Origin of the sequence: Bradyrhizobium sp. 155, from assembly GCF_023101105.1 — a bacterium.
Taxonomy (GTDB): Bacteria; Pseudomonadota; Alphaproteobacteria; order Rhizobiales; family Xanthobacteraceae; genus Bradyrhizobium; species Bradyrhizobium canariense_D.
Map to the genome: position 1 here is coordinate 673,578 of NZ_CP064704.1, position 57,671 is coordinate 731,248.

Genomic DNA, 57,671 nt, shown 5'->3' on the forward strand with positions numbered 1-57,671 from the left:
GCGAAGCGGCTGCGGCTCGTCATCCTCGATGCCTGCCGCGACAATCCATTTGCAGAGCGGATGACACGCAGTGTCGCCACGCGTTCGATGGGCCGCGGCCTCGCCAAGATCGAGCCCGCCACGGCGGATACGCTGATTGCGTTCGCCGCCAAGGCCGGCGCGGTCGCCGGCGACGGCGACGGTGCGCACAGCCCGTTTGCGACCGCGCTCCTCAATCATTTGGCGACACCGGGCCTCGACCTTCGCCTGACGCTTGGCCGGGTTCGCGACGAGGTGCTCAAGAGCACGGGGCGGCGGCAGGAGCCCTTCGTCTACGGATCGCTCGGCGGCGACACCGTGGCGCTGGTGCCGCTGATTGCCCCAAAGGTCGATCCGGACGCGGAGTCCCAGCGAGACTACGAATTTGCGGCGCAGATCGGCACAAGGGAGGCGTGGACCTCGTTTCTCGGCGTTCACGGTAGCGGCCCCTACGCTGTGTCTGCTCATGCGGCCCTCGACAAGCTGGATGCGGCGGAGAAGGCCCGTGAAAAGGCAGACCTGCTGAGGCGGCAAGCCGAACAGCAAGCCAGGCAGAAGAACGAGGATGTCAAGAAGCAGATCGAGGAGCAGGCTGCGCGCCAGGCCGAGCAGGCGAAGCTCCAGGTCTCAGAACAGGCCCGGCGCGATCTGGAGAAGGAGCGCCAACGCATCGCCGAGCAGGCCAAGCGCGAGCTCGACGATGCCCGGCGGCAGGTTGCGGAGGCGCGCCGGCAGGCGGAGGATGCGGCCCTTCAGGTCGAGCAGGCAAAGAAGCAGGCCGCGCTGGACGCGCAGCAGCAGATCGAGGCCGCAAGGCGCGAACAGGAACAGCGCGAGCGGGAGCGACAGGCCACACTCGCCGCGCTAACTCCGCCGGCTGCGCCTGCCCCTGCGTCGGTTGTCGTGCCGGCAATGGATCCGGCGGATATTGCACGCCTGCTCCAGGCCCATCTGAAGCGCGTCGGCTGCGATCCCGGGACCACCGACGGTGCCTGGACGGCGCCGTCGCAAAAGGCGCTCGACAATTTCAACCGAAACGCCGGCACCAGATTCGACGTCAAAGTTGCCAGCCTCGATGCGCTCGATGCGGTGCGCGGCCGGCCCGATCGTGTCTGTCCGCTGGTGTGCGCCAAGGGACAAAAGGCAGAAGGCGATCGTTGCGTCCAGATCGTCTGCGACGGCAATGACGTGCTGGATGCCCAGAGCACGTGCCGCCGGCGTCCCGATCCGCCGCCGCAGAAGCCAAAGGCGGTATCGCGCCAGGAGCCGAGCCCGCGCGGTCGCGCACGTCCGTCCGGCGGAGCCGATTCATGCGGAGGCAGCTGTGAGGGTGATTGAGACCGGTGCCGAGAGCACGGTGCTTCGGCAGCTCACAGGCTGGGAACGACGTTGACCTTGACTTTCAGATTCAGGAACGTGCGCTTGCCGGCGCCGTCCTCGAAGTAGAGTCTGCTCTCGAAATGGTCGCTGCCGGTAAAGCCGGAATTCGGCCGGTACACAGCCTTCGTCGAGTTGACCAGGCTGTAAGATCCGTTCGCCGGAGAGACGACGACGTCCTGGCCCACGAACGGACCCAGGGATTGGAAATTGAACCCGCAACCGCGGTCTTGCGCGACCCGCATCGGGATGACGACATTACAACCCTGGCAGATGTTGAAATGCGGGCGACGGCAAGCTGCGTTGGCATTCAAGCCGTGGGCGTTTCCGTAGCTCTTGTAGCCCGGGCGCATCTTGTCGGCGCTCGCAGTGCCGGAAAGAAGCAACGAGGCGCTGGTTACAATCGACAATACAACTGTCATGAAAGGACGGATCATTCTGAAAACCCCTTGGCGGCCAACGAAGCAAAAGCGATTTATGCCGACATAGAAGCTCAAGCGCCCCGGGGAGGCAAGTATCTGCGGAAGGTTGCTGGACAGCTTCCCAATGCCATGCCCCTTCCACTATCATTTCGAACAGGGAGTCGCCCGGCAGGACACTGCGCGGCGGCAACCGTCTCGCCTGACGGCCGGGCCTGATGTGTGATCGATGGCACAGACCCGAGGGCGGACCGCTATCGAAATAGTACTCATATCGATTGCAGCCACATTGCTGACGCGTGGAGCGAAGCCTGCATCATGATCCGATTGAGCCCTTCAGTCCCGATGTTGCGTTCAAGCCGGTTGGTCTGCCGGCTTGCGCTGTCGATGTTGTGGATGCTGGCAGCGGCGACGACCGCGCAGGCCGACAAGCGAGTGGCGCTGGTCCTTGGTGTGTCCAACTACCAGAGCGTCGCGCGGCTGGCCAATCCCGACAACGACGCCGCCGCCATCAGCGACGTGTTCAAGCGGATGGGGTTCGATATCGTGGAGCTTCGCCGCGATCTCGGCGTCATCGAGATGCGGCGGGCGGTGCGCGATTTTGCTGCGGTTGCCGCGGATTCCGACATGGCCGTGGTCTATTACGCCGGTCACGGCATCGAGGTGAACGGCGCGAACTTCCTGATTCCGGCAGATGCCAGGCTGCAGAGCGATTTCGACGTCGAGGACGAGGCGGTCCCGCTGGACCGGATTCTCCAGGCGATAAATCCGGCGAAGCGGCTGCGGCTCGTCATCCTCGATGCCTGCCGCGACAATCCGTTTGCAGAGCGGATGACACGCAGTGTCGCCACGCGTTCGATGGGCCGCGGCCTCGCCAAGATCGAGCCCGCCACGGCGGATACGCTGATTGCGTTCGCCGCCAAGGCCGGCGCGGTCGCCGGCGACGGCGACGGTGCGCACAGCCCGTTTGCGACCGCGCTCCTCAATCATTTGGCGACACCGGGCCTCGACCTTCGCCTGACGCTTGGCCGGGTTCGCGACGAGGTGCTCAAGAGCACGGGGCGGCGGCAGGAGCCCTTCGTCTACGGATCGCTCGGCGGCGACACCGTGGCGCTGGTGCCGCCGGTTGCACCGCCGATCGATCCGAACGCGGGAGCCCGGCGGGATTATGAGCTTGCGGCGCAGGCCGGCACCAAGCAGGCCTGGCTTTCCTTTCTCGCCGTTCATGCCACCGGCATCTATGCCAACTTTGCGCATGCGGCGCTCGACAAGCTCGAGGCCGCAGAAAAAATCAGCGAAAACGCCGATGCCGTACAGCGGCAGGCCGAGCAGCAGGTCCGGCAGAAGAGCGACGATTTCAGGAAACAGATCGAGGAGCAGGCGGCGCGTGAGACGGAACGGGCCACGCAGCAGATCTCCGAGCAGGCCCGGCGCGATCTGGAGAAGGAGCGCCAACGCATCGCCGAGCAGGCCAAGCGCGAGCTCGACGATGCCCGGCGGCAGGTTGCGGAGGCGCGCCGGCAGGCGGAGGACGCGGCCCTTCAGGTCGAGCAGGCGATGAAGCAGGCCGCGCTGGAGGCGCAGCAACAGATCGAGGCGGCGAAGCGCGAGGCAGACCGGCGCGAGAAGGAGCGCCAGGCTACGCTTGCCGCTCTGACCCCGCCCGCCGCGCCCGCTGCTGCTCTCGCCGTGGCGCCGACTAGCGTGCCAGCGATGGATCCTGCGGACATCGCCCGCTTGCTCCAGGCGCACCTGAAGCGTGTCGGTTGCGATCCCGGTGCGGCCGATGGCGCCTGGACTGCACCGTCGCAAAAGGCGCTCGACAGCTTCAACAGATATGCCGGTACGAAATTCGACGTGAAGGTCGCAAGCCTCGACGCGCTCGATGCGGTGCGCGCCCGGCCCGATCGCATCTGCCCGCTGGTTTGTGCGAGGGGGCAAAAGGCGGTTGGCGACCGCTGCGTCCAGATCGTCTGTGACAACAAATTCGTGCTGGACGCCCAGGGCGTGTGCCAGCGGCGTCCCGATCCGTCGCCCCAGAAACCAAAGGCGGTGTCCCGCCACGAACCGAGCCCGCGCGCGCCGTCTGCTCCGGCCAGCAGCGAGGGCGGCAAATGTCATACCTATGGCGGAAAACAGTACTGCCAGTGATGCGGCGTTGCTCGCCCTGGGTTGACGGGGTGGCGAGATCCTCGCGTCCGTCCAGGATGGCCCCTCTACGAAGCCTCTGCCCGCGGCGGCGGATATCGCCGGGCCAGCGCCGACAACGGCAAGTGTCGCTCGCCCTCAGGTAGCTCGAGATAGGCGAGCACGAGCGGCCGTTTCCAGTCACCGACGCCGAAATCCATCGCCATCCATTTCTGCGGTTCGGGGCCCTCAAGACCGCGCACCCAGACGAAATAGCGGGGGAGATCGTCGGCTTCCGTTTCCGTCACGCGTCTCCTGGCCATCAAAGCTGCTCGCTGTATCGTTACGTGTTGCCACACGATATGGGGACTGGCCTGGCAAAGTCGAACCGTCGAGGGAGGGGATGCCGGGAAGCACGCGGCCCTCTCCTGGCGAAGTGTCCGAAGGATGCGAGCCGTACATCCGCGAGGGAGCTCCGATTTGATCTTTCGATACTGTCCTTCTAGCCTCACGGTGACGTCTCCCGCGCACGGGTGGTGCGAACGCAAGGGCTTGTTCAGTGAGGATTCTGATTGTCGAGGACGATGCCGCCATGGCGCGCGGCCTTGCCGAGCGGCTCAAGCTGTCCGGGTTCGCCGTCGATATCGAGTCTGACGGGGCTTCGGCGGCGCAGACCGCCTTGCTGGAACCCTACAGCCTCATCATTCTGGACATCAACTTGCCGAACGTGTCGGGTTTCGGCGTCCTGCACAAGATACGGCAAGCCGGGTCGACCGTTCCGGTCATGATTCTGACTGCCCGTTACGCGACCGGCGATAAGGTCAGCGGGCTCGATCTCGGCGCCGACGATTATCTCTCCAAGCCATTTGATATCGCCGAATTTGATGCCCGCGTTCGCGCGCTCGTGAGAAGGGGACAGGGGCTTCCAAATCCAACCTTGATCTGTGGCCCGCTCGCGTTCGACCGCGCCGCGGGCACGATTACACTGAGCGGCCGGCCGCTTGAATTGCGACGGCGCGAGTTTGCCGTGCTGGAAGTGCTGATGACCCGCGCCGGCAAAGTCGTCTCCAAGGAGCGCCTGATCGCGGAGGTATTTGGCTTCGACGAGGCGGTAGCGCCGAACGCGGCGGAACTCTATGTTGGTCGCGTTCGCCAGAAACTCGGTCCTGACGGGCCGCGGATCCGAACCGTCCGCGGGCTAGGCTATCTGCTGGAGGTACAGTGATCGCCACCTGGCGGCCGTCGTTGAGGCGAACGCTCCTCACCAATCTGGTGGCGCCCGCCATTGTATTGGCGATGGTGCTTGGAATCGGCGGTATGTTGCTGATCCAGCGCGTTGTGCAGACAGTTCATGACCGGTTGCTCGATGGGTCGGTTCTCGCCATCGCCGAACGCGTCGGCGTGGAAGATGGCGAACTGACGGTCGACTTGCCGCAGGTTGCGCTCGGCATGCTGGAAAGCCAGTCGCACGACAGCATCTATTACAGCGTGACTTACCTCGGCGAATTGATCACCGGTTACAAGGATCTTCCACTATCCGGCTTCGATCGATTGAAGGCTGGCGAAACCGGCCATCGCGATGGCGCGTATCGCGGCAAAACGGTTCGTATCGGCGCGCAGGCGCGGCAGGTCTACGGCAGGCCGGAGCTGGTCCTCGTCGCAGTGGCCGAAACGGTGCAGGCGCGCCGCGTCGTCGAACGTGAAATGCTGATCGGACTGGCGATGCTCGAGGCCGGGTTGATTAGCCTCATCGCTTGCCTCGGCTGGTACGCCGTCGATCGAGGCCTGAGGCCGCTTGGCGAACTCAAGCAAGAAATCGACGCGCGCGGTATTCAGGGCGGTCCAAATCTCAGTCCGCTCGACCTTTCCCGGGTGCCGCAGGAAGCTTTAGCACCGGCGCTCGCGGTAAATTCCCTGCTACAGCGGCTGGATCTGGCCATCGGACTGGTGCGCCGATTCACAGCCGATGCCTCGCATCAGATGCGAACCCCATTGGCGATACTGCGGACGCATCTCGATCTGGTGCGACGCCTGGGGTCGGAAACGCCGGCGGGCCAATCTGCCCTCGACGAGGTCGATAACGCCATCAACCGCCTTGAACGGCTGCTCGGGCAGCTCGTGACACTGGCACGGGCCGACGAGCAGAACATTGCGCAACCGGCCGCGGAGAACGTTGACCTGAATGAGGTCGCCTTCAATGTCCTGTCGGAGCGTGCCCCACAGGCTTTCGCGAACGACATCGACGTCCAGTTCGATCGATCCGACTGTCCCGCGGTCATCGCCGGCAATACGGTCCTGATTGGCGAATTGCTGGCAAACCTGATCGACAATGCGATCCGCTACAACCGCCCCGGGGGGATGGTCCTGGTTCGCGCGGTTGTTGACGCCACGACCGCGCGAATTGAAGTCGAGGATACCGGTCCGGGAATTCCGGAGGCCCATCGGGCCCGCGTTTTCGAGCGTTTTTATCGGATTCCGATGGCGAACGGCCCTGCAGGCAGTGGTCTTGGACTAGCCATCGTGAAAGCCTTGTCGGACCGTCTCGGGGCCCAAATCGTGCTTGCACCTGGCCCGGAAGGCCGGGGTCTGCGGGTTTCCGTGAGCTTTCCTCTTGCCAAGCGTGATGGTGAAAGCTCAAGTTGAGGCCGGATTGTGCGCTGCCGTACGAATGGCTGCGGTCCTGAACAAACTGAAGTCCGCAAAGCGGCTCATGGACGAGGAAACGTCACGATGGCGGCTGCCAAAGCCTTGGCCTTGTGCGTTGGGATCTTGCTGACGTGGCCTGCCATGTCGGAGCAGGCGCAGCTCGGCCCTCTCAAAGGGCAAGCATCCGCTATCGCCGGAGCTCGAGAGCAGCTCAACATCGTATCGACGACCCAGGACGCGGACGTCGCCGACTTGCTTGCCGATTTCCGGGCAAGTCATCCGGACATCGAGATCGTCCATACAAAGATCAACTCGAACGATATCTACAATCAAGTCGTGGATCCCTCGACCTCCAGCGCAGCACCCGGAGACATTGTCTGGAGCTCCGCGATGGATCTGCAGATCAAGCTCGTCAATGACGGCTATGCTCAACCCTATGTCTCGAAGGAAATTGCGCATATCCCGGATTGGGCCATCTGGAAAGACGAAGCCTATGCCATCACGGCGGAGCCGATTGTCATTGTTTATAACAAGAACCTCGTTGCGGAGTCCGATGTACCCCGAACCCGCACTGACCTGAAGAGCCTTCTAAGCCGAAAGCCTGACATCTATCGAGGTAAGATCGCAACCTATGACCCGGAGCAGAGCGGGACCGGTTTCCTGTTCATCACGCGCGATGCCGGAATCACCAGGACAACGTGGGATTTGGTCCGTGCGTTTGGCAGCGCCGGTATCAAGCTCTATTCGACCACCGGAACGGTGCTTGATCGGATTTCATCCGGCGAACATCTGCTCGCCTACAATATGATAGGGTCTTACGCGATCGAACGGGCCAAGGAAGATGCCTCTATCGGAATCGTGTTTCCTGCCGACTACATCACCTTGATGTCGCGAATAGCCTTTATACCCGTCACCGCGCCCCACCCGGAATCCGCGAAATTGTTTCTTGATTACCTGCTTTCAGAACGCGGCCAGAAATTTCTCCTGGCCCGGTCAGTCGGTCCTGTGCGCCTCGGTCTCGGCGCGGAAGGCGTGATACCTGCGGATCGCAGCGGCGCAGTCAAGCCGATCCATATTGGTGCAGAATTGCTCACCTATCTCGATCAATCGAAACGAGCGAGCTTCCTCAAAGAGTGGCGCCGCGCGTTGCAGGATCGATAGAAATCCAGGGATCTGGATTTCAGACGGAATAACATCCGAGAGAAGCCCCCCATATCTGCCGGCTCATCAAGCGCGTCGTCTTCAAACCGATTTTCTTGCGGAGTGCGGCAGCGACAGGTTGGTGACAGGCAGCTGATATACGATGAGGCAGCAATCGTAGCTTGAACGATCGCTCCTCGCGTATCGGTCAATCCGGCCGCGATCAAGTTTGCAACACCTGCAAGACGGGTGAACAAGACAAAAAAACATAAACGATAAAAGGGAGGACGGCATGACGGTTACCACCGGACAGTCGAAGCTTGGCATGGTGCTCCGCGTCACCAGTGGCAACTTTCTTGAGATGTTCGACTTCTTTCTGTCGGGCGTCTACGCGTCGTACATCGCCAAGGCATTCTTCCCACTCGAAAATGAATACGCGTCACTGCTGCTGACCTTCGTTGCGTTTGGCGCAGGCTTTCTGATGCGCCCGCTCGGCGCCATCATCCTCGGCGCCTACGTGGATCGGATCGGCCGGCGCCAAGGCCTGATCGTTACACTGTCGATCATGGCTGCCGGCACGGTGCTCATCGCGTTCGTGCCAAGTTACGCAACCATTGGCATATTGGCCCCGATCCTCGTCTTGATCGGACGCCTGCTGCAAGGCTTCTCGGCTGGCGTCGAGCTTGGTGGGGTTTCCGTCTATCTCTCGGAAATGGCCACACCGGGAAAGAAGGGTTTTTACGCCAGCTGGCAATCGGCAAGTCAACAGGTCGCGATCATCGTCTCGGCCTCGCTGGGTTTCGCTCTCAATGCATGGCTTGCACCGGCGCAGCTTGACGATTGGGGCTGGCGTATTCCGTTCTTCATCGGCTGCCTGATCGTTCCTTTCGTATTCTTCATTCGACGCTCGCTGCAGGAAACCGATGAATTCCTGGCGCGGAAGCATCATCCGACACCCCGCGAGATCTATCGCTCCATCCTCGCAAACTGGAGCATTGTGCTTGCCGGGATGATGATGGTGATCATGACCACGGTGTCGTTCTACCTCATTACCGTCTACACGCCGACATTCGGCAAATCGGTCCTCAAGCTGACCGCGGCCGATGGCCTGATCGTGACGATTTGCGTGGGAATATCGAACTTCATCTGGCTTCCCATCATGGGCTCGTTGTCCGATCGGATTGGTCGTCGGCCGATCCTCATCGCCTTTTCGACTTTGGCATTTCTGACTGCATATCCCGCGCTTTCCTGGTTGGCCGCAGGCCCGACGTTCCCGAAGATGCTGACGGTCCTACTTTGGTTGTCTTTCATCTACGCCAGCTACAACGGCGCGATGATCGTCGCATTGACCGAAGTCATGCCGGTGGGTGTGCGAACGTCGGGATTCTCCCTCGCATATAGTCTGGCAACGACGTTCGGCGGGTTTACGGCAGCGATCTGCACCTGGCTGATCGCTGCCACTGGTGACAATGCGTCGCCGGGATATTGGATGAGCGCGGCAGCGCTCTGTGGTCTGGCCGGGACGTACCTCGTTTACAGGCCGCAACAACGACGCGCGCTATCCGGCGCCAATTCGGTCGAGACGGTGATAGGGACGTGACCACCAAAGTGCTCGATGACGTCGACCGTCATCGAGCAAGCACAGTCCTCGAATAATTGCATCGAAGGAAATTGCCGATGAGCGTGACGATCGTCGTGCGCAGGCGAGTTGCGCTAAGCTTGCTGATTGTCTTGGCGGCCGCGGCTGGAATCGCCAAGGCGTCCGAAGTCAGGGTCATGATCTCGGGAGGCTTGGCGACGCCTTATAAGGAGCTCGTACCGCAATTTGAACGCGCGACGGGAAATACGGTCGTCACGGCCTATGGCCCCTCGATGGGAACGACGGAGAACGCCATCCCCGTGCGACTGGCACGCGGCGAGGCGGCGGACGTGCTCATCATGGTCGGCGACGCGCTTGGCGAGATGATCGAGCAGGGCAGGGCGGTCAGAACCAGCCGCGTCGACCTGGTACGCTCGCCGATCGGGATCGCGGTACGCGCCGGAACGCCAAAGCCTGATATCGGTACTCCTGACGCATTGAAGCAGGCACTGTTGAACGCGAAGTCAGTTGCATACTCCGACAGCGCCAGCGGCGTCTATGTGGGCACCGAGCTGTTCAAGCGTCTCGGGATCGCCGCCGAGATGAAGGACAAGGCCAAAATGATTCCGGCGGAGCCGGTCGCGAGTGTTGTTGCACGCGGTGACGCCGAACTCGGCTTTCAACAGATCAGTGAACTTCTGCCGATCGCTGGAGCCGACCTTGTCGGGCCGCTCCCGCCAGACGTCCAGAAAATCACGATCTTTTCTGCAGGCATAACCTCCGGTGCCAGTCAGCCGGAAGCCGGACGGGCTCTGATTGCCTTCCTCGCTTCCGCTGCTGCTGCTCCGGCCCTGAAAAAAGCGGGTCTCGATCCCTTTGCAGCATCGGAGAAATAGACCGCTTCAGATCTGCGCGAGGCGGACGATTCCAGCGAAGGGGGACTTGATAATGAAGCAGTATCTCAACAGCTTCGGCGCACGCCAGACACTTGTCGTCGGTGCAAAGAGCTACGCCTACTATTCGCTTGCCGCAGCGGAAAAGAATGGCCTTCCCAGCATCTCCAGAAGCTCGCGATCGAGATCCGCGAGTCCGATGGTGCGAATAAGGCCATCATACCCTTGACCTGCCGCATCGATACGCTCGACGAGCTCGAATATTTCCGCAACGGCGGAATTTTTCAATACGTCCTGCGCCAACTCGCTGCCTGACCGTCAACCCGAAACGAGGACGCCATGCCAACGAATTCCGCGCCGCTACCGAGGATCGAAGCGGAAACCATGCGCCGCATTACATGGCGCCTGCTTCCGTTTTTCATGGTGTGCTATTTCATTTCATACGTTGACCGCGTCAATGCCGGGTTTGCGGCCCTGCAAATGAACAAGGATCTGGGCCTGACGCAGGCTGCCTTCGGGGCGGGCGGGGCGCTGTTCTATATCGCCTACATTCTTTTCGAGGTCCCCAGTAATCTGGCGATGCAGAAAGTTGGCGCGCGGATCTGGATCGCGCGCATTATGATCACATGGGGGATAGTCGGTATTCTCTCCGCTTTTGCGGTAGGGCCGATTACTTTTTATCTGAGCCGCTTCTTGTTGGGTGCAGCGGAGGCCGGGTTCTTTCCTGGTGTGATCCTGTATCTGACCTTCTGGTTTCCGGCGGCCTATCGCGCACGGATCGTTGCGGTTTTCATGGTGGCGATACCGCTATCGAGCTTTTTGGGATCGCCAATATCCGGCGCTTTGCTGGCGATGGATGGCGTGCTCGGCCTTCGTGGTTGGCAATGGCTTTTCATCGTTGAAGCCATTCCGGCCGTCCTGCTCGGCCTGGTCTCGTTCTTCGGGCTTCCGAACAAACCCGCTGATGCAAAATGGCTCGAGCCGGAGGCGCGCAATTGGCTCGACGCGCGCCTGCAGTCGGAACGATCGATGGCGAAGCAGGTCGGCCACATGTCGCTGTGGCAAATTCTGACCAACAAATATGTGCTCATCCTCGGTTTGATCTATGCGGGAAGCTCGGCCACGAGCAACGCGTTGTCGCTGTGGCAGCCTCAGATCGTGAAATCGTTCGGGATGTCCAACATGGAGACCGGCTTCCTGAATGCCATCCCATTTGGCATCGCCTCCGTTGCGATGATCTTTTGGGGAAGATATTCGGACAGGTCGAACGCCCATGCCCAAAACACCGCAATACCACTTGCGTTATGCGCAACGGCGCTGCTTGCGACCATGCTCACGAGCTCATTACCCGTGACGCTTGCTATTCTGAGCGTGGTCTTGATCGGTAATTATTCGATCAAGGGACCATTCTGGGCCCTGGCGACTGGGACACTCTCTCCGGCAACTGCTGCGGCCGGAATTGCCGGCATCAATACCCTGTCGCACATCGGCACTTCTGGCGCGGTGTGGCTGCTCGGCGTCATTAAGGAGGCGACGGGTAGCTTCCCCATGGCCTTGATACCGCTGGCTTTGCTTCAAATCGCCGGGATCATCGCGGTGCTTTGGATCAGCAAGCAGGAAACGCTACCCGCCACCTCCGCCGCAAGCCCCGTACATTGAGTGCAAGGCAGCATGTCTGACATTCACAAAACCCCGCGGCTCTCATCTTCGAGGACATAGTAATGCCTGCTCAATCCAAAACGAAGCGGCCCGCTACGCTCATTCCAGGCGATGGTATCGGCCCCGAGATCGTGAAATCGGCCGTCGACATTCTCGAAGCGCTCGGCTCTCCATTCGAATGGGACATCCAGCAGGGTGGCCTGGCCGCGATCGAGGAAAGCCGTGATCCGCTGCCGCAGGCGACGCTGGACAGCATCCGACGTACGCGGCTCGCCCTGAAGGGCCCGCTAACGACGCCGGTGGGGGGAGGATTCCGCTCGATCAATGTTCGTCTGCGCGAAGAATTCGGCCTTTACGCCAATTTGCGGCCGGTTCGAAGCATGGTTCCCGGAGGACGATTCGACGAAATCGATATCGTGCTGGTGCGCGAGAACCTCGGCGGGCTCTATGTCGCTTTCGAACACTATATTCCAATTGGGGAAGATCCGCACGCGGTCGCCATTTCGACCGGGGTCAATACGCGTGAAGGATCGCGCAAGATCATCGAATTCGCATTCGACTACGCGCTCAAGAACGGTCGCAAGAAGGTGACCGTCGTGCACAAGGCCAACGTGCTGAAGGCGCTGACCGGCATCTTTCTCGAGGTCGGTCACGAGGTTGCAAAGAAGTACGAGGGCAGGGTCAAGATGGACGATCGCATCGTCGATGCCACGGCGATGCAGCTCGTCATGAATCCCTGGCAGTTCGACGTCATCGTCACTACCAATTTGTTCGGTGACATCCTGTCGGATCAGCTCGCCGGTCTGGTCGGCGGCCTCGGCATGGCGCCCGGCGCCAACATCGGTCCGGATGCGGCGATCTTCGAGGCCGTGCACGGCTCGGCACCGGATATTGCCGGCAAGGGAATCGCCAATCCGCTCGCTTTATTGCTGGCGGTCGGGCTGATGCTGGAGCACATTGATCAGCCTGATCTCGCAAACCGTCTTAGAACGGCAATTGATCAGGTCTTGCGCGAGGACGGCGTTCGCACGCCCGATCTGGGCGGCAAAGCGTCCACTGGCGACTTCACTCAAAGCATCATCCGTCGATTGGGAGGGTAAGCAAATGACCGCTGTTGCTGCATCGCACCCGGCAATCCCCGCTGACAGCACGGCGCAAAAGCTGTCGCGTATCAAGGCGATTGTGGCTGCGTCGTCCGGAAATCTGGTCGAGTGGTACGACTTCTATGCTTACGCATTTACCTCGATCTATTTCGCGGCGGCGTTCTTCCCGTCTGGCGACCAGACCAGCCAGTTGCTGGCGACGGCCGGCATTTTCGCCGTAGGGTTCTTCATGCGGCCGCTCGGTGGCTGGCTGTTCGGCTGGATCGCCGATGCGCATGGCCGCAAGAATTCGATGGTGCTGTCGGTGCTGCTGATGTGCGCGGGATCGCTGATGATCGGAATGCTCCCCACGTACCAAACAATCGGCGCCGCGGCGCCGGCGCTCCTACTGTTTGCGCGCATGGCACAAGGCCTGTCGGTCGGCGGGGAATATGGAACGGCGGCAACTTATATGAGCGAGATTGCCGGCAAGGGCAACCGCGGGTTCTATTCGTCATTCCAGTATGTCACGCTCATCGGCGGGCAACTTCTCGCACTCCTCGTTGTCGTGGTTCTGCAGCAAACCTTGTCGCTCGACGAGCTGAAGGAATGGGGATGGCGGGTGCCTTTCCTGTTCGGCGCCGTCGCGGCCGTTGTGGCGTTGTATCTCCGCCGCTCGTTGCAGGAGACGGCCTCGGCGGAGACCATGCACCGCAAGGAGGCAGGTTCTCTCTCCGGCCTCTGGCATCATAAGCGCGCGCTGCTGATCGTTCTCGCATTCACGATCGGCGGATCGCTATTTTTCTATACGTTTACGACCTACATGCAGAAATTCCTGGTCAACAGCGTGAAGCTGGATGCCAAGACGGTCAGCTCGATCATGACCGCTGCCCTGATCGCCTTCATGCTGCTGCAACCGGTGTTCGGGGCGCTATCGGACAGGATCGGCCGGCGCAACAACATGATCCTGTTCAGCGCATGCGCTACCCTCGCTGCGGTGCCGCTATTGATGGCATTGTCCAGCACCACCAACGTCTACGCCGTTTTTGGCCTGATCATGATCGGTCTTGTGATTGCGTGCTTCTATACCTCGATCAGTGGCGTCGTGAAGGCCGAACTGTTTCCGCCCGAGGTGCGCGCCCTAGGCGTCGGACTTCCCTACGCGATTGCCAATGCGATGTTCGGCGGAACGGCGGAATATGTTGCATTGTCGCTGAAATCGTCCGGATACGAAACCCTGTTCTTCTGGTACGTCGCGGCGATGGCGCTGGTCGCCCTGGTCGCGTCGCTCTGGATGCCGGATACGCGGACGCGAGGCTATCTCGACGGCGATGGCCGGATCTGAACTGAAACACGACGGCCCCGTCATGCCTGCGACGGCGTCCGGAGAGCATTGAATTCGAATGGGAGAGACGCGCTGATGGCCAAGGGATCAGATTTGTTGGTTGCCGCACTCGAGAACGAGGGCGTCGACCGAATTTTCGGCGTTCCCGGCGAGGAGAACCTCGATGTCGTGGAAAGCTTGCGCAACTCGTCGATCAAGCTGATCCTGACACGCCACGAGCAGGGCGCGGCCTTCATGGCCGCGACTTATGGACGGCTGACCGGCAAGCCCGGCGTGTGCATCACCACGCTTGGCCCTGGCGCATTGAACCTGACGACTGGCGCCGCCTACGCGCTGCTCGGCGCCATGCCCATGATCATGCTCACGGGCCAGAAGGGCATCATGAGCAGCCGACAGGCCAAATTCCAGATCGTCGATGTGGTTAGCGCTTTCAAACCGTTGACCAAGCTGTCGCTCCAGATCGTCAGCACAAGCGGCATTCCGACAATCGTTCGCGATGCCTTCCGGATCGCCATGGAAGAGCGTCCGGGTCCGGTTCTTCTGGAACTGCCCGAGGACATCGCGGGCGAGGAATCCGAAGACGTCGCGATGGTGGCGCCGCATCCGATCGAGATCCCGGTCGCCCATCGTGCCTCGCTGGATCGCGCTGCCGACATGATCCTCAAGGCCAAGCGGCCCTTGATCATGCTCGGCGCCGCCGCGTCCCGGCCGCGCAGCACGGCCGGCATCGGCGGCTTCGTCCGCCGCACGAAAATTCCGTTCTTCACCACACAAATGGGCAAGGGAACGGTACCCGGCGGCAGCAACCTCTACATGGGGACGGCTGCACTCAGCGAGCGCGATTACGTTCATGAAGCGGTCGACCGAGCCGATCTGATTATTGCCATAGGTCACGACACCATCGAAAAGCCGCCCTTCATCATGGGCCCCAAAGGTCCTCAAGTCATCCACGTCAGCTACACGCCGGCCAACGTGGAGCGGGTCTACTTTCCGCAGTGCGAAGTGGTCGGCGATGTTGGACCGAGCCTGGAGTTGCTGGCCGATCGTCTCGAGGGGCGGCTGCATCATGCCGGCGCGCTGTTAAGCCTTCGCGAAAGTATCCTGGCCCGGATCGGCGATCGCGCGACCGAGGACCGTTGGCCCCCGACGCCGCAACGCATCGTGCACGATGTGCGAAAGGTCATCCCTGAAGACGGCGTCGTCGCGCTGGATAACGGGATGTACAAGATCTGGTTCGCCCGCAACTACCGCACCTATGTGGCGAACACGCTGCTGCTGGACAATGCCCTCGCGACAATGGGCGCCGGGCTGCCATCCGCCATGATGGCGGCGATGCTGCATCCGGAACGCCGCGTGCTCGCGGTCTGCGGCGACGGCGGCTTCATGATGAATTCGCAGGAGATGGAAACCGCGGTTCGCCTTAAATTGAATCTCGTCGTGCTGATCCTGGAAGATTCGGCCTATGGCATGATCCGCTGGAAACAGGCGGTCGATAGTTTCCCGGACTTTGGCCTCACGTTCGGGAATCCGGATTTCGTCAAATACGCCGAGAGCTACGGCGCGAAAGGCTCGCGGGTCGAAAGCACGGATTCGTTGATTCCGACGCTCGAAAACGCTTTCAAAGGTGGCGGTGTGCACCTCGTCGTCGTGCCGATCGACTACAGCGAAAATACCCGCGTGCTCGTGGATGAACTTCGCGAGAAGCTGAAGCAGGTTATTGAGCCGACCGTGTGAGCCGTCGGCGAGGGCCGATTGATGAGCTGAGCTGAAATTGGCGTGGTCGCAAGCGCCGGCAATGGAGAGTGCAATGAGTGAGCAGATCAACGAGCAGGCTGAGAAGATGCGGGAAATGGCGCAGACCACGCTGGACAAGGCGAAAGAGGCTGTGTCGAAATACATAACCGAATCCCAGAAGTTGAGAGAGAAGGCCGATTCCAGCGTTCGCTCAACCTATTCGGCGGCGAAGGAGATGAACGAAAGAGCCGTCGCGTTCGCCGAGGAAAATGTGGCTTCGGGCTTCGAGCTTGCGCAACGGCTGTTGCATGCCAAGGACCCGCAGGAAATGGGTGCAGTTTATCAGAGCCATCTCAAGGAGCAGATGGAAAAAATGAACGCGCAGTTTCGCGAGCTTGCAAGTGCAATGAACCAGCCGTCGACTGTTGACCTGAATAAGTAGCGCCGGTCGCCTCAGAGCGAAATCAAATCGCTGATCACAGGATGTTGCCTGCACGCGTTCCGAGCGCGGACGATGCATCATCCGATCAAGACAATCGCATCGCAGTGCGTCGGGGAGGCTCCAAGGTGGGCACGGAAAAGTCAGATACGCTGATCCATGACGTGCCGGCCGGCTGGGCACGGCGGGCTCATGCTGACGCTGCGAAATACAGCAGCATGTATGCTTCGTCGGTGTCGACGCCGGATGCTTTCTGGGCGGAGCATGGCAAGCGGATCGACTGGATCAAGCCGTTCACGAAGGTGAAGAATACCTCCTTTGCGCCCGGCAAGGTCTCGATCAAGTGGTTCGAGGACGGCACCACGAATGTGGCGATGAACTGCATCGACCGGCATCTTGCCCGGCGTGCCGGTCAGGTCGCGATCATCTGGGAGGGCGACGATCCCGCCGAATCCAGGCACATCACCTACGCGGAGTTGCACGATCAGGTCTGTCGTTTCGCGAATGTCCTGAAAAGTCACGGTGTGAAGAAAGGCGACACCGTCACGATCTACCTGCCCATGATTCCGGAAGCCGCCTATGCCATGCTCGCCTGCGCGCGAATCGGGGCGGTCCATTCCATCGTGTTCGGCGGGTTCTCGCCGGATGCCCTGGCCGGACGTATCGAGGGCTGCCAGTCCAAAGTCCTGGTCACCGCCGATGAGGGGCTGCGCGGCGGGCGCAAGGTACCGCTGAAGGTCAATGCCGACGATGCGCTGAAGAAGGTGGCCGGCATCGTGAAGACGATGATCGTGGTCAAGCGCACCGGCGGTGGCATCGACTGGGTCGACGGCCGCGACGTCTGGTACGCGGACGAGGTGGCAAAGGCCTCGGCCGACTGCGCGCCGGTCGAAATGAACGCGGAGGATCCGCTATTCCTTCTTTACACGTCGGGTTCAACCGGTGCTCCAAAGGGCGTCGTTCACAGCACGGGTGGCTATCTCGTTTTTGCGTCGATGACGCACCAGTATGTGTTCGACTATCACGACGGCGACATCTACTGGTGCACCGCCGATGTCGGCTGGGTCACCGGCCACAGCTACATCGTCTATGGGCCGCTGGCCAACGGCGCGACCACGCTGATGTTCGAGGGGATCCCGAACTATCCCTCAACATCGCGCTTTTGGCAGGTCGTCGACAAACACAAGGTCAACATCTTCTACACCGCGCCGACCGCGATCCGTTCGTTGATGGGTGCGGGGGAAGAGCCGGTCAAACAGACCAGCCGTGCGTCGCTGCGCTTGCTCGGCTCGGTGGGCGAGCCGATCAATCCGGAAGCGTGGGATTGGTATCACCGCGTGGTCGGCGATGGACGTTGTCCGATCGTCGATACCTGGTGGCAGACCGAGACAGGCGGCATCTTGATCTCGCCGCTTCCCGGCGCGACGGCTTTGAAGCCCGGTTCGGCAACCCTGCCGTTTTTCGGAGTGATGCCGGAAGTGGTGGACGCAAGTGGTGCCGTGCTGACCGGCGCATGCGAAGGCAATCTCGTCATTGCCGATTCCTGGCCAGGCCAGATGCGCACGGTCTACGGCGACCACGAGCGCTTCATGCAGACCTACTTCGCGACCTATCCGGGCAAGTATTTCACCGGCGATGGCTGCCGGCGCGACGCCGACGGCTACTACTGGATCACCGGCCGCGTCGACGACGTCATCAACGTATCCGGTCATCGCATGGGGACAGCCGAAGTCGAAAGCGCGCTCGTCGCACATCAGAAGGTTTCCGAAGCCGCTGTTGTCGGTTTTCCGCACGACATCAAGGGGCAGGGCATCTACGCCTACGTCACCTTGATGTCGGATGCGGAGCCCTCCGGAGAGTTGCGCAAGGAACTAGTGGCCTGGGTCCGCAAGGAGATCGGACCGATCGCCGCACCCGATGTCATTCAGTTTGCGCCGGGCCTGCCCAAGACCCGCTCTGGAAAGATCATGCGTCGTATTCTGCGCAAAATCGCCGAGGACGAAGTCGGCGCGCTCGGGGACACCTCAACCCTGGCGGATCCGGCGGTGGTCGATGATCTCATCAAAAACCGCCATAGCCAAAAGGCGGCGCGGAAATGAATATCGACGCGATTTCGATCGGCGACAATCCCCCGGAGGACGTCAATGTCATCATCGAGGTTCCGATCGGCGGTGAACCGATCAAATACGAAATGAACAAGGCGGCGGGCGCGCTGTTCGTCGACCGCTTCCTGTATACGCCGATGCGCTATCCCGGAAATTACGGCTTCGTTCCGCACACGCTTTCGGACGATGGGGATCCGATCGACGTGCTCGTGGCCAATTCGCGGCCGATCGCTCCTGGCGCCATAATCAATGTGCGGCCGATCGGCGTGCTCAAGATGGATGACGAGGGCGGCGGCGACGAGAAGATCATCGCCGTGCCGATGCCGAAACTGACGATGCGCTACGCACACGTCAACGGGATCGCCGACATGCCGCAGATCGCGATCGAGCAGATCCAGCACTTCTTTGAACACTACAAGGATCTGGAGCCGGGGAAGTGGGTGAAGGTGATCGGATGGGGCGACAGTGCCGAAGCGCGCCGGCTGATCGTCGAGGCCATCGCGCGGGCAAAGAGCTGAAACCGAGATATGGGCAATGATATGAGACTGGTTCTGTTGGGGCCGCCAGGCGCAGGTAAGGGCACGCAGGCGACGAGGATCGTCACTCGATTTGCGATCCCGCAATTGTCGACCGGCGACATGCTGCGCCAGGCGGTTGCGGAAGGCACGGCTGCGGGATTGCGCGTCAAGCACATCATGGATCGGGGTGAACTTGTGCCCGACGACGTCGTGGTATCGGTGATCGCTAATCGTATCGACCATTCCGATGCGGTAAGCGGCTTTATCCTTGACGGCTTCCCGCGCACGGTCGCGCAGGCCGAAGCGCTCGATCAGGAACTCGCCACCCGGGGCATCAAGCTCGATGCGGTGCTTGAGCTCGAGGTCGACGAAGATGCGCTGCTCGACCGCATCAAAGGGCGCGCCGACGATGCGGCAAGCCGAGGCGAGCCGGTGCGCCGCGACGATAATCCCGAGGTCTTCAAGACCCGGCTCGGCGTTTATCGCGAGCAAACCGCGCCGGTCACGGAATACTACCGGTCGCAGGGACTGCTCAACGTCGTCGACGGTTTGCAGCCGATTGACGCCGTGACCGAACAGCTCGCCGCGGCGCTTGCGGCAGTAACGTCCGATCAGATCAGGAGTGATGTCAGATGAAAGCGTTTACCTTCCAGGCACCCCCCAACATCCTGTTCGAGGCAGGCGCATCGAAAAAGCTGGCGGAGTTGGTCGCTGGATACGGGGCAAAACGTGTTCTGCTGGTCACGGATAAGGGCGTACGCAATGCAGGCCTGACCAGAAACGCCGAGGCTGGCCTGGTTGCCGGCGGCTGCGAACTGACGATATTCGAAGATGTGGAGGCGGATCCGCCGTCGCATATCATCGAGCGGGCGGTCGCACTGTGTCGTGACAAGGACATCGAGCTGGTTGCCTCAATCGGCGGCGGCAGCGCGCTCGATACCGCGAAGTTGGTGGCCTATCTGGCCAAAACGCCTGATCGCCTCGAAGATATCTACGGCGTCGGCCTTGCCAAGGGCGAACGCCTTCCGCTGCTGCTGGTGCCGACAACGGCCGGAACGGGCTCGGAGGTGACCCCGATTGCGATCGTCACCACGCCGACGACCGAGAAAAAGGGCGTCGTTGCGCCCCGCCTGCTCCCGGACTGGGCGATCCTCGATCCGGAGCTGACGCTCGGCCTGCCGCCGCATGTCACCGCGGCGACCGGCATCGACGCCATGGTCCATGCGATCGAAGCCTATACCAGCAAGCACCGGAAGAATCCGATGTCGGACCAGTTGGCACGGCAGGCTCTCGCCCTGCTGTCGGCGAATGTCCGGACGGTCTGTGCGGACGGATCTAATCTCGAAGCGCGGTCGCAAATGCTGCTGGGTTCGATGCTGGCCGGCATGGCGTTCGCCAATTCCCCGGTCGCCGCCGTGCACGCGCTGGCCTATCCGATCGGCGCGCTGTTCCACGTGCCGCATGGCCTGTCGAATGCCTTGGTGCTGACCCAGGTGCTGCGGTTCAATTTGCCGGAGGCGGAAGGCCTCTACGCCGAACTGGCGCCGATCGTCGATCCCAAATCGGAAGGAATGAGCGTCAGCCAGCGGGCACGGCTGTTCGTCGATGCGATCGCGGCGATCTGCCGGGATTGCAACGTGCCGGCCTCGCTGGCCGATGTCGGCATTGCGAGGGGCGACCTGAAGAAGCTCGCCGAGGATGCGATGAAGCAGACGCGGCTTCTCGTGAACAATCCGCGGGAATTGAGCTTCGACGATGCGCTGGCGATCTACACCGAGGCGTTCGGCAACCGCGCGGCGGCCTGAGCGGCACAAAGAGTGAGCAGCATGAGCGAGAACGACAAATCGGCTTCCGCTGATTCCGATCCCGGCCTCGAATGGGCGAAGCTGTGGCAGACGATGGCCGAATCCTCGAACCGCATGGTCGAGGCGTGGTCGGGGTCGATGGCACCGTTCATGCTGGCGCGTCTGTCGGAAAAGCCGGGTGGTTTTGGCGACGGCAACGAACTGTCGGCAGCGATCGAGCGGATGGCGCAGGGGCCGCGGCTGGCCGACGTCTGGGACATCGACCGGAAAATGGCGTTGGCCTTTGGGGCCTGGATCGAGATGCGCCAGCGGCTTGCGAGCTACAATGCGGTTGCTGCCGCTCCATGGCCTGAAGCGTCGAAGCGGTTTTACGAGACGATGTCCGCCACCGGTAGCGATGGCTCCCCGCATCCGGAGTGGCGCGAGGCGTTCGCCAAATGGAGCGAAATCTCCAACGAGGAACTGATCCGGAATCAGCGCACCGACGGCTTCTTGCAAGCTCAGAAGGAACTGCTGCAGGCGGGATTGAAGTTACGGAGCCGGCAGGATGATGTCGCTGAGGCCGCGTCAGCCATGTTGGGGCTGCCGACCCGCAAGGATTTCGACGACGTGACGCAGCAATTGACCGAACTCCGCCGAGAAGTCCGTACGCTCGCCCGCCAGATCCGCGACCAGAAGAGCGAAGCCGCACGATGAGCGATCAGGAGAACCAAACCTCGCGCTTCGCCCGGGACATGGCGGCCAACGCCGAGAAGATGTTCAAGGCGACACAGTTGATCGCCAATACGCGGGATGAAGACGTCGCCATCGGCACGACACCGAAGCATCTCATGATGCGCCGCGACAAGGTCGAGCTGTTCCATTATGAGCCGATGGCGGAAGCGACGGCGAAGACGCCCGTCCTTTTGGCCTACGGCCTGATCGGGCGGTATACCATGGCTGATTTACAGCCTGACCGCTCGCTGGTGCGCAGCCTTCTCTCAAAAGGGCTCGATCTCTGGCTGATCGACTGGGGCCAGCCGGGCCGAACCGAGCGATGGCTGAAAATTGATGATTACGTCGATGACTACATCGATGCCGCAGTCGACCGCATCGCGCAGGAAACCGGCCATGACAAGATCACGCTGCTCGGCATCTGCGAAGGCGGCGTCTTTACGACGTGCTACACCGCTCTGCATCCGGAAAAGGTCAAAAATCTCGTCATCACCATTACCCCAATCGACTTCCATGCCGATGTCAAGGACAAGGCCGCGCACCACGGCTTCCTCAACCTTTGGACCCGCAGCCTCGATCCTGATGACATCGACAAGCTGGTCGATACTTACGGCGTGCTGCCGGGCGAGTTCATGAGCTCGGTGTTCTCGATGATGACGCCGATGCGCTCACTGACGAAATACAATGTCGATCTCATCGACGTCGTCGATGACGAGGCCAAGTTCATGAATTTCCTCCGCATGGAAAAGTGGCTCGCGGACCGTCCGCATCATCCTGGCGGAGCGGCGAAGCAGTGGCTGAAGGATCTCTACCAGGAGAACCGCCTGGTCGATGGCAGCTTTGAACTGTCCGGCCGTCGGGTCGATCTGAAGTCTATCACGGCTCCCGTGCTGAATGTTTTTGCGTTGGATGACCATATCATTCCGCCGGACTGCTCGCGCGCGCTCGGAGCGAAGATAGGCAGCACGGATTACACCGAAATTCCGCTGCCCGGCGGCCATGTCGGCCTGTTCGTCTCCAGCAAATCGCAGGGCAAGCTGAGCCAGAGCATTGCCGACTGGCTGGTCGCCCGCGACGCCAATCCCGGAAGTGAAGCCTGATGCGCAACAAGATCGTCGACGCCGCCGAGGCGGTTGCCATCATCCGTTCCGGTGACACCGTCGCCTCGTCCGGCTTCGTCGGCGTGGGAACGCCCGATGAAATCATCAAGGCGCTGGAGCGGCGTTTCGTGCAGACCGGAGAGCCGCGGGACCTTTCGCTGGTGTTCGCGGCGGCGCCGGGAGACGGCGCCGATCGCGGCCTCAACCGCCTGGCGCATCCCGGCCTGATCAAACGCCTGGTCGGCGGACATTTCGGCCTGGTTCCGAAGCTCGCCCGGATGGCGGTCGACAATCACGTCGAGGCCTATAACTTGCCGCTCGGATGCGTATCGCATCTGTTTCGTGAAATTGCGGGGCGCAAGGCCGGGCTTCTCTCCAAGGTCGGGCTCGGCACCTTCGTCGATCCGGCCAATGGTGGCGGAAAGCTGAATGCGCGCACCACCGAAGAGCTGGTGCGGATGATCGAAATCGACGGCGAACAATGGCTGTTCTACAAGGCATTTCCCATCAACGTTGCGATCATCAGAGGTACCACCGCCGACCACAACGGCAACATCTCGATGGAAAAAGAGGCGTTGACCCTCGACAATCTGGCGCTGGCAACGGCCGCCAAGAACTGCAAGGGATTCGTCATCGCGCAGGTGGAGCGCATCGCCGCCTCCGGCTCGCTCAATCCGCGTCACGTCAAAATTCCGAGCGTCTTGATCGACTGCGTCGTCGTTGCGCAGCCCGAAAACCATGTCCAGACCTATGCCACGGGTTACAACGGAGCATTTTCGGGCGAATTGCGCGCGCCGGCCGATCGCAATGTTCCGATGGCGCTGGATAACCGCAAGATCATTGCGCGCCGCTGCGCCCTGGAATTGCCGATGGGCGGCGTGGTCAATCTCGGCATCGGCATGCCGGAGGGAGTCGCCTCGGTTGCCGCCGAAGAAAAGCTGTTCGACTTTGTGACGCTGACTGCCGAGCCCGGCATCATCGGCGGTATTCCGCAAGGCGGTCTCGATTTCGGTGCTTCGATCAATGCAGAATCGATCATCGACCAGAACCAGATGTTCGATTTCTACGACGGCGGCGGGCTCGATCTGGCCTGTCTCGGCATGGCTCAGGTCAATGGCCGCGGCGACGTCAACGTCAGCCTGTTCAATGGCCGTCTGGCCGGCGCCGGCGGCTTCATCAACATATCCCAGAATGCGCGCCGGCTGATCTTCGCAGGCACCTTCACCACCGGTGGGCTCAAGACGTCGGTCGTGGATGGTCAGCTCAAGATCCTCAGCGAAGGCAAGTCCTCGAAATTCATCGACAAGGTGGATCAGATCACGTTTTCGGGCCAGCTTGCCGCAACCAACAGGCAGCCCGTTCTCTATGTGACGGAGCGATGCGTGTTCCGCCTCACTCCCGAGGGTCTCGAACTGATCGAGATCGCGCCGGGTATCGATATGGAGCGCGACATTCTCGCGCTCATGGGCTTTCGGCCCATCATCCGCGCGCCGAAATCCATGGATGTTTCGCTGTTCAGCGAGGCCCTGATGCAGCTCGACGACCGGCTGCTCAATCGGCCGCTGGCGGAGCGGCTGTCGTACGATGCCGATCGCAACACGCTTTTTCTCGGACTTGACGGCTATCGGGTCCATAGAGATGCCGACGTCGAGGTAATCCGGGCGTCGATCCTCGAACTCTTCCATCGTGTCGGACGCCGGTTTTCCGCAGTCGTCAACTACGATTCGTCTTACATCGCTCCCGACATGACGGAGAAATGGTTTTCAATGGCCGCCGAGGTCGAGCGGACCTGCTACGATCATGCCTCGCGCTACACCACCAGCGCATTCATGCGCCTGAAGCTCGGCGACGCGCTGGCCCGCCGCGACGTCGCGCCGCATATCTTCGAAACCTCGGCCGACGCCCACCGGTTTGTCGAATAGACCGATGGGGCTGAAATCCACCGAGTTGCGCCCCACGGACTGGCCTGAAGGACGGCAGAGGGCGCCCGACCGCACCGGATCGGTGCGCGGGCTGACCCGGCGCAGCTTCCATCGTATCGCATTCACGGATTGGGGGCCCGCGCCCGCGGTGCGGCCGGTGCTCTGCGTCCATGGCTTGACCAGAAACGGCCGGGACTTCGATCACCTCGCCGCAGTTCTCGCAATGGCAGGGCGGCAGGTCGTCTGCCCGGACTTGCCGGGCCGCGGACAAAGCGAACGGCTGCACGACAGCAGCGACTATGCCTTGCCGCAATATTGCAGCGACATGACCGTGTTGATGGCAGCTCTTGGTGCAACGGAGATCGATTGGGTTGGAACGTCGCTGGGCGGCTTGATCGGGATGGTGCTGGCTGCCCTTCCGGGCAGTCCGATCCGTCGCATCGTCATCAACGACATCGGACCCTATCTGCCCTGGACCGGATTGCTTCGTCTCGGTGCCAATCTCAACGAGGCGCCCAAATCGTTTGAGACGATCGAACAGGCCGAAGGCTACTACCGGCGGGTTCTGGCGCCTTTCGGGCGATTGGAGGATGTGCACTGGCGGCATCTGACAACGCATAGCGTGGCCTGGAGCGTGGAGGGGCGCTGCTTCAAGCCGCTGTGCGATGCGAACATCGCTCAGGCCTTTCGAAACCCTTGGCACTACAGCGTCGATCTCTGGAAATACTGGGATGCGATCGATGTCCCCATTCTGGTCATACGCGGGCAGCAATCGGATTTGCTTTCCGAAGGCGTCCTCGAGGACATGATGCGGCGCAATCGCAATGTCCGCGTTCACACCGTCGCGGACTGCGGGCATGCGCCGGCCCTGATCGCTGACGAACAGATCGAGGTCGTGACGCAGTTTCTGAGCGGCCACGACTCCACTTAGCGCTGAATGCTTCATGCCGAACTGCATTATAACGTGTTAATTCCAACCTGGCTGTCTTCATCATGGCTTCGAAACTCACGCTCAAAGATCCGACCCTGTTGCGCGATGCCTGTCCGGTGGCAGGTGCGTGGGTAGCCGCCGATAACGGCGCCACCATCACGGTCGATAATCCCTCGACCGGCGCCGTGGTCGGACATGTCCCCAACATGGGGATGGCCGAGACCCGGCGGGCGATCGAATTCGCCAACGCTGCGCTACCGGCGTGGCGAGCCCGTACCGCGAAAGAGCGCGCCGTGATCCTGCGACGCTGGTTCGATCTGATGATGGCGAACCAGGACGATCTCGGTGCGATCATGACGGCGGAGCAGGGCAAGCCGCTTGCTGAAGCCAAGGGCGAGATCGCCTATGCCGCAAGCTTCGTCGAGTGGTTCGGCGAGGAAGCAAAACGCGTCTATGGCGATACGATCCCGGGGTTCACGGCCGACCGACGCATCATCGTGCTAAAGCAGCCGATCGGCGTTTGTGCCGCAATCACCCCGTGGAATTTTCCGGCCGCGATGATCACGCGCAAGGCGGGCCCGGCCCTGGCGGCGGGTTGCACCATGGTCGTCAAGCCGGCAAGCCAGACACCACTGTCCGCGCTGGCGCTTGCGCTGCTGGCGGAGCGGGCAGGCGTCCCTCAAGGTGTGCTGTCCGTCATCACAGGTTCGGCGTCGGCGATCGGCGGCGAAATGACCTCCAATCCGATCGTACGCAAGGTGACATTCACGGGTTCGACCGAAATCGGCAAGAAGCTGATGGCGCAGAGCGCGTCGACGGTGAAGCGGACATCGATGGAGCTCGGCGGCAACGCGCCGTTCATCGTCTTCGACGATGCGGACATCGATGCCGCGGTCAAGGGCGCGATGGCTTCGAAATACCGCAATGCCGGCCAGACCTGTGTTTGCGTCAATCGCTTCCTTGCGCAGGACAAGATCTACGATTTGTTTGTCTCGCGTCTGGCTGAGGCGGTTAGTGCGTTCAAGATCGGTGACGGGTTCGAGCCCGGCGTCGCGATTGGTCCGCTGATCGACATCGCCGCCGTGGAGAAAGTCGAAGAGCATGTTTCCGATGCGGTTTCCAAGGGAGCGCGCGTCGCCATCGGTGGGAAGCGCCATGCGCTTGGCCGCACGTTCTTTGAACCGACGGTATTGGCGGACGCCACGCCGGACATGTTGATCTTCCGGGAGGAAACTTTTGGCCCGGTCGCGCCCGTATTCCGCTTCAAGACTGAAGAGGAAGCGATCCGCCTTGCGAACGATACCGAGTTCGGACTTGCGGCCTATTTCTACGGCCGCGATATCGGACGGGTCTGGCGCGTTGCCGAAGCGCTCGAGTACGGCATCGTCGGTATCAACGAAGGCCTGATCTCGACCGAGGTTGCACCGTTCGGCGGCGTCAAGGAGAGCGGCAACGGCCGTGAGGGTTCGAAATACGGCATCGAGGACTATCTGGAAATCAAATACCTCTGCATGGGTATCATCCAGAGTTCGGCCACTTGAGCGGCTGCCGGCATCGCGGAACAACGCATGGGCGGAAACCGTTTCGGGCCGTAGCTTGAATGGGGAGGGAGCGGCCACGTAGGGAATAGTCGCAACATTCAGCGGTTTAGTTTTGTTGCTCGGAATATCGAAATTCGCCGCGAAAATTTTTCTGACACTCCGGAATCGAAGTTGCCGAATAAGTGGTCGTTATCATTTATATTCGTGGGACAGGCGCCACTAACAATTCGCTTCACAGCTCAGCTCAACGCGTGAGCGGCCAATCCGTAGACCCACGGCTCGTTTTCCTTTCGGTTGAGGAATCGCCGCCCCTTGGACATGGTTGTGACCGTCTCGCTGATCGCGAGGCGGCTCTGCTGAAGATAGTCAGCAAACAGGCCCGTTTGCTCCCGGGTATCGACGCGGGCGAAACGGCCGGTGAGATCCTTAAGATGCACGGCCGTGAGATGGATCGCGTCATAATCATTGCTGGCGACAATGGGACCGATCACGTGACCACGCCCGAATTCGCGCTTCATGGAGTAGCCGACGGTCTTGCCGTCGCGGCGCAGTACACAGATTGACGCACCTTCCGAAAGCAGAGCAAGCAGCTCCCGGCGGCTCGTGCCGAATGCGCGCTCATCCAGCGCCGCAATCTCATTGAGAGTTTCGGCTGACGCCGACCTCAATTCGCCATCCAGAACTGATGTCGGTGGAAGGGGTGATACGATCTCTCCCTGCCACTGATACACGACCGCTTCCTTGGTGAAGCCCAGCGACAGATAAAGATGATAGGCAGCATCGGTCGAGTTCAGGGCAAGACTCCGATCCTCGCACCGTTCGAACACCTGTTCCATCAGCCATCGGCCGGTACCTTGTGCTTGGGTGCGCGGCGATGTGAGTACCAGGCCGATGGTGGCGAATTCGTGTCCGTGGGGGAACCACATCGCACTTCCGAAAACGCGCCCGATGCCGTCAACAGCGACGATGCCCTGACCGGCGCGGCGCAGGAAATCCCAGTCCTTTGGCCGATGCGGCCAGCCGACGGCAATCGAGAGCGCGTGGAGCAGCTTCACATCAACGTCTCGAATGTCGCGCGCGACCAATTCGAAGGACTTCAGGCGTACGGATCGTCCCATCTCAGTTCATTCCTTCGCGGAATGCCAACGTCTATGGCTTGTCGTGCTTTAGCTGCCCAGTTGCGACAGCAGACGTGTTTGCCGCAGCATTGCACGGAAAGCCAGCAGGTTTCACCTGTTTTGGTGCAAGTGTTCGAAATGTTCGGCATATAGCGCACCGATATTCGGCAGAGAAAGCTTCTGCTTGCCGCTAGGCTGTAGATGCCCGGCGAGCTCGCTGCGCGCCAACAAGTCATCGAGCATCTCGCCGCGTGACACGAAGGGTCCCTAGATGGGGTTTCTTTTCAATTCCGATGCCGCTCGGGGCGCAATTTTCCGCCAGATATTTGCGCGCGAGCTCCCCGATCTTGAATTCTACCAGGGTAGGAAAAGCATCGACCCGGAAAAGGTGCGGTATCTGCTGACCTGGAACGTGCCGGACGACGTCTCGCGTTATCGCAATTTGGAGGTGCTCTTTTCGATCGGTGCCGGAGTCGACCAGTTCGTGCCCGAGATCATACCCGATCATGTGATGCTGGTGCGTATGGTCGAGGATGGCATCATACGCATGATGCAGGAATACGTCGTGCTTGGCGTGCTGGCGCTCCATCGCGAGATGCTCGCATATCGGGAGCAGCAGAGAAGGGGCGAGTGGCAAGATATTGTCACTCCACAGGCGACCGAACGCCGCGTGGGTTTCCTGGGCGTTGGGATGCTGGCGCAAGCGGCAATCGATCGCCTCAAGCCCTTTGGATTTTCCCTTGCCGCATGGAGCCGCAGCAAAAAGGTAGTCGAGGGCGTCACCTGCTTTCATGGCGACGATCGGCTAGGCAGTTTCCTGAGAGGAACGGATATTCTCGTCTGTCTTCTGCCCCTGACGGAGCAAACCCGCGGCCTCCTGAACGCAAAACTCTTCTCGCTTTTGCCGATGGGAGCGCGACTGCTGCATCTCGGCCGCGGCCCGCAGCTCGATCAGGCCGCACTCATCGAGGCGCTCGACAGCGGCCGCCTCGCGGCAGCTATGCTCGATGTCACTGACCCCGAGCCGCTGCCGGAAGGCCATGCGCTCTGGGCACATCCGAAGGTCATGATAACGCCGCACATCGCATCCGTGACGCAACCGCATACGGCGGCACAATCCGTCGTAGAAAACATCAGGCGCCACCGCGCGGGAAAAAATCCGATCGGGCTTGTCGATCGAACACTCGGCTATTAACCAGGGATAATGCCATGTCACTTCTGATTACTATCGATACCAATCCGGACTTCGCACCAAAGAACACCTTGCCTGCTCCGGAACGACTCATTTCGGGCAATCCATCCTTCAAGACCTGGGCGCAGGACGCCTCCAAAGCCGAGAAGGTGCTGACCGGCGTCTGGGAAGCAACGCCCGGCGAGACCCATTCCATCAAAGGCACCACTTACGAGTTCTGCCACATCATCTCGGGTCTCATCGAAATTGAGGAAAAGGGTGGTGAGACCAGGACTTACCGCGGCGGCGACAGCTTCGTGATGAAACCGGGCTTTGTCGGCGTCTGGCGCACGATCGAGACCGTGCGAAAGATCTACGTCAGCGCTTATGACTGAGCGCAATGCTCAGAGCGGTCGAAATCTGGCTTGGCAGAACAATCGACTTTCAAAGTCGCGCCTGACCGGCTTCAGCGCCGTCAGGCAATTCTCGATGAAAAAATGCGGTGTGCGGCCTTTATTGCTCAAATGAGCCGGCTTTGCTCGCCAGTCGCAAATCCAAGAGCGTTCTCGTAGTGCAGACCTGCTCGGTTGGCAAGCAGGAATGGCGGAGTTGGGCCCGAAGGCAAAGGAACATGTAGATGATTGCATTGAAGGACAAGGATCTGTTTCGCCAGCAAGGGCTGATCGGCGGCAATTGGCGAGATGCGAGCGCGAAAGCCACTGCCAATGTCATTGATCCTGCCAGCCAGAACGTCCTTGGTACCATCCCCGATATGGGGCGTAACGAGACTGCGGCTGCAATCAACGCTGCGGCTGATGCGTTCAAAGCTTGGAAGAAGACTACTCATGCAGAACGCGCGGCACTTTTGGAGCGTTGGTATGAGCTGATGCGGCAGCATGAGCAGGATCTGGCGCTCTTGCTGACTCTGGAACAGGGTAAGCCGCTTGCTGAATCGCTCGGAGAAATCCGCTATGGGGCATCCTTCGTAAAATGGTTTGCGGAAGAGACACGCCGGATCAACGGATCGACCATCCCTTCACCCACTGCCGATCGCCGCATTCTGGTGCTGAAAGAGCCGGTAGGCGTCTGCGGGATCATCACCCCCTGGAACTTTCCTAACGCCATGATCACGCGCAAGGTGGCACCTGCGCTTGCTGCGGGCTGCACCGTGGTCATCAAGCCATCTGAATTTACGCCATTTTCGGCGCTCGCGATCGGCGTTCTTGCGCAGCGGGCAGGGATCCCGGCGGGCGTGATTAATATCGTGACGGGCATGCCCGCGGAAATCGGCCAGGAACTGATGGACAATGAAACTGTCCGCAAGATCTCGTTTACCGGGTCGACTCGCGTCGGCGCATTGCTGATGAAAGGCGCCGCCGCCAACATCAAGAAGCTCAGCCTCGAGCTCGGCGGCAACGCGCCGTTCATCGTCTTTGATGATGCCGATGTTGACCGGGCCGTCGAGGGCGCGATTGCGTCGAAGTTTCGTAATGGCGGACAGACCTGCGTTTGCTCCAATCGCATTCTGGTGCAATCCGGCGTTTACGATGCCTTTGCGAAAAGGCTCGCCAGCCGGGTCGCAAAAATGAAGGTCGGTGCCGGCACCGAAGAAGGTGTCGAAATCGGACCAATGATCAATGGCGCGGCGATAGAAAAGATCAAGCGGCACGTCACAGACGCCCTGGACAAAGGCGCGAAGATCATCTCGCAGAGCGAACGTATGCCGGAAGGTCGGCAGTATGCGCGCCCCGTCGTGCTCGGTGAGGCAACGACTGACATGCTCTTGGCCTCAGAAGAGACGTTCGGACCAGTCGCGCCGCTTTTCCGCTTCGAGACGGAGGACGAAGCGATCGCGATCGCGAACGGCACGCCCTTCGGCCTTGCCGCCTACTTCTACACTGAAAACCTCAAGCGCTCGTGGCGCGTTGCCGAGGCGCTGGAATTCGGCATGGTGGGCCTGAACACCGGCCTGATCTCGACCGAGGTCGCGCCGTTCGGCGGTGTAAAGCAGTCCGGGCTGGGGCGCGAAGGATCCCAGCTCGGGATAGATGAATATCTTGAGATCAAAACGCTTCATGTCGGCGGATTGGAATAAGGGGGCGATTCCTGGTTTCAGGAGAGGAATCGAAGGGTTCTCCGATTTTGCGGCGGACCGCATCCGCGCGACAACACCATGATGCCTCGACAGCGAAGTAACACAATTCTGTCGGATGAGTAGTTCGAACACAGAAAAAGGGAGCGGTTGAACCGCCCCCTTTATTCATCACGCAACAGTCTCTACTGAAATTTTCGAAGGTCTACGTGCCGCGAAAGAGCCCGAAAAGGATACGCCTTCACGCACTTCTTCGAAGGGGCTCCAAGCCGACTGCGGCGGCGAGCCCGCCGATGTCAGCGACCTCAGTGTATTCATAGAAGGGATTCGCGGGCTCATGACCGCGGTTCACCCACACCTTGCTCTTGATGCCCAGGTCGTAGGCTGTCATCAGGTCGTAGCGGAAGGAGGATGAGACGTGGGTGATATCTTCCGGACCGCAGCCAAGCTTGTCCAGCATGTATTCAAAGCCTTTCATGTGCGGCTTGTAGGCGCCGGTTTCCTCGGCCGTGATGACCGTGTGGAAGGGCGCGCCGAGCTTCTCGACGTTCGACATGATGAGGTTCTTCATGGAATTCGACAGGATGACCAGCGGAATCTCCCTGGCAACTTTGGCCAGACCCGCCGGGACGTCGGGGTGTGGACCCCATGTGTGGATCTCTTCATTGATGCGCTGGGCATCCTCCGGCCGAAATACGACACCGTTGCGCTTGCACGCGCGCTCTACCGAATTATGCACGACCTCGAAGTATGGCTTCCACGCGCCAAGAACTTCGTCCAGGCGATAGGCGGCGAAATCCTTGATGAAACTTGCCATCGTCGTGGCAGAAAGCTGGGAGCCGTAGACTCGCCTTGCCGCACCGGCCATGTCGAAATTCGTCAGCGTGCCGTAGCAATCGAAAGTGATATATTTCGGTCGGAACTCGGTCATGTCGTGGTATCCTCCAATCCTCTCGGCACCGCGTGCCAGTACGACAAGCATCATAATGAGCATCGCGTAAGATAAAGCGCCGCTTTCGCTGGAGCCGGAAGCAGATTGTGTCGTATCGGCTCGAAGCCTTGGCAGAGAGTTGCGCCAAGCAACCTTTCGAGTTGAACAGCACCGCCACGCGGCGGACGCCGCCGCGGTATAAGATGCGGCGTCGATCAAAAACGAAAGTCAAAACTCCTTTGGCTCAGGCGCAGCTTGGGAGGAACTGCTGTCGTCGATATCCTACTTTGCGTTTCGGGTTGATATGGAGGCCGAAATGTTGAGCAATTCGCTGATCGAGCTGGACCGCGCACATCTGGTTCACCCGGTCTCATCCTATCGCGGTCACGAGGCCTTGGGTGTGCGGGTGTTAAGATCAGCGAAGGGCGCGACCCTGACCGATGCATCGGGACATCAATTGCTCGACGGGTTTGCTGGTCTGTGGTGTGTCAACGTCGGGTACGGACAAGAGAGCATCGTTGAAGCTGCCACGAAGCAGTTGCGCGAGCTGCCTTACGCGACGGGCTATTTTGGGTTGGGCTCCGATCCGGCCATCCGGCTGGCCGCCAGGTTGGCCGAATTGGCGCCTGGCGATCTGAACCATGTTTACTTCACGCTAGGTGGCTCCGATGCCGTCGACAGCACAATCCGATTTATTCGGTACTATTATCATGCCAAGGGTACGCCGCAGAAGGATCAGTTCATTTCCGTCGAGCATGGCTACCACGGATCGTCGACGGCAGGGTCCGGCTTGACCGCGATCCCCGCCTTTCATGCGGGCTTTGGGGTACCTTATAGCTGGCAGCACAAAATTCCGTCGCACTATACCTATCGTAATCCTGTCGGTTCCCATCCTCAGGCTATCATTGCTGCGTCGGTCGCGGCCCTGCGAGCCAAGATCGCCGAACTTGGCGCAGATCGCATTGCGGCTTTTTACGTCGAGCCAATTCAGGGATCAGGGGGTGTCCTCGTGCCACCGCCATCTTGGTTGAAAGCCATGCACGCCGTTTGCAAGGAGAACGATATTTTGTTCGTAGTCGATGAGGTCATCACTGGCTTTGGTCGTGTCGGCCCATTTTTCGCCTGCGAAGAAGACGACGTCGTGCCGGATTTCATGACCACCGCAAAGGGTCTGACGTCGGGCTATGTGCCGATGGGAGCCGTTTTCATGTCCGACCGCGTCTACAACACGATTGCGGACGGAGCCGGCAAGACGGCCGTCGGCCACGGCTACACCTATTCCGCGCATCCCGTCAGTGCAGCGGTCGGGCTCGCGTGCCTGGATCTTTACGAAAATGGCTTGTTGGCAAACGGCCGAAAGGCGGGGCACCGCCTGATGGAAGGCCTTCGCGCGCTTGCCGATCATCCACTTGTCGGCGATGTCCGTGGTCGCGGCATGCTGGCCGCAATCGAGCTCGTCACGGACAAGGAGCGCAAGACGCCCCTGCCGGCGGAAGCTGACGCCGCGCGCCGCATATTCGACCGCGCATGGGACAACGGTCTCGTCATCCGCGCCTTTGCCCAGGGCGTGCTGGGTCTTGCGCCCCCGCTCTGCTGCACGGATGCGGACATCGACGGCATCATCGAACGAACTCGCATGACGCTCGACCAAACCCTCGAAGACAGGGACGTCCGCGCGGCGATGAAAGGATAATCACTGCGCCTGTCATTCCGAGGCCAGAAAAAGCCTGAGCCGTAGCGCCGGCCCGGCGATCTGCCCATGCTCCCCGGGGTGGAGGATTGTTCTTCAGCTATTGAATATGCTTTCGAGAGGCAGATGGGATTTCACGATCGGGGACTTCAGCACGACAAAACTGAAGTATTTGTCGATTCCGATATCCATCTCGACGAGACGTTCCATCAGCGCTTGATATTCGCTGATTCCCGCTGTGATAAACTTCACCAGGTAGTCATATCCGCCCGAAACCAGATGACATTCGACGACCGAATCTATCTTTTCGATGGTCGTGAGAAAGCGCGCGAAATCGATCTGGCGATGATTTTTGAGCGTGATCTCGGCGAACACAGTCAGAGTTTGTCCGAGCTTGGAGACGTCGATCTGGGCGGAATAGCCGGTGATGAAGCCCTCCGTCTGGAGCCTCTTGACGCGCATCAGGCACGGGCTCGGGGAAAGGTTTATCAGCTCTGCGAGCTCGACGTTGGAAGTCCGCCCGTTCTTCTGCAGTTCGCATAAAATCCTGATGTCGATCTTATCGAGCTTCATAGGCAATGCCATGAGATGGGAGCCATAGCGGCGTCAAGGCTTTGAGGCTTCAGCGTCATACGCACTGTCATAGCACCAACCAGCATCCTTTCCCACCGGGCGGAGAGATTGCTTTTCAGAACTCGGCGACCTTGCCCCAGGCACCCGTTTTCAGCCGCTCCGGCCTGTATGGACGCGGGTCGACGATCGGTGCAGTACCAGTAATGATGTCCGCCATCAGGTGCCCTGCGCCGGGACCAATCCCGAAACCGTGTCCGCTGAACCCGGCCGCAAGGATAAAGCCCGGAATCGCCCCCACCTCACCGATGGCGGGAACGCCATCCGGTGTGCTGTCAATATAGCCGGCCCAGACATTGGAGATTGCGACGCGACGGAGTTCAGGCAGCAATTCGCAAGCTCTTTTATGTGTCAGCCGAATCTGCCGCATGTCGGGACGGGGATTAAGTGTCCGGTTCAGCTCCATCGGGGTCGTCTCATCGAGCGCCCACTTCGCCAAGGATTCATGACCTTGGCGCATGCCCTCGAATGCTCCAGGGGCGAGACTGCGCCAGCGGCGAGCAAACATCGGCACGAATTCGCGGGCGAACCTGAATTGCTGCGGCGTTGGATCGACTCGCGCGCGCCCGCTTATCGCCAGCGTGTACCCGCCGCTGCTACGCCGCGTGAGCGACACGACTGCAGTGTGCAGGGCGTCGGGCAGACCCGCCGCGCCAGGAGCCACGGCGAGAATGGACTGGCGCACGGACGCCTGTGGGAAGCGAATGCCGAGCTGGTTGCAGAACGAAGAGGCCCAGGCCCCTCCTGCCATGACCACCGTGTTGGTCCGGATTGTGCCCATTTCGGTCACTACGCCGTTCACCCGGCCGGCACGGAGCTCTATGCCGCGAGCGGCGCAGTGCTGGTGCACCGTGCCGCCCGCCGTCATCATCGCACGCGCGACCACGGGCACAGCCTTCGAAGGGTCTGCCGTTCCGTCGGTTGGAGAGGAGACGCCGCCTTTCCATTTGCGGCCCGTCGCTTTGCCTCTCTCGCTAGCTTCGTTCGTGCTCAACATGTGTGTCGTAACGCCGACCGTCTTTGCAAAATCGCGCCATTTCGCCCAGCAGGTCAGCTCATTCTCGTCATTCGACAGATAGAGAAGCCCGCAGCGGCGGAAGCCCGTGTCTTCCCCGGTCTCCTGTGCTACTCTCTCCCAAAGATCGAGACTCTTGGTGGCGATCGGTAGCTCGCGTGCGTCGCGATTCTGTTGACGGCACCATCCCCAATTGCGACTGGACTGCTCGGCGGCGACACGCCCCTTCTCTAGCAAGGCGACCTTAACGCCGCGGCGGGCGAGATAGTAAGCCGTGAACACGCCCACCACGCCGCCGCCAATGACGACGACGTCAGCCTCTTGAGGCAGAGACGGGCTTGATTCAATATGGATGAGCGGCGCACTCATGAAGCGAGGACTCCCGGCGTTTGACCTATCGTAGCTGAGCATTCGCGGCAGGTGCTCTGCGGGAATTTGTGATTAGACGGAATATTCTGCGGTTTGCCGACTACTGTTCAAGCTATTATTGCGAGAACACGTTGCTCGCGCCCACCTCATTCGCCAAAGCACCAGGGCATCAGGCGTTGAGCGCGTGCAGCCGTGCCGTGCACAAGGCAGGCCGCCTGAGAGTTCTCTCGTCGCGGCGCAGACTGAAATGCCAGATGGCACTTCGTTTTCAGAACTTCCTGCTGCCCATACGGCGCGTTTCGGCGACTCTGGGGTGATTGAAGCAGTCAAACTCGCGAATGCCGGGTCAATGTCGATCAGTGGCAGAAGTTCTAAAGGGACGCTGGATGAGCCTTGTCCAGGAACAGACCTCCACAAGAGCAATCAAGCTGGATGGGACTGTTAGCTCCACGAACTTCGATTCAGTGATCGAGTTGGCCGCTCGTCCGATGTTTTGGCTTGAGCGACAGCTTTTTCCTGTCGAGCACCAAGCTTTGAATCATGTCGCACTCTCCGAACAGGGAATGGCAAAATGAGCGGCGAATTTTCGACCTGTCCGATCGTCGCGGCGGCAACAATGGCCGAAGAGCCAATCCGCAGCAGAATGACCCAACGCCGTTGAAAGGGGAGACTGTTCAAATGGCCTCTGCCTCTCAGGCTGTAGCTTCGGAAGATGTGGCACTCTCGGTGCGCGAACTGACCGTGAGCCTGCCGGCCGGGATGGAGCGGGCTCACGCCGTCGAGAACGTCTCCTTTGATCTGAAGCGGGGTCAGATACTGTGCATCATTGGAGAGTCCGGATCGGGCAAGTCGGTCACAGCCAATGCGATCATGGGGCTTCTGCCCAAGGCGATACGTGTTGCCTCGGGTTCGATCGACCTGAATGGGACCGACATCGTAGCCATCTCGCCCGATAAGCTCCGCAACCTTCGCGGCCGCGTCGTCTCGATGATCTTTCAAGATCCGCTCTCAGCGCTCAATCCGCTGATGACCGTGGGCGCGCAGATCGAGGAAGTGATGGCAGCGCACGACGTTGGGACCGCGAAATCCCGTCGCAGCCGCGCCATAGACTTGTTGGTTGAGGTCGGCCTTCCCGATCCGCAACTCATGTATCACCAGTATCCATTCCGGCTTTCGGGCGGGCAACGGCAGCGGGTGATGATCGCCATGGCGTTGGCTCTTGAGCCCGCGATCCTGATTGCGGACGAGCCGACGACCGCCCTCGACGTGACGACGCAGGCGCAGATCCTCAAACTGATCCGCGACATTCAGCGCCGCAAGGGAATGAGCGTGATGTTCATCACCCATGACTTTGGAGTCGTGGCGGAGATTGCCGATTCCGTTGTGGTGATGGAGAAGGGTCATTGCGTGGAGCAAGGCAGTGCCGAGCAGGTGCTCAAGTCGCCCAGTCACCTCTATACGCGCCGCCTGATCGCGGCCGTGCCGCACCTGACCGGCAAGGACCGCAATCCCTTGGAAGCCGCCGACAGGGCGTCAATCCTGAAGGTCGAGTGTCTGGTCAAGACCTATCGTAGCGGCAGTGCGCTTTTCCGTACGCAGCGCATCGTGCCTGCGGTCAATGGTGTCTCGTTCGATCTCACGCAGGGCCGCACGCTAGGCGTTGTCGGAGAAAGCGGTTCGGGCAAATCGTCGCTCGGGCGGCTGCTGATCAAGCTCATGGAGAGCGACGGTGGCTCGATTTTCTTCGAAGGCCGCGACGTCGCCCGGCTTACCGAGGCCGAGTTTAGGCCGCTAAGGCCAAAAATCCAGATGATCTTCCAGGATCCTTTTGCGTCGCTCAACCCGCGCTCGACGGTCGGGCAAATTCTCACAGTCGGGCCGGTCGCGCATGGCGTGCCGCACAGAGAGGCTGGTGAGCGGGCGCGGGAGCTTCTGTCCCATGTCGGCCTGGATTCAGGCGCCTTCGACCGCTATCCGCACGAATTTTCCGGCGGTCAGCGCCAGCGCGTCGGCATCGCCCGTGCGCTGATGTTCAAACCACAACTGCTGATCGCCGACGAAGCCGTCTCCGCGCTTGATGTCTCGATCCAGGCCCAAATCCTGAAGCTGCTGGATCAGATTCAGCGGGAGACCGGCGTCTCGATGATCTTCATCACGCATGATTTGCGCGTTGCCAGCCAGATTTGCGATGAGATCGCCGTCATGCATCGAGGACAGATCATCGAACGCGGACCGCCGTCGCAGATCTTCCTGGACCCGAAATCCGCCTACACGCGCGAGCTCGTCGCTGCCATCCCCGGCGAGCAGCCAAGGGGCGCTCGCGCGCTCGCGGGAGTCAATGAATACCGGCGGGACACAGCCAAGAACGAGGAGAGGTCATGACGGAAGCCTATTTTGACTCGAGCTATTCACGGCGCAATGCACTTCGATTGATGGTGGCCGGGGCTGCCGGCCTCGCTGCACCAGGCCTGTTGGGTACGCCCGCCTTCGCTCAGAAGGCCCCCGCCAAACCGAGCGGTCGCATCGTCGTCGGACTTGGACAAGAGCCGACCGTCTTCAATCCGCTGATGGCGCACATTGAAGTCGATGATGGTGTGCATTTCTCGGTTTTCGACGCGCTCTTCCGGATCGACCCAAAGGGTGAGATTGAGCCCAACCTTGCCGTCGAAGTACCGAACCAGAAGAACGGCGGCATTTCGGAGGACGGCCTCAAATGGCGCATCCGTCTGCGTGACGGTGTGCGCTGGCACGACGGCAAACCCTTCACGGCCGAGGATGTGAAATTCACCCTCGAACTGATCACCAATCCCGCCTTCCGGAGTTGGCGCACAGCTGGCCATGCCCTCGTGCGCGACATCACGGTGATCTCGCCCACGGAGATCTCGTGGCGAATGGAACAGGTTTTTGCGCCTTATCTTTCGTTCCTGACCGAAACCTTCATCGTGCCCAAGCACATCCTCGAGAAGGAGGCCAATCCAAACAACGCCGCCTTCAACCAGGCGCCGGTCGGCACCGGCGCATTCAAATGGGGTAAGCGGGTTGCAGGCGATCATCTCGAACTCGTGGCTAACCCCGAATATTTCGGAGAAGGCCCACACATCGAGAAGCTGATCTTCAAATACATTCCCGATCTCACCGTCCTCTACACTCAGTTCAAGAGCGGTGATGTGGACCTGATGGGGCAGCCGTACATCACAGCTGATCATTACGAGGAAGCCAAGGCGCTGGCGAACCGAGTGGTGACACTGGTCCCAAAGGCTTCATTCGAGTCCTTTTACCTGAATTTGGAGCGTCCACAGTTCAAGGAACTTGCAGTCCGTGAGGCGCTCTACGCAGCCATCGACAAGGAATCGATCATCCAGGGGCTCTATTACGGCGTGCCGACTCCGACGGAGACCTTCATGCCGAGGCAGTCCACCTACTATAACCCCAATCTTCCGGCACACGCATACAATCTGGACCGCGCGCGCCAGATCCTCGACCAAGCCGGCTGGGCGCCCGGGCGGGATGGCGTTCGTGCCAAAAGCGGCGTCCGTCTGTCCTTTGCCAGCTCGACCACGTCAGGCGATCCGCTTCGCGAGCAGGTGCAGCAGTTCTTGCAGCAGACATTTGCTCAGTTGGGCGTCGAGATGAAGATATCGAACTTGCCCGCCGCGGTGATGTGGGGCGAGTTCTGGCAGCAATCGCAATTCGATTCCGTGATCGTCGGCAGCACGTATCTGATCGGCGCCGACCCGGACGTGACCAATCGCTTGCACTCGCGTGCGATTGCAGCGAAGGGCGGGCGTGGTTCGAATAATGCGCAGTATTCAAATCCAGAGGTCGATGCCTTGCTCGACCAAGGCGCTCGCAGCTTCGATCCGGACGCGCGGCGCTCGATCTACCGTCGCGTACAAGAGCTCGTTCGCCGCGACCTGCCCTTCCTGCCGCTGTACCAGACCAATTCGGTCCAGGGTAACAAGAAGGGCATTTCCGGCGTCGTGCCGAACGTCAACACGCGCACCGAATCCTGGAACGCGCTGGCTTGGTCTTGGGCGAGTTGACGTATCGCCGCCCGAGGCCCGTATAGGCGCAGGGCGGCGCCTAGGCGCTGTCAAGCTAACATGGAGACTCGAATGCCCGGGTTCCTGCTTAATCGCTTTTCGCAAAGCATCGTGCTGTTGGTGATCGTCTCGATCATCGGCTTCACGGTGCTCAACTTCATGCCGGGCGGTCCTCTCGCGCAGTTCGGGCTGGATCCCGGCATGACCCAGAAGGACATTGAGCGACTGGCAGAGCAGCTCGGGCTGAACCGGCCGTTGTGGATTCAGTATTTTGATTGGGCCTGGCGGTTGGTTCAGGGCGACTGGGGTCACTCTTTCCGCGACGGAACGCCGGTGCTGGCGGTGATTGGGCGTCACCTCTTCGCTACGCTGCTGCTGATGGGGACTTCCACGGCACTGGCCATCGCCCTTGGTTCCTGGATCGGGATCCGCGGTGCCACCCACCGCTATTCCCTGTTCGATTATTGCGCGACGATTGGCGCCATGGTCGCGCTGTCGGTCCCGACCTTCTGGTTCGGCCTCGTCGGCATCTATATCTTCACGTTGAAGCTCGGTTGGGTGCCTGCAGGGAACATGTACACGATCGGCGACGGATCGGTGCTGGACTACTTGCATCACCTGATCTTGCCAAGCTTGGTGTTGTCGCTGGTCCATGTCGCGGTCTGGAGCCGCTACATGCGCACCGCGACCCTTGATGCGCTGAGCCAGGATTTCGTCAAGACGGCTCGTGCCAAGGGCCTAAGTGAGCGCCGCATCCTGCTGAAGCATGTCGTCGGCAATGCGCTGTTGCCGATGATCACCCTGGCTGGGGTGCAGTTGCCGAGCATTCTGACCGGCGCGTTGGTCACTGAGACCATCTTTACCTGGCCGGGAATGGGGCGGCTGTTTCTCGACAGCCTCGGCTACAGTGACTATCCGATGGTCATGGGGCTGTTGATATTCTCAGCCATCCTTGTCGTGCTGGGCAATCTCGTCGCAGACATCCTTGTCGCACTCGTCGATCCGCGCATTCGTCTCAGCTGAAGACGCCGGTTCGTGCCGTCAACAGGAGTCCCCCGTTATGACTGACATCTCCGCCCACCTCCCTCCAATTCGCTGGTGGCACAGCCGCGGGGTGCGCCGGTTCATGCGACACCATCTGGCGCTGCTCGGGTTCGCGATGATCGCCCTGCTCGTGTTGGCGTGCGTCGTGGGCCCCTACGCCTTGCCTTACGATTCGCTCTATATAGATCTGCGCGCCCGCTTTGCTCCTCCCTTGAGCGGTCATCATTATTTCGGCACCGACCCGTTGGGGCGAGACTTGGCCGTGCGACTCTTGATGGCCGGGCGTGTCTCGCTACTGGTGGGATTCTCCGCGATGTTGTTGTCAACGCTGATCGGAACGCTCGTCGGCGTGACCGCAGGCTATCGCGGGGGCTGGATCGGAGCCGCGCTGATGCGCACGGTGGATGGCTTTCTTTCCTTCCCCTCGATTTTCCTCGTGCTGGCGTTGGCCGCGACGCTCCGGCCCAGCCCGATGATGATCACTGTCATCATTGCTGTCACGAGCTGGATGGAGGTTGCCAGGATCGTCGAAGCCGAGGTCCGTTCGCTGCGCGAGCGCGAGTTTGTCCAGGCCGCGCGCATGGTCGGTCTGAGCGGCAGGCACATCATGCTTCGCGAAATTCTGCCCAATGCCACGGGTCCGATCATCGTGGCCGCAAGCCTCACCGTCGCCCGTGCGATTCTTCTGGAGGCCTATATCAGTTTCCTTGGTTACGGCATCCAACCACCGCTGCCCAGCTGGGGCAATCTGCTCAACGGCGCCCAGCAATATCTGGCCAGCGCTCCCTGGCTTGCCATCATTCCAGGCGCTGCGATTACGATCGCAGTGACCAGCTTCAACTTCATCGGCGACGGGCTGCGCGATGCGCTTGACGTTAGAGATGACCACATTTGACGGCTTGAGCCCAGGTGGCAGGCAGCGGACAGCGTTGAAGGCTATCCAGCAGAACCTCTTGATAGCGTAGACGTCGCAAGCATCGCGTTGGCTGATCAGAATCCGTCTTGTCAGTAATCCAAGGCCACTTTAAACACACGAGAAGTCAGCGACATGCACGAGCCCAGAGCCGCAGAGAAGGACACGCCCTATTGGTGGGAAGCCGCACCACTTAGGTCGCTGCCTCAACAGACTCTTCCCAAGAAACTTGACGTGCTGATCGTGGGCGCTGGCTATGCCTCTCTTTCGGCCGGGCTGGTGCTGGCGCGCGAGGGACGCTCGGTTGCGGCCTTTGACGCGATGAGTCCGGGCGAGGGAGCCTCGACGCGCAACGGTGGAATAACCAGCGCGAGCATACGGCCGGATTACGCCGCGATCTCCCGACGCTTCGGCGCAGACAAGGCGCTGGCAATCGAGGCGGAAGGCAAGATCGCCCGCGAGTTCCTTTACGATTTCATCAAGACCGAGGGGCTTGCCTGCGATTTCCAGCTGGTCGGGCAGTTCAAGGGCGCGTTCGGATATGAGCAGTACGACACGATGGCGCGTAGCGCGGAAGTATTAGCGAAGAGGCTGCGGATCGAGTCTCACGCCGTACCTTATGCCGAGCAGCACAGCTACATCGGCACCGATGTCTACCGGGGTGGAACAGTCCGGATGGATATCGGAGGGCTACAACCGGCGAAGTTTCACGCTGAACTGCTTCGCGTGGCGCTCGCTTCGGGCGTCGCGGTTCATGCGGATACGCCCGTCATCTCCATCGAGAGAGATGGTTCCGGATTCCGTATCGTGACCTCGGCCGGTTCGGTGCAGGCGCGTCATGTGCTGGTTTGCACGAATGGCTATACTGATAGCGCCGTTCCCTTCCTGCGCCGCAGGCTGGTCCCGGTTCGCAGCCGGATCATTGCAACCGAGGAGCTCGCACCTGACGTCATGGCGCGGCTGATGCCCAAACGCATGATGATGACCGAGAACCGCCAGGTCGGGTTCTATTACCGCCCATCGCCCGACGGCAAACGTATCCTGTTAGGGGGGCGCGACAGCTCTCGTGTCGGTAACCCGGTGGCTCCAAAGCTCCTGCTGCGCAAGGGGTTGGTGAACCTTTTCCCCGAACTCGAGAATGTTCACCTTTCGCACAGCTGGTTCGGCAATGTGGCGATGAATCGCGACATGCTCCCGCGCATCTTCGAAGAGGACGGTGTGGTTTATGCCACTGGCTTCTGCGGTTCAGGCGTCGTCTGGGCGCCTTGGATCGGGATGCACGCGGCCCACAAGCTGATCGGAAACCACGAACGGGCGCGCACCGCCTTTGACTTCCGTCCGCCGGACTCCATCCCGCTCTATCGTGGCGATCCCTGGTTCATGCCCGCCATGATCTGGGGATATCGGATGCAGGATCGTTTTGCGCTGTGGCGCGACCGCCGCTGACGGCTGGAAACTCCATCGGGCATTCCCAAAGGTACAACTCAGGTCATGGAGCTGGCGGCACTGCCGCCTCTCGAAAGAAGAGCATCGATGCACTACGTATCCACGCGCGGACATTCAGGTCGCAGACAGTTCTGCGAAACATTGCTTGAAGGCCTCGCCGAGGATGGCGGGCTGTACGTACCTGAGACCTACCCGCGTGTGGACGCCGCTACATTGGATGCGTGGCGTGCCTTGTCCTATCCCAGCCTGGCCTTCGAGGTCCTGTCGCTCTACGTCAGCGATATTCCGCCCGCTGACCTGAAGGCAATCTGCGAAAAGACCTACACGCCCGAGATCTTTGGAACCTCGAGCATCGTTCCGCTTCGAAAGCTCGAGACGCGGCTTTACCTCCAGGAATTGTCGAACGGTCCTACGCTGGCGTTCAAGGACGTGGCCATGCAGTTGCTCGGCAATCTGCTCGAGTACGAACTGGCACGGCGGCACGACGAATTGAACATTCTTGGGGCGACCAGTGGCGACACCGGGAGCGCTGCGGAATACGCAATGCGCGGCAAGAAAGGGGTGCGGGTCTTCATGATGTCGCCCCTCGGACGGATGAGCTCCTTTCAGCAAGCTCAGATGTTCAGCCTGCAGGACGACAACATCCACAACATCGCCATAGATGGCGTGTTCGACGACTGCCAAGACATCGTCAAATGTGTGTCCAGCGATCTGGAATTCAAACGACGATATAAGATAGGTGCGGTGAATTCGATCAACTGGGCCCGACTGGTCGCGCAGGTCGTCTATTACTTCTCCGGCTATTTTCAAGTCTCCGAAGGGAGGTCAGCAGGCGTTGACTTTTCCGTGCCTTCAGGAAACTTCGGAAACATCTGCGCTGGTCATGTTGCGCGCATGATGGGACTTCCAATATCCCGTCTCGTCCTTGCGACCAACGAAAACGACGTGCTCGACGAGTTTTTCCGCAGCGGCATTTATCGCGTCAGAAGCCGAGCTGACACGCTTGAAACATCGAGTCCTTCCATGGACATCTCCAAGGCGTCAAATCTCGAGCGTTTCGTGTTCGACTTGCTCGGTCGCGACGCCCGTCGGACGAAATCGCTGTTTGAGAACCAACTTTGGGAATGCGGTTCGTTTGACCTCAGCGGTGATCCCAGCTTCGTAACGGCGGCGGCGCGTTTCGGATTCCGCAGCGGCAGGAGCACTCATGCCGATCGACTGGCGACGATCCGTGACACGTGGGAGCGCTACAACACAATGATCGATCCTCACACTGCGGATGGTGTGACGGTCGGGCGCATGCATGCGAGCCCCGAGACGCCGATGCTTGTGCTCGAAACTGCACAGCCAATCAAATTCGCTACGACGATCAAGGAAGCGTTAGGCCGGCAACCAGATCGTCCGCAACGGTTCGATGGACTAGAAGGGCTGCCGAGGCGAGTCAAAGTCCTTCCCCCGAATGCACAAGCTATAAAGAACTACATTGCGGACATCACGCAGGGTGCAACCTGTTGAAGGGTCGATTCCGGATCGAAGAGTGTTTCAGCCGTGGCTGTATTTACGGTGCTGTCACCCGACGAGGTCGCAGCGTTCGTTCAAGCGCGCTATCGGAGCGATCCGCGGTTGATGCCCGGTATCGTTCCGGGCCATCGGATGCCGGAACGGGATCGCGCTGCGGCGTGGCGAGACGCTGACAGCACATCGTCCCTTCTATCGGATCATCAATGCAATTCCCTGCCGAACTCTGCGTCAGCCTGATCGCGTAATGCTGTCGCAGCCAAGATACGCTGCAATTCGCGGGAACATCGTCAGATGGACCTCGCCGTGTCAGGCGCTGACGATTAGTCCGCTAACCCAAGCATGAGACGTCGACGCATCATGGCAACCGAAGCTACCCAAGCCGGAGAACGCGAGATTGAAGACGTGGCCCTAGTCCCTTTCGCGAGAGCGCATCTGAAAGGTGCCTTGAAGCTCTCGCAGGAGATGTCTTGGCCGTATCTGCTCAAGGATTGGGAATTTGCGCTGCAGCTTGGCCGCGGTTTCGTGGTGACGAGTGCGGGTGCTGTGGTGGGGACCGCGCTGTGGTGGCCTTACGGCGACACCCATGCTTCCGCCGGAATGGTCATCGTCTCGAAAGCCGTTCAGGGACGGGGGTACGGGGCCCGGCTGATGGACGCGCTGCTCGCGGCGGCACGACCACGAATCGTCACGCTGAATTCGACCGCCGAAGGCCTTGCGCTTTACGCACGCCGCGGCTTCGCCAGCATCGGCATGCTGCACCAGCATCATGGCGTTCCTGGCCAGGGCCGCGACATGCCGCCGGTCGGAAACGTCAGAGCGATGGTTCCGTCGGACTTCGAGGCCATAGTCGGTCTCGATCACGAGGCCACCGGCTGGATGAGGCGCGAGATGCTGAACCGGCTGATCGAGGTCGGTTGCGGCTATGTCCTGCTGCGTGACGGCATACCCCGCGGCTACGCCATTTCCCGTCTCTTCGGCCGCGGGCATGTCATCGGCCCTGTGATCGCCGAAAGCCCGACCGATGCGCGCGCATTGATCGAGGCCGCGCTCGCGCCCCTCGGGAGTGTTTTCGTCCGGATCGACACCTCCGCCTCCTCGCAACTCGGTGACTGGCTTGGAAACATCGGCCTGCAGAAGGTCAGCGACGCCACCACCATGGTCTTGGGGACGCAGATGCCATGGACCGGGCCGGCGCGCACGTTCGCGGTCGCCAACCAGTCGTTCGGCTAGGAGACCTTGAGATGCAACGCCCCGATATGCGCCGGACGGATAGCCAGAACGCCGCGCCACGCGAGATAACCGCGACGGTCGGCGCACTGGCGACGCCGGCCCTCCTGCTCGACAAAGACCGGCTGGATCGCAATCTCGCCCGTCTGTCCTCTCGTATGGCCGCGGCTGGCGTCGTGCTGCGCCCCCATATGAAAACCGCGAAATCCATCGAGGTTGCCCAGCGCGCCTATCCCTCCGGGCCGGGGCCGATCACGGTCTCCACCTTGGCGGAGGCTGAGTACTTCGCGCAGTACGGTTTCCGTGACGTGACATATGCCGTCGGCGTGGCACCGCACACCGCTGAAAGGGCGATGCGTCTCCGCAAAGCCGGCGTTGACCTTAAGGTGCTGCTCGATTCGCCTGAACAGGCGGCGATGTTGGGCACGGCAGCGCGTGCCGCCGGCGTGACGCCCTCCGCCTTCATCGAGATCGACTGCGACGGCCATCGCGGCGGGCTGACCGCCACCGATCCCAAGCTCATCGCCGTCGCGGCGGCCCTGGCCGAGGCCGGCGTCACGCTCGCCGGCATTCTCACCCATGCCGGCGAATCCTACAGCCTTTGCTCGTCCGATGCCCTCGTCGCGGCCGCAGAGAACGAAAGGGCCGTGGCCGTGGCGGCCGCGGAGACATTGCGGGCGGCGGGGCATGAATGCCCGGTCGTAAGTGTCGGTTCGACGCCGACCGCCCATTTCGCCGAAGGCCTGACCGGCGTCACGGAGATGCGGGCCGGCGTCTACATGTTCTTCGATCTGGTGATGCACGGCGTCGGTGTCTGCACGACCGACGACATCGCGATCTCGGTTCTCGCCACCGTCATCGGCACGAAGCCGGAGAAGGGATGGATTTTGGTCGATGCGGGCTGGATGGCACTGTCACGTGATCGCGGCACCGCGGCGCAGCGGGTCGACCAAGGTTACGGTCTCGTCTGCGATCTGTCCGGCCAACTCTATCCGAATCTGATCGTCGCGCAGGCGAGCCAGGAGCACGGCATCCTCGCCATAAGGTCCAGATCGGCTGCAGCCCTCCCGCATATCCCGATCGGCGCGAAGGTCAGGATTCTGCCCAATCATGCCTGCGCGACGGCGTCACAGCACGAACTTTACAATGTCATCTCGGCGGGAAGTGACGCAATCGAAGCTCAGTGGCCGCGGATGCGCGGCTGGTAGATCTGAAACAGAATCGGGCGGCGATTTGCGCATGCCCAGCTTCCGCTGGTCGGCGTCTATTACCGGATCAAGGATCGCTTCCAATGACCTCGGCCGTTCGACACCTGACGGAAGCCGGCTTCCTCGGCAAATTTTACATCGACGGAGAATGGCGGAAGCCGACAGGGTTGGCGACGGCGATCGTCGTCAATCCGGCGATCGAGCAGCCGGTCGCAGAAATCGCGCTCGGCGATGACGAGGATGTAGACTGCGCGGTCGTAGCCGCGAGAAAAGCCTTTACCGGCTGGTCCCGTAAGCCGGCTGCCGAGCGGGCGGCGCTGCTCGACCGGGTTCAAAGTTTGCTTCTCGATAGACTGGAGCTGTTTGCGCAGGCCATCACGTGCGAGATGGGGGCCGCCATCACTTACGCGCGCCGCGCCCAGGTGCCGCTCGCTGCCGAACATATCCGCGTCGCGCGTGACAATCTCGCGACCTATCCGTTCATCGCCACGCGCGGCAGCACCGCGATTATGCGCGAGGCAATCGGCGTCTGTGGTCTTATCACCCCCTGGAATTGGCCCCTCTACCAGATTACGGCCAAGGTCGCTCCGGCGCTGGCAGCTGGCTGCACGGTGGTGTTGAAGCCGAGCGAACTTTCGCCGCTGAGTGCCCTGTTGTTCGCCAAGGTGATGGACGATGCCGGCTGTCCGCCCGGCGTCTTCAACCTCGTCAACGGGACAGGTCCAGTCGTGGGGACCGGTCTGGCGTCGCATCCGCAAGTCGACATGATCTCGATCACCGGCTCGACGCGGGCAGGCGTTCTCGTCGCGCAAGCAGCGGCGCCCACCGTCAAGCGCGTCGCACAGGAGCTCGGCGGCAAGTCACCGAACATCATCTTGCCGGATGCGGATTTGAGCCGGGCTGTTCCGCTCGGTGTCGCCGCCGCCTTCCGCAATCTCGGCCAATCCTGCAGCGCACCGACGCGTATGCTTGTGTCCCGCTCACAGATGGCAAAGGTCGAGATCCTGGCGGCGGCGGCCGCTTCTGAATTGGTGGTCGGCGATCCGCTTGCGGAAAGCACGACCCATGGTCCGATCGCCAACCCGCCGCAGTTCGAGCGTATCCAGGCCATGATCGGCATCGGCCTGGAGGAAGGCGCCAAGCTTGTCATTGGCGGGCCGGGGCGGCCCAACGACCTTCAGGTCGGCCTCTATGCGCGGCCGACCATCTTCTCGAACGTCAATCGCGACATGAGAATTGCGCAGGAGGAGATCTTCGGCCCGGTGCTGTCGATCATTCCCTACGATAGGGTCGACGAGGCGGTCGAGATTGCCAACGATACCGTCTACGGCCTCGGCGCGCATGTGCAGGGCACGGATATTGAAACGATGCAGGCGGTCGCCGGGCAGATCCGGTCTGGTCAAGTTCATCTCAACTATCCCGACTGGGACCCGAACGCACCTTTTGGCGGATACAAGCGTTCCGGAAACGGCAGGGAATACGGCCGCGAGGGCATGGAAGAATATCTCGAGACCAAGGCCGTTCTCGGATTCTATCGATGAAATTCATCTCGGAAAGCGAATCGGCTTCCGCTGACGCGGAAGTGTTTCCGGCGGTGATCGCACACGCGTCGAATCGACGAACACCTTCTCAAGTCGGGTTCAACGCCTGATAGCGCCGAGCCCTTGAGGAGCGCGAAGTTGAATCATTAGATCAGATTGCACTGTTCCTGCAGCCATGAAGCAAGATAGTTCGCTTTCCCAGACAGTTCAGTTTCTCCCGCCCAGATGAGGCCATAGTGGCTTTCGTCCGGATCGAAACCGGCAGGTGCGATGAGCCGCCCTCTATCTACGTCGTCCGTTGCAAGGACCCGCGGGCTGAGGGCAACGCCCAATCCCGCCAATGCTGCTTCGACGATGAGGAAGTGGTGATCGTAGAAGCGTATCTCCGCGGGGCGCCGCACCGACGGGTGGGTGGAAAGCCATCGCGACCAAGCGTCCGCCCGAGTCTTCGAACCTAGGGCGATGTAGTTTCCTGAGGCAAACACCGCTGCGAGCTGAGGGCTCATGACCGGTCCTACCCTTTCAGGAAAAAGGCGCCGGACGTGCCACGCCTCTGGGAGCGCAAAGTCGAGCCGACGTATAGCCAGATCGATCCGATCGCGGCGAAACTCGACGGGGCCGCCGGCGACTGACAGATGTAGAGCGATGTCGGGATGGACGGCCTGAAAGCTTGCAAGCCGTGGAATAAGCCAGCGCATAGCGACTGAAGGCTCGCATGAGAGAACGAGGGAGTTCTGCTGTGCGTTGGCAGCACGCAAGCTCTCAACGGTTGTCGCCAGCTCGGTGAAGAAACGGCCGAGTGTGAGGTTGAGCACTTCTCCAGAGGCAGTGAGACTCAAGCCACGTCCGCTTTTTTCGAAGAGTTTGAAGCCAAGGTCTTCCGACAGTTTGGTGATACGGCGACTCACAGCCCCATGGGTCAAGGCAAGGCTGTTCGCGGCAAGCCGAACCGACCCCAGCCGCGCAGCGGTCTCGAACGCACGCAAGTCGTCCAATGAAGGTATTTCTGATCGCCTCATTGGTGATCTCATATCACCAATGTAGCGCAAAAAATATCGCTTTTTATGTTGAATTTGCTTAGCATAATTGATCCATGCGAACCAATGGCGAATACACAATCGGTATCCTAGCCGACGACCTGACCAGCGCCGCCGATGGGGCCGGTCCGTTTGTCGAGCGCGGTTTGCGAGCCGTTGTCGGCCGACGCCGGCTGCCGCACCAGGAGGCCACGATTGTCGCCGTTGATAGCGGATCTAGATCAGTGCCGGTTTCGCAAGCGGCGCGGCGGCAGTCAGAACTTGCCGAGCAGCTCGCTTCGCGGGTTGTCCTCTACAAGACCGTCGACTCGACTCTTCGCGGGCACGTGACGGCCGAGATGGAAGCGGCCTTCACCGTAAGCGGCCGCAAGATGCTGGTCTTTGCACCTGCGTTCCCTGGCGCTGGGCGTACAACCGTCGACGGCGTTCAGCTTGTGGACGGCATTCCTGTAACGGAGACCGAATACGGTCGCGACCCCGTCCATCCGGCGCGACATTCTCGGCTGGCTGAGCTCGTTCCGGCCTCCATCGGAAGCGTCGTCATCCTTGATGCTGCAACACAGGCCGATCTCGACAAACAAGTTGCGGCCCTGCCGGATCCGGAGTCGATCCTATGGGTGGGCTCTCCGGGCATGGCCCTTGCCCTGGCGAAGCGTCTTGCGCCGCTTGCGGTTGCGTCGGACGTGACCGCCGCGGTTAGTGGCGACATTCTTGTTGCGATCGGCAGCGCCAATCCGCGCAGCCATCGTCAGGCCGACTGCATCGCAATGGAGCCTGGAATCGCTCTGCTGCAGGCTCCGATCGAACGGATGAATGATCCCGGATCCGTCCTGCGCGACATTGCTCAAAATGCGGCTCGACGGCTGGCCGACGAGCGTTTCGATATGGTGATCGCCACAGGCGGGGACACCATGGAGGCGATTCTGGACGGCCTGGACATTTATGAGTTCGAGATCCTGCAAGAGCTCGAGCCAGGCTTTCCGCTTGGCCGCACGTCCCTCGGAGATGGACGAGAGCTGCTGATCGCCATGAAGGCAGGCGGCTTTGGCGACGACGATACGCTGCGTCGTGCGATCACGCGGCTCCGCCTTGGCACCTCGGTATCAGAACTGGTTGTATCATGACCCAATCCGCTCCCCTCGCCGTCACAATGGGCGATGCCTCCGGCATCGGCCCGGAGATCGTGGCGAAGACATTGGCCAAAGCCGGCGAAGGCACGGTCGTATTCGGCAGCTACGTCGTGATGGAGAATATCGTCCATCGTCTGGGTCTCGAGCTGACGGTCAGGCGTATCGCCCGACCTGAAGAGGCGCGCTCTGAGCCGCGGTCCATCGAAGTCGTCGAGGCGACGCAAATCATCGCGCCGCCTCCGCTCGGGAGCGTCAGCGCCATGTCCGGCCAAGCTTCCTTCGATGCCATCGTCGCCGCCGTCGCGGCAGCCAAGGCCGGCAAGGTCAGCGGCATCGTCACCGCACCGATCAACAAGGAAGCGATGGCAAGCGCGGGCATTCGCTATCCCGGGCACACCGAAATCCTCGCCGACTATGGTGGTGCGGAGCGCGTTGCGATGATGCTGGCCAACGATGATATCCGCACGGTTCTCGTCACCATCCACATGTCGCTGCGCAAAGCCATCGACCAAGCGGATTTCGATGCCCAGATGTCGGCGATCCGGCTCGCAAATGAGGGCGGCAAGGCCCTCGGGATCGCGGCGCCGCGCATTGCAGTGGCAGGGCTCAACCCCCATGCCGGCGAAGGTGGTCTCTTCGGCGACGAAGAAATCCAGATCATCCGGCCTGCGATCGAAGCGGCCCGCGCCGAGGGCATCGACGCCAGTGGCCCCTGGCCCGGGGACACTGTCTACATGCAGGCCCGCAAGGGCCGCTTCGATGTGGTCGTGGCCCAATATCACGATCAGGGCCTAATTCCGGTGAAATATCTCGGCCTCGAAAAGGGTGTGAACATCACGCTCGGCCTGCCGTTCGTCCGTACAAGCCCTGATCACGGCACGGCATTCGACATTGCGGGTCGAGGCATCGCCGACACCGGCAGTCTCGAGACCGCGCTGGCTTACGCGCGAAGGCTCGTCGCCGCGCAAATTAAGACCAAAGAAGGGGTAGTCTAATGGGCCTTCGCTTTATCTTCATGCTCACGCGCAACGATCGCACCGTCGGGGACGCCTCTGAACAACTCAAGACCGCCCTGAGGCTTGGCGTTCGCCACATCGGTTTCAAGGACATCGGCCTGCCGATTGATCGACTCAAAGTTCTCAACCGGGTCATCAAGGCAGACGGCGCCACCTCCTATCTCGAAGTCGTCTCACTCGACCGGCAAAGTGAGATCGTTTCGGCGAAAGCGGCGGTTGAAATCGGCGTCAACGTCTTGCTCGGCGGCACACATGTTGACGACGTGTTGCCGATCCTTGCTGGCACCGGCATTCAATACTGCCCCTTCCCGGGTCGCATCACCGGTCATCCGAGCGTGCTCGAAGGGAGCATCGAGGAGATCGTTGAGAGCGCCCAGGCGCTCGCCGTGCGGGAGGGCGTGTATGGCCTCGACCTGCTCGCCTATCGCTCCAAGGAAGACGTCCCGGCCCTCATCAAGGCGGTGTGCGCGGCGGTGCCCAAGCCCGTCTATGTGGCCGGCTCGATTGATACGCCTGAGCGGATCGCCATCCTGAAGGACGCAGGAGCCGCCGGCTTCACTATCGGCACGGCCGCGTTGGACGGCAAGTATCCGGCCGACGACAAGGACGTCGCTCGCCAGCTTGGGGCCATCATCCGTGACGTGGCCGCTCTGAACCGGCATCTCTCGCCGCTCCACAAGAAGAACCTGGCCAGCTCGTTCGGGCAGCTCAAGGAGACTTGGTCTCCGAAGATCGCGGGTCAGATTAACGACATGCAGATCAAGCTCGCCAAGTTCGCGGGCGAGTTCGCCTGGCGCTTTCACAGGAGCGGTGACGAACTCTTCCTGGTGCACAAAGGCCGCCTGCTGATGAAGTTTCGTGATCGGGACGAGATCATCGAGCAAGGCGAGTTCATCGTGGTCCCGCATGGGGTAGAGCATTGCCCTGTCGCGCTGGACGACGTCTGCGAGGTCGTGCTGCTCGAACCCGGCACATCCATGGATGCCGGCACCGCTCACGACCTCGAAGGCTAGACCGTCTGCCTGCGATCGGAGCAAACGCTTGACGCCGTCGACCGGCCTTCGCCGGTCCGGCCTCGATGACCTCAGGACCTGGGAGCAGGACTCCTCCCGCGCCGACTCGGTGAAGACCGGAGTCTGGGAAGCCACGCCTGGCGAGAACCGCTCGATCAAGGGCGAGACCTTTGAGTACTGCCACATCCTTTCCGGCGTGGTGGAGCTGACCGAGGAAGGCAAGGAGCCTCGCATTTTCCGCGCCGGCGACAGCTTTGTGATGAAACCCGGCTATGTCGGCGTATGGAAGACGATCGAGACAGTGCGGAAGATGACTTCGGGCGCCGAAATGGGCTTTGCCGCCGCGCTGGTGCCTTCTCGACGCTCGTGGTTCAGGACATCACTCGTCCCGGTGTCGCCGAGCCAATCGCGACGGTCTGGGTCCATTTTTCTGGGGCATCGAAAAGCGGTCCAGTCTCCGTGGACAAGCAGGTCGCGCCGCCGTTGCGCCGAACTGGGACGATCGCGCTTGAGCAGCTCGTATCGCTCAAGCGCTCAAAAACCCGAACATCTTGCGAAGTCCTAGATGATTTCAGCACATTCTATCGGGCGCCTGATGCGATGAAGGGTTGATCGGAATTTTGCTTCCGCGTTCTTGGCAGCCGAGGTTCGTTGGAACATGTCGCCCCATGTCGAGCGCATTCACAGCGATGAGCGTCTCCCGGCCGAGGCCGATGTCGTCATAGTCGGCGGCGGTATCCTCGGCGCTACGGCCGCCTATTACCTGGCGAAGCGCGGCCTCTCTGTGGCGCTCCTCGAGAAGGGTCACGTCGCCTGTGAACAATCGAGCCGAAACTGGGGTTGGTGCCGGCAGCAGAACCGCGATCGCCGCGAACTGCCACTCTCGGTGATCTCTATGCGGCTGTGGGACGAGCTCACGCGCGATATCAATCGGGACCTCGGATTTCGGCGCTGCGGACTCGTCTATGCGACCCACGACGAGGCTGTGCTCGCCGGCTGGGAAAGGTGGCGCGAGGTCGCCAGGGAGTACGACGTCGACACCCGCGTGCTGAGCCGGGCGGAGGTGGCCGAGCGCGTCCCCGAAGCGCGCGACAAATGGGTCGGCGGGACCTATTCGGCTCGGGACGGCAAGGCCGAACCTGCGCTCGCCGCGCCGGCTATCGCCGAAGGGGCCAGAATTCTGGGCGCCACGATCCACCAGGGATGCGCCGCGCGGGCGCTCGACTTGGCCAATGGCAAGATTGCAGGCGTGCACACGGAGAAGGGCTATATCAGAACCAGCGCGGTGCTTTGCGCCGCCGGCGCCTGGTCCTCGCGCTTCCTTCGGCCGCTCGGGATCAGTTTTCCCCAAGCGAGCATCCGTCAGACCGCGCTGCGTTCCACCCCGACAATCAACATAGGCGAGGCGGTCTCCACACCCTACTGCACGATCACGCGTCGACTGGACGGCAGCTATACGCTTGCGATCAGCGGCAAGGCGAACCTCGAAATCACGCCCCAGGCTATCCGGTACAGCCGGGAATTCATGCCGCAGTTCTTGCGTCGCCTGAAGAACGTCAGGATTGGCGTCGGCCAATCGTTCGTTTCGGGGCCGGATTCAATGACGGCGCTGCTGACCAACGACGATCGGATCTTCGAACAGAATCGCGTGCTGGATCCTCCGCCCTTGAAATGGCTGGTGAGCCAAGTGGTGGCGAGTGTCCGGAAAACCTTCCCCCAACTCGGCGAAATAAAGCTCGGTAGCGCTTGGGGCGGCTTCGTCGATTGCACGCCGGATGCAGTGCCTGTCGTGTCGAAGGTGGACCGGGTGGAAGGCCTCGTCCTCGCAGCGGGCTGCTCGGGTCACGGCTTCGGTTTGGGCCCGGGCCTTGGCTATCTGGCCGCACAGCTTCTCGTCAACGACACTCCTTGCGTCGATCCCGCACCGTTCCGGCTGTCGCGTCTGACCGATGGCTCGAAGCTGGACATCTCGGCCATCTGAAGATCGAGCCGGAAGTCGGGCCTGACGCGTACCGAGCAACGCCAGGTTTGGAGTACTGCGGATGGTTGCGGACGATTTAGAACGGGCTTGAACAGCCTAGTTGGTGCCCCTGGCCGGAATCGAACCAGCACTCCTTGCGGAACTCGATTTTGAGTCGAGCGCGTCTACCAGTTCCGCCACAGGGGCCCTCGGTCGGCCCTAGGCGGGCGTCGCGAAGCCGGCGGACTATAGCCATGGACCAAGCGGGGTCAACCCGCGCCAAAGTGATCCGGGCCGTTCTCGACAGCCGCATGAGCCGGGGTTACAGCCTTGGAAAGCGACCCATCGAAAGGAGGCTGCCGTGACAACCCAGAGTGCCGCAATACCTGCGTTCAAACCGGCGGCCACGACCCCTGCGCTGGCCGCTTCGCTCGCGGTCGCGCTGACGGCAGCCGCGACCATCGCGGGCGCCTGGTTCTTCCAGCTGGTGCTCGGGATTGTGCCCTGTCCGCTCTGCCTGGAGCAGCGCTACGCCTATTACCTCGTGATCCCGCTCGGCCTGCTCATCGCACTCGCGGCGCGGGGCGGTGCGCCGAGACCGCTGCTGCTCGCGGGCCTGGCGATCCTTGCGCTCGCGAGCATCGCCAATGCCGGGCTCGGCACCTATCATTCCGGCGTCGAATGGGGCTTTTGGAAGGGACCGACCGACTGCTCCGGTCCCGTCGTCAATCTCGGCAGCGCCACCGACCTGCTGTCGCGGCTCGACACCGTGAAGGTGGTCCGCTGCGACGAGGTGCAGTGGCGCTTCCTCGGCCTCTCGCTTGCCGGCTACAACGTGCTGATCTCGCTCTTGATGGCTGCGATCGCCGCGTGGGGATTCGTTGCGACGGTGAAGCGCTGAGGCTCAATCATCCACATCGTCCTGCGTCCGGCCGAACAGGTGCACAATGCCCGGCGTCGCGATCGTCACGAAGACGAAGCGCGAGAGGTGATGTGCGCCGACGAAGATCGGATCGATGTGCAGCGTCAGGGCCAGCGCCAGCATGGCGTCCATCGCGCCCGGTGCGTAGGCGACCACGACGTCGGAGAATTTCACCTGCGTGGTGAGCGCCACGATGCCGACGAAGATCGCGGAAACGGCGATGGCGATGGCAAACGAGCCCAGTGCCGCGTTGATGTGGCCGGCGAGCGTCTTGATCCTCATCCGCGCGAAGCGGCTGCCGATCAGGGCGCCGATGCCGACCAGCGCCACGCCGCGTACCCAGTCCGGCAGGCCGCCCTCGACCCAACCGGCGCCATGCAGCACGCTTGAGCCGATCATCGCACCGAACATCCAGCTCGCCGGAAACCTGATCAGCCGCAGGAGGAGTGCCGCGGCCAGCGAGGCCGCGACCAGCTCGACGAGGTCGAGCGGCGAGGCGATCGTCGTCGTCAGCGATGGCGCGACGGAGGGCGCGACGCCGGCGAACGCCAGCACCATCGGCAGGGCCGCGGTGAGGATGATGACGCGCATGGTCTGCACCACCGCGATGCCCGGCAGGTCGGCGCCGCGCTCGACCGCCAAAATCGTGATCTGCGACAGCGCGCCGGGGCTGCCGGCGAGGAAGGCCGAGGTGCGGTCCCAGCCGTGAATGCGCTGGAGATAATAACTGGAGCCGAAGGTCGAGCAGAAGGTCGCGAGCGCGAGCAGCCCGATGGTGAGCGGATAGGCACTGACCTGTTGAAGCAGGTGGCGAGAGACGACTGATCCTAACGAAATGCCGAGCAGCACCAGCACCGTCTGGGTCAGGATCGGCGGCAGCGTCAGCTGGCGACCGGCGATCGCGGCGATCCCTACCGCGATCATGGAGCCCGAGATCAATCCCCCCGGAAGGCCCGCGAGCAGAAACACGAGGCCCCCGGCGGTGCCAATGACGAGCGTTTCCACCGTGCTCAACATCTTGGCACGGCTCGGCCATTCGAACGGCAGGGAGGCGGTGATTTGCTTCACACCACCTTATCGCAAATCAACAAGAGGCGCACAATTGCGGCCACGTCATACCGCAATGCGCGCGCCTCTCGCCGAAGCCGCGAGCAGGGGGGAAGGATTTACTTCTTCTCCGCAGCCGGCGCGGCCATGCCGGCCTTGGCGGTCTTGATGCATTCGGAGCGGAATTTCTTGCGCTCCTTGCCGTGCAGGCCCTTGGCGTCGGCCTGCTTGGAGCATTCGAGCGACTCGGCCGAGTGCTCCTTCGGTGCCTTCTTGTCCATGGGGGCGGCGGTTGTGGTTTTGGTGTCGGTCTTTGCTGCCGGCGCGGCGGTCTGCGCGAAGGCGGTGCCGGTGGCGAGCAGGGAGGCGAGAGCGACGACGGCGAGGCGAGATGTGAGGGTCATGGTGCTGCACTCTTCTTGCGGGAATTGCGAAGGGCGCGAAAGTCGGCTGGCGTTGCTGAACGCGACATGAATAATTGGAACGTGGAGGA

General features: G+C 61.2%; 49 protein-coding genes, 1 tRNA gene and 1 pseudogene (1 of these 51 only partly in view). 40 read left to right on the forward strand and 11 right to left on the reverse strand.

What is annotated here, in order from left to right; all coding sequences use genetic code 11:
- Positions 1–1,356, forward strand: the 3' portion of a protein-coding gene (locus IVA93_RS03270; RefSeq protein ID WP_247337574.1) for a caspase family protein. The gene continues 453 nt to the left of window position 1, outside the view; 1,356 of the gene's 1,809 nt are visible here — the last part of the coding sequence; its start codon lies off the left edge, out of view; the stop codon is at positions 1,354–1,356.
- Between the two features lie 32 nt (positions 1,357–1,388).
- Here IVA93_RS03270 and IVA93_RS03275 read toward each other — a convergent pair whose 3' ends face one another.
- On the reverse strand, positions 1,389–1,832 hold the full coding sequence (locus tag IVA93_RS03275) for a hypothetical protein (protein WP_157643169.1): 444 nt from the start codon (positions 1,830–1,832) through the stop codon (positions 1,389–1,391).
- Positions 1,833–2,159: 327 nt separating this feature from the next.
- Between IVA93_RS03275 and IVA93_RS03280 the strand changes: the two genes are divergently transcribed.
- A complete protein-coding gene (locus IVA93_RS03280) occupies positions 2,160–3,965 on the forward strand; it encodes a caspase family protein (RefSeq protein ID WP_247482680.1) in 1,806 nt (601 codons plus the stop codon).
- A 65-nt stretch (positions 3,966–4,030) separates the two neighbouring features.
- Here the strand turns inward: IVA93_RS03280 and IVA93_RS03285 are convergent, their stop codons facing one another.
- On the reverse strand, positions 4,031–4,264 hold the full coding sequence (locus IVA93_RS03285) for a hypothetical protein (RefSeq protein WP_026232472.1): 234 nt from the start codon (positions 4,262–4,264) through the stop codon (positions 4,031–4,033).
- A gap of 236 nt (positions 4,265–4,500) precedes the next feature.
- Here IVA93_RS03285 and IVA93_RS03290 point away from each other — a divergent pair, with 236 nt between their 5' ends.
- From IVA93_RS03290 to IVA93_RS03310, 5 genes are all read left to right on the forward strand, one after another.
- On the forward strand, positions 4,501–5,166 hold the full coding sequence (locus IVA93_RS03290; protein ID WP_018453161.1) for a response regulator transcription factor: 666 nt from the start codon (positions 4,501–4,503) through the stop codon (positions 5,164–5,166).
- Positions 5,163–6,584: a sensor histidine kinase gene (locus IVA93_RS03295; RefSeq protein WP_018453162.1), complete on the forward strand. Its 1,422-nt coding sequence runs from the start codon at positions 5,163–5,165 to the stop codon at positions 6,582–6,584. The genes IVA93_RS03290 and IVA93_RS03295 overlap by 4 nt, the downstream gene beginning before the upstream one ends.
- A gap of 87 nt (positions 6,585–6,671) precedes the next feature.
- Positions 6,672–7,748 carry an ABC transporter substrate-binding protein gene (locus tag IVA93_RS03300; RefSeq protein ID WP_085350789.1) on the forward strand — a complete coding sequence of 359 codons (1,077 nt, stop codon included), beginning with the start codon at positions 6,672–6,674 and terminating at the stop codon, positions 7,746–7,748.
- A gap of 271 nt (positions 7,749–8,019) precedes the next feature.
- Positions 8,020–9,327, forward strand: coding sequence for an MFS transporter (locus IVA93_RS03305; protein ID WP_018453164.1), 1,308 nt, complete (start codon positions 8,020–8,022; stop codon positions 9,325–9,327).
- Positions 9,328–9,404: 77 nt separating this feature from the next.
- Positions 9,405–10,202, forward strand: coding sequence for a substrate-binding domain-containing protein (locus IVA93_RS03310; protein WP_018453165.1), 798 nt, complete (start codon positions 9,405–9,407; stop codon positions 10,200–10,202).
- Positions 10,203–10,322: 120 nt separating this feature from the next.
- Here IVA93_RS03310 and IVA93_RS03315 read toward each other — a convergent pair whose 3' ends face one another.
- On the reverse strand, positions 10,323–10,502 hold the full coding sequence (locus IVA93_RS03315) for a hypothetical protein (protein WP_143273402.1): 180 nt from the start codon (positions 10,500–10,502) through the stop codon (positions 10,323–10,325).
- Between the two features lie 36 nt (positions 10,503–10,538).
- Between IVA93_RS03315 and IVA93_RS03320 the strand changes: the two genes are divergently transcribed.
- The 14 genes from IVA93_RS03320 (at position 10,539) to gabD (ending at position 27,094) form a co-directional block, all read left to right on the forward strand.
- Positions 10,539–11,858, forward strand: a complete 1,320-nt coding sequence (locus IVA93_RS03320) for an MFS transporter (RefSeq protein ID WP_026232474.1) — start codon at positions 10,539–10,541, stop codon at positions 11,856–11,858.
- A gap of 62 nt (positions 11,859–11,920) precedes the next feature.
- Positions 11,921–12,958: an isocitrate/isopropylmalate dehydrogenase family protein gene (locus IVA93_RS03325; RefSeq protein WP_018453168.1), complete on the forward strand. Its 1,038-nt coding sequence runs from the start codon at positions 11,921–11,923 to the stop codon at positions 12,956–12,958.
- A gap of 4 nt (positions 12,959–12,962) precedes the next feature.
- Positions 12,963–14,285: an MFS family transporter gene (locus IVA93_RS03330; RefSeq protein WP_018453169.1), complete on the forward strand. Its 1,323-nt coding sequence runs from the start codon at positions 12,963–12,965 to the stop codon at positions 14,283–14,285.
- A gap of 75 nt (positions 14,286–14,360) precedes the next feature.
- A complete protein-coding gene (locus IVA93_RS03335; RefSeq protein WP_018453170.1) occupies positions 14,361–16,019 on the forward strand; it encodes an acetolactate synthase large subunit in 1,659 nt (552 codons plus the stop codon).
- A gap of 73 nt (positions 16,020–16,092) precedes the next feature.
- Positions 16,093–16,461 (forward strand): phasin family protein, encoded by a 369-nt coding sequence (locus IVA93_RS03340; protein ID WP_143273907.1) that lies wholly within the window; start codon positions 16,093–16,095, stop codon positions 16,459–16,461.
- Positions 16,462–16,502: 41 nt separating this feature from the next.
- Positions 16,503–18,557, forward strand: a complete 2,055-nt coding sequence (gene acs / locus IVA93_RS03345; protein WP_240543312.1) for an acetate--CoA ligase — start codon at positions 16,503–16,505, stop codon at positions 18,555–18,557.
- The gene (gene ppa / locus IVA93_RS03350) at positions 18,554–19,081 is read left to right on the forward strand and encodes an inorganic diphosphatase (protein ID WP_018453173.1); all 528 of its coding nucleotides are present in this window, start codon (positions 18,554–18,556) and stop codon (positions 19,079–19,081) included. Before acs ends, ppa begins: the two co-directional genes overlap by 4 nt.
- Positions 19,082–19,102: 21 nt before the next feature.
- The gene (locus tag IVA93_RS03355) at positions 19,103–19,717 is read left to right on the forward strand and encodes an adenylate kinase (RefSeq protein ID WP_026232477.1); all 615 of its coding nucleotides are present in this window, start codon (positions 19,103–19,105) and stop codon (positions 19,715–19,717) included.
- A complete protein-coding gene (locus tag IVA93_RS03360) occupies positions 19,714–20,886 on the forward strand; it encodes an iron-containing alcohol dehydrogenase (protein WP_018453175.1) in 1,173 nt (390 codons plus the stop codon). Before IVA93_RS03355 ends, IVA93_RS03360 begins: the two co-directional genes overlap by 4 nt.
- Before the next feature lie 21 nt (positions 20,887–20,907).
- Positions 20,908–21,582 (forward strand): poly(R)-hydroxyalkanoic acid synthase subunit PhaE, encoded by a 675-nt coding sequence (locus IVA93_RS03365; RefSeq protein WP_039798611.1) that lies wholly within the window; start codon positions 20,908–20,910, stop codon positions 21,580–21,582.
- Positions 21,579–22,700, forward strand: a complete 1,122-nt coding sequence (phaC, locus tag IVA93_RS03370) for a class III poly(R)-hydroxyalkanoic acid synthase subunit PhaC (protein ID WP_018453177.1) — start codon at positions 21,579–21,581, stop codon at positions 22,698–22,700. The genes IVA93_RS03365 and phaC overlap by 4 nt, the downstream gene beginning before the upstream one ends.
- Positions 22,700–24,622 (forward strand): acyl CoA:acetate/3-ketoacid CoA transferase, encoded by a 1,923-nt coding sequence (locus IVA93_RS03375; protein ID WP_085361112.1) that lies wholly within the window; start codon positions 22,700–22,702, stop codon positions 24,620–24,622. Before phaC ends, IVA93_RS03375 begins: the two co-directional genes overlap by 1 nt.
- 4 nt (positions 24,623–24,626) lie before the next feature.
- On the forward strand, positions 24,627–25,553 hold the full coding sequence (locus IVA93_RS03380) for an alpha/beta fold hydrolase (protein WP_247789702.1): 927 nt from the start codon (positions 24,627–24,629) through the stop codon (positions 25,551–25,553).
- Positions 25,554–25,615: 62 nt separating this feature from the next.
- Entirely contained in the window at positions 25,616–27,094 is a 1,479-nt protein-coding gene (gene gabD, locus IVA93_RS03385; protein ID WP_018453180.1) for an NADP-dependent succinate-semialdehyde dehydrogenase, read from the forward strand.
- Between the two features lie 239 nt (positions 27,095–27,333).
- Here the strand turns inward: gabD and IVA93_RS03390 are convergent, their stop codons facing one another.
- On the reverse strand, positions 27,334–28,212 hold the full coding sequence (locus tag IVA93_RS03390; protein WP_018453181.1) for a GNAT family N-acetyltransferase: 879 nt from the start codon (positions 28,210–28,212) through the stop codon (positions 27,334–27,336).
- Between the two features lie 271 nt (positions 28,213–28,483).
- On the opposite strand from IVA93_RS03390, the gene IVA93_RS03395 reads away from it, so the two are divergent.
- From IVA93_RS03395 to IVA93_RS03405, 3 genes are all read left to right on the forward strand, one after another.
- A complete protein-coding gene (locus IVA93_RS03395; protein ID WP_018453183.1) occupies positions 28,484–29,407 on the forward strand; it encodes a 2-hydroxyacid dehydrogenase in 924 nt (307 codons plus the stop codon).
- A 14-nt stretch (positions 29,408–29,421) separates the two neighbouring features.
- Positions 29,422–29,778, forward strand: a complete 357-nt coding sequence (locus tag IVA93_RS03400) for a cupin domain-containing protein (protein WP_018453184.1) — start codon at positions 29,422–29,424, stop codon at positions 29,776–29,778.
- Between the two features lie 242 nt (positions 29,779–30,020).
- The gene (locus IVA93_RS03405) at positions 30,021–31,478 is read left to right on the forward strand and encodes an NAD-dependent succinate-semialdehyde dehydrogenase (RefSeq protein ID WP_018453185.1); all 1,458 of its coding nucleotides are present in this window, start codon (positions 30,021–30,023) and stop codon (positions 31,476–31,478) included.
- 238 nt (positions 31,479–31,716) lie between these two features.
- Here the strand turns inward: IVA93_RS03405 and IVA93_RS03410 are convergent, their stop codons facing one another.
- Positions 31,717–32,406, reverse strand: coding sequence for a haloacid dehalogenase type II (locus tag IVA93_RS03410; RefSeq protein ID WP_018453186.1), 690 nt, complete (start codon positions 32,404–32,406; stop codon positions 31,717–31,719).
- A gap of 316 nt (positions 32,407–32,722) precedes the next feature.
- On the opposite strand from IVA93_RS03410, the gene IVA93_RS03415 reads away from it, so the two are divergent.
- Positions 32,723–34,099, forward strand: a complete 1,377-nt coding sequence (locus IVA93_RS03415; RefSeq protein WP_026232478.1) for an aspartate aminotransferase family protein — start codon at positions 32,723–32,725, stop codon at positions 34,097–34,099.
- Positions 34,100–34,192: 93 nt separating this feature from the next.
- On the opposite strand, the gene IVA93_RS03420 is transcribed toward IVA93_RS03415, so the two are convergent.
- On the reverse strand, positions 34,193–34,669 hold the full coding sequence (locus tag IVA93_RS03420) for an Lrp/AsnC family transcriptional regulator (RefSeq protein ID WP_018453188.1): 477 nt from the start codon (positions 34,667–34,669) through the stop codon (positions 34,193–34,195).
- A 115-nt stretch (positions 34,670–34,784) separates the two neighbouring features.
- Positions 34,785–36,110: an NAD(P)/FAD-dependent oxidoreductase gene (locus IVA93_RS03425; protein ID WP_247299260.1), complete on the reverse strand. Its 1,326-nt coding sequence runs from the start codon at positions 36,108–36,110 to the stop codon at positions 34,785–34,787.
- 678 nt (positions 36,111–36,788) lie between these two features.
- Here IVA93_RS03425 and IVA93_RS03430 point away from each other — a divergent pair.
- The 9 genes from IVA93_RS03430 (at position 36,789) to IVA93_RS03470 (ending at position 49,053) form a co-directional block, all read left to right on the forward strand.
- The gene (locus IVA93_RS03430) at positions 36,789–38,492 is read left to right on the forward strand and encodes an ABC transporter ATP-binding protein (RefSeq protein ID WP_039798616.1); all 1,704 of its coding nucleotides are present in this window, start codon (positions 36,789–36,791) and stop codon (positions 38,490–38,492) included.
- Positions 38,489–40,153 carry a peptide ABC transporter substrate-binding protein gene (locus IVA93_RS03435; RefSeq protein WP_085361104.1) on the forward strand — a complete coding sequence of 555 codons (1,665 nt, stop codon included), beginning with the start codon at positions 38,489–38,491 and terminating at the stop codon, positions 40,151–40,153. The genes IVA93_RS03430 and IVA93_RS03435 overlap by 4 nt, the downstream gene beginning before the upstream one ends.
- A gap of 72 nt (positions 40,154–40,225) precedes the next feature.
- Positions 40,226–41,176, forward strand: coding sequence for an ABC transporter permease (locus IVA93_RS03440; RefSeq protein ID WP_018453192.1), 951 nt, complete (start codon positions 40,226–40,228; stop codon positions 41,174–41,176).
- Between the two features lie 37 nt (positions 41,177–41,213).
- Positions 41,214–42,092: an ABC transporter permease gene (locus IVA93_RS03445; protein WP_026232479.1), complete on the forward strand. Its 879-nt coding sequence runs from the start codon at positions 41,214–41,216 to the stop codon at positions 42,090–42,092.
- 153 nt (positions 42,093–42,245) lie between these two features.
- Complete coding sequence (locus IVA93_RS03450) at positions 42,246–43,556, forward strand: NAD(P)/FAD-dependent oxidoreductase (protein WP_247539632.1); 1,311 nt, start codon at positions 42,246–42,248, stop codon at positions 43,554–43,556.
- Positions 43,557–43,643: 87 nt separating this feature from the next.
- On the forward strand, positions 43,644–45,071 hold the full coding sequence (gene thrC / locus IVA93_RS03455) for a threonine synthase (RefSeq protein WP_247360895.1): 1,428 nt from the start codon (positions 43,644–43,646) through the stop codon (positions 45,069–45,071).
- Between the two features lie 450 nt (positions 45,072–45,521).
- Complete coding sequence (locus IVA93_RS03460) at positions 45,522–46,307, forward strand: GNAT family N-acetyltransferase (RefSeq protein ID WP_018453197.1); 786 nt, start codon at positions 45,522–45,524, stop codon at positions 46,305–46,307.
- Between the two features lie 11 nt (positions 46,308–46,318).
- On the forward strand, positions 46,319–47,512 hold the full coding sequence (locus IVA93_RS03465; RefSeq protein WP_198293338.1) for an alanine racemase: 1,194 nt from the start codon (positions 46,319–46,321) through the stop codon (positions 47,510–47,512).
- Positions 47,513–47,595: 83 nt separating this feature from the next.
- Positions 47,596–49,053, forward strand: coding sequence for an aldehyde dehydrogenase family protein (locus tag IVA93_RS03470; RefSeq protein WP_247453594.1), 1,458 nt, complete (start codon positions 47,596–47,598; stop codon positions 49,051–49,053).
- 146 nt (positions 49,054–49,199) lie between these two features.
- Here IVA93_RS03470 and IVA93_RS03475 read toward each other — a convergent pair whose 3' ends face one another.
- Positions 49,200–50,072 carry a LysR family transcriptional regulator gene (locus IVA93_RS03475; RefSeq protein WP_026232483.1) on the reverse strand — a complete coding sequence of 291 codons (873 nt, stop codon included), beginning with the start codon at positions 50,070–50,072 and terminating at the stop codon, positions 49,200–49,202.
- 74 nt (positions 50,073–50,146) lie between these two features.
- Here IVA93_RS03475 and IVA93_RS03480 point away from each other — a divergent pair, with 74 nt between their 5' ends.
- The 5 genes and pseudogenes from IVA93_RS03480 to IVA93_RS03505 all read left to right on the forward strand — a co-directional run bounded on the left by IVA93_RS03480 (position 50,147) and on the right by IVA93_RS03505 (position 55,230).
- On the forward strand, positions 50,147–51,214 hold the full coding sequence (locus IVA93_RS03480; RefSeq protein WP_026232484.1) for a four-carbon acid sugar kinase family protein: 1,068 nt from the start codon (positions 50,147–50,149) through the stop codon (positions 51,212–51,214).
- Complete coding sequence (gene pdxA / locus IVA93_RS03485) at positions 51,211–52,215, forward strand: 4-hydroxythreonine-4-phosphate dehydrogenase PdxA (RefSeq protein ID WP_026232485.1); 1,005 nt, start codon at positions 51,211–51,213, stop codon at positions 52,213–52,215. Before IVA93_RS03480 ends, pdxA begins: the two co-directional genes overlap by 4 nt.
- The gene (locus IVA93_RS40885; protein WP_345946341.1) at positions 52,215–53,249 is read left to right on the forward strand and encodes a cupin domain-containing protein; all 1,035 of its coding nucleotides are present in this window, start codon (positions 52,215–52,217) and stop codon (positions 53,247–53,249) included. Before pdxA ends, IVA93_RS40885 begins: the two co-directional genes overlap by 1 nt.
- Positions 53,218–53,562, forward strand: a pseudogene (locus IVA93_RS03500) (cupin domain-containing protein); the annotation flags it as partial. The gene IVA93_RS40885 and the pseudogene IVA93_RS03500, both read left to right, overlap by 32 nt.
- A gap of 345 nt (positions 53,563–53,907) precedes the next feature.
- Positions 53,908–55,230, forward strand: coding sequence for an NAD(P)/FAD-dependent oxidoreductase (locus IVA93_RS03505; protein WP_018453207.1), 1,323 nt, complete (start codon positions 53,908–53,910; stop codon positions 55,228–55,230).
- Between the two features lie 101 nt (positions 55,231–55,331).
- Here the strand turns inward: IVA93_RS03505 and IVA93_RS03510 are convergent.
- Positions 55,332–55,416 (reverse strand) — tRNA-Leu (locus IVA93_RS03510).
- A gap of 154 nt (positions 55,417–55,570) precedes the next feature.
- Here IVA93_RS03510 and IVA93_RS03515 point away from each other — a divergent pair.
- Positions 55,571–56,110: a disulfide bond formation protein B gene (locus tag IVA93_RS03515; protein WP_018453208.1), complete on the forward strand. Its 540-nt coding sequence runs from the start codon at positions 55,571–55,573 to the stop codon at positions 56,108–56,110.
- 3 nt (positions 56,111–56,113) lie between these two features.
- Here IVA93_RS03515 and IVA93_RS03520 read toward each other — a convergent pair whose 3' ends face one another.
- Together IVA93_RS03520 and IVA93_RS03525 are read right to left on the reverse strand one after the other, a co-directional pair.
- Positions 56,114–57,199: an AbrB family protein gene (locus IVA93_RS03520; protein ID WP_085350767.1), complete on the reverse strand. Its 1,086-nt coding sequence runs from the start codon at positions 57,197–57,199 to the stop codon at positions 56,114–56,116.
- 98 nt (positions 57,200–57,297) lie between these two features.
- Positions 57,298–57,582, reverse strand: a complete 285-nt coding sequence (locus tag IVA93_RS03525) for a PsiF family protein (RefSeq protein WP_018453210.1) — start codon at positions 57,580–57,582, stop codon at positions 57,298–57,300.
- Positions 57,583–57,671 lie beyond the last annotated feature (89 nt).

Excerpts from the sequence above, each read along its gene's own strand:
- IVA93_RS03375 (WP_085361112.1), top strand. The coding sequence starts at position 22,700 with ATGCGCAACAAGATCGTCGACGCCGCCGAGGCGGTTGCCATCATCCGT.
- IVA93_RS03355 (WP_026232477.1), top strand. The coding sequence starts at position 19,103 with ATGAGACTGGTTCTGTTGGGGCCGCCAGGCGCAGGTAAGGGCACGCAG.
- IVA93_RS03335 (WP_018453170.1), top strand. The coding sequence starts at position 14,361 with ATGGCCAAGGGATCAGATTTGTTGGTTGCCGCACTCGAGAACGAGGGC.
- ppa (WP_018453173.1), top strand. The coding sequence starts at position 18,554 with ATGAATATCGACGCGATTTCGATCGGCGACAATCCCCCGGAGGACGTC.
- gabD (WP_018453180.1), top strand. The coding sequence starts at position 25,616 with ATGGCTTCGAAACTCACGCTCAAAGATCCGACCCTGTTGCGCGATGCC.
- IVA93_RS03480 (WP_026232484.1), top strand. The coding sequence starts at position 50,147 with ATGCGAACCAATGGCGAATACACAATCGGTATCCTAGCCGACGACCTG.
- acs (WP_240543312.1), top strand. The coding sequence starts at position 16,503 with ATGTTGCCTGCACGCGTTCCGAGCGCGGACGATGCATCATCCGATCAA.
- IVA93_RS03380 (WP_247789702.1), top strand. The coding sequence starts at position 24,627 with ATGGGGCTGAAATCCACCGAGTTGCGCCCCACGGACTGGCCTGAAGGA.
- IVA93_RS03450 (WP_247539632.1), top strand. The coding sequence starts at position 42,246 with ATGCACGAGCCCAGAGCCGCAGAGAAGGACACGCCCTATTGGTGGGAA.
- IVA93_RS03390 (WP_018453181.1), bottom strand. The coding sequence starts at position 28,212 with ATGGGACGATCCGTACGCCTGAAGTCCTTCGAATTGGTCGCGCGCGAC.
- IVA93_RS03405 (WP_018453185.1), top strand. The coding sequence starts at position 30,021 with ATGATTGCATTGAAGGACAAGGATCTGTTTCGCCAGCAAGGGCTGATC.
- IVA93_RS03475 (WP_026232483.1), bottom strand. The coding sequence starts at position 50,072 with ATGAGGCGATCAGAAATACCTTCATTGGACGACTTGCGTGCGTTCGAG.
- IVA93_RS03275 (WP_157643169.1), bottom strand. The coding sequence starts at position 1,832 with ATGATCCGTCCTTTCATGACAGTTGTATTGTCGATTGTAACCAGCGCC.
- IVA93_RS03305 (WP_018453164.1), top strand. The coding sequence starts at position 8,020 with ATGACGGTTACCACCGGACAGTCGAAGCTTGGCATGGTGCTCCGCGTC.
- IVA93_RS03440 (WP_018453192.1), top strand. The coding sequence starts at position 40,226 with ATGCCCGGGTTCCTGCTTAATCGCTTTTCGCAAAGCATCGTGCTGTTG.
- IVA93_RS03360 (WP_018453175.1), top strand. The coding sequence starts at position 19,714 with ATGAAAGCGTTTACCTTCCAGGCACCCCCCAACATCCTGTTCGAGGCA.
- IVA93_RS03400 (WP_018453184.1), top strand. The coding sequence starts at position 29,422 with ATGTCACTTCTGATTACTATCGATACCAATCCGGACTTCGCACCAAAG.
- IVA93_RS03365 (WP_039798611.1), top strand. The coding sequence starts at position 20,908 with ATGAGCGAGAACGACAAATCGGCTTCCGCTGATTCCGATCCCGGCCTC.
- IVA93_RS03445 (WP_026232479.1), top strand. The coding sequence starts at position 41,214 with ATGACTGACATCTCCGCCCACCTCCCTCCAATTCGCTGGTGGCACAGC.
- IVA93_RS03320 (WP_026232474.1), top strand. The coding sequence starts at position 10,539 with ATGCCAACGAATTCCGCGCCGCTACCGAGGATCGAAGCGGAAACCATG.
- IVA93_RS03525 (WP_018453210.1), bottom strand. The coding sequence starts at position 57,582 with ATGACCCTCACATCTCGCCTCGCCGTCGTCGCTCTCGCCTCCCTGCTC.
- thrC (WP_247360895.1), top strand. The coding sequence starts at position 43,644 with ATGCACTACGTATCCACGCGCGGACATTCAGGTCGCAGACAGTTCTGC.
- IVA93_RS03395 (WP_018453183.1), top strand. The coding sequence starts at position 28,484 with ATGGGGTTTCTTTTCAATTCCGATGCCGCTCGGGGCGCAATTTTCCGC.
- IVA93_RS03330 (WP_018453169.1), top strand. The coding sequence starts at position 12,963 with ATGACCGCTGTTGCTGCATCGCACCCGGCAATCCCCGCTGACAGCACG.
- IVA93_RS03310 (WP_018453165.1), top strand. The coding sequence starts at position 9,405 with ATGAGCGTGACGATCGTCGTGCGCAGGCGAGTTGCGCTAAGCTTGCTG.
- IVA93_RS03340 (WP_143273907.1), top strand. The coding sequence starts at position 16,093 with ATGAGTGAGCAGATCAACGAGCAGGCTGAGAAGATGCGGGAAATGGCG.
- IVA93_RS03300 (WP_085350789.1), top strand. The coding sequence starts at position 6,672 with ATGGCGGCTGCCAAAGCCTTGGCCTTGTGCGTTGGGATCTTGCTGACG.
- IVA93_RS03465 (WP_198293338.1), top strand. The coding sequence starts at position 46,319 with ATGCAACGCCCCGATATGCGCCGGACGGATAGCCAGAACGCCGCGCCA.
- phaC (WP_018453177.1), top strand. The coding sequence starts at position 21,579 with ATGAGCGATCAGGAGAACCAAACCTCGCGCTTCGCCCGGGACATGGCG.
- IVA93_RS03280 (WP_247482680.1), top strand. The coding sequence starts at position 2,160 with ATGTTGCGTTCAAGCCGGTTGGTCTGCCGGCTTGCGCTGTCGATGTTG.
- IVA93_RS03435 (WP_085361104.1), top strand. The coding sequence starts at position 38,489 with ATGACGGAAGCCTATTTTGACTCGAGCTATTCACGGCGCAATGCACTT.
- IVA93_RS03325 (WP_018453168.1), top strand. The coding sequence starts at position 11,921 with ATGCCTGCTCAATCCAAAACGAAGCGGCCCGCTACGCTCATTCCAGGC.
- IVA93_RS03285 (WP_026232472.1), bottom strand. The coding sequence starts at position 4,264 with ATGGCCAGGAGACGCGTGACGGAAACGGAAGCCGACGATCTCCCCCGC.
- IVA93_RS03415 (WP_026232478.1), top strand. The coding sequence starts at position 32,723 with ATGTTGAGCAATTCGCTGATCGAGCTGGACCGCGCACATCTGGTTCAC.
- IVA93_RS03410 (WP_018453186.1), bottom strand. The coding sequence starts at position 32,406 with ATGACCGAGTTCCGACCGAAATATATCACTTTCGATTGCTACGGCACG.
- IVA93_RS03430 (WP_039798616.1), top strand. The coding sequence starts at position 36,789 with ATGGCCTCTGCCTCTCAGGCTGTAGCTTCGGAAGATGTGGCACTCTCG.
- pdxA (WP_026232485.1), top strand. The coding sequence starts at position 51,211 with ATGACCCAATCCGCTCCCCTCGCCGTCACAATGGGCGATGCCTCCGGC.
- IVA93_RS40885 (WP_345946341.1), top strand. The coding sequence starts at position 52,215 with ATGGGCCTTCGCTTTATCTTCATGCTCACGCGCAACGATCGCACCGTC.
- IVA93_RS03425 (WP_247299260.1), bottom strand. The coding sequence starts at position 36,110 with ATGAGTGCGCCGCTCATCCATATTGAATCAAGCCCGTCTCTGCCTCAA.
- IVA93_RS03505 (WP_018453207.1), top strand. The coding sequence starts at position 53,908 with ATGTCGCCCCATGTCGAGCGCATTCACAGCGATGAGCGTCTCCCGGCC.
- IVA93_RS03470 (WP_247453594.1), top strand. The coding sequence starts at position 47,596 with ATGACCTCGGCCGTTCGACACCTGACGGAAGCCGGCTTCCTCGGCAAA.
- IVA93_RS03420 (WP_018453188.1), bottom strand. The coding sequence starts at position 34,669 with ATGAAGCTCGATAAGATCGACATCAGGATTTTATGCGAACTGCAGAAG.